General features: G+C 50.1%; 49 protein-coding genes and 2 tRNA genes (2 of these 51 cut by a window edge). 33 read left to right on the forward strand and 18 right to left on the reverse strand.

The window, feature by feature from the left end; translation table 11 throughout:
- From LHL18_RS14135 to LHL18_RS14145, 3 genes are all read left to right on the forward strand, one after another.
- A protein-coding gene (locus tag LHL18_RS14135) for an FAD-binding and (Fe-S)-binding domain-containing protein (RefSeq protein ID WP_226767545.1) crosses the window boundary here: on the forward strand, positions 1–2,735 show its 3' portion. The gene continues 1 nt to the left of window position 1, outside the view; only the last 2,735 of its 2,736 coding nucleotides appear in the window; the start codon is cut by the window's left edge — 2 of its three bases fall inside, at positions 1–2; it ends in the stop codon at positions 2,733–2,735.
- Positions 2,736–2,852: 117 nt separating this feature from the next.
- Positions 2,853–5,252 carry a PAS domain-containing protein gene (locus LHL18_RS14140; protein ID WP_226767546.1) on the forward strand — a complete coding sequence of 800 codons (2,400 nt, stop codon included), beginning with the start codon at positions 2,853–2,855 and terminating at the stop codon, positions 5,250–5,252.
- On the forward strand, positions 5,236–6,870 hold the full coding sequence (locus LHL18_RS14145; protein WP_226767547.1) for a diguanylate cyclase: 1,635 nt from the start codon (positions 5,236–5,238) through the stop codon (positions 6,868–6,870). Before LHL18_RS14140 ends, LHL18_RS14145 begins: the two co-directional genes overlap by 17 nt.
- 26 nt (positions 6,871–6,896) lie before the next feature.
- Here the strand turns inward: LHL18_RS14145 and luxS are convergent, their stop codons facing one another.
- Positions 6,897–7,406, reverse strand: coding sequence for an S-ribosylhomocysteine lyase (gene luxS, locus LHL18_RS14150; protein WP_226767548.1), 510 nt, complete (start codon positions 7,404–7,406; stop codon positions 6,897–6,899).
- A 226-nt stretch (positions 7,407–7,632) separates the two neighbouring features.
- Between luxS and dnaK the strand changes: the two genes are divergently transcribed.
- From dnaK to LHL18_RS14165, 3 genes are all read left to right on the forward strand, one after another.
- Positions 7,633–9,546: a molecular chaperone DnaK gene (dnaK, locus tag LHL18_RS14155; protein WP_134057364.1), complete on the forward strand. Its 1,914-nt coding sequence runs from the start codon at positions 7,633–7,635 to the stop codon at positions 9,544–9,546.
- A gap of 63 nt (positions 9,547–9,609) precedes the next feature.
- Entirely contained in the window at positions 9,610–10,752 is a 1,143-nt protein-coding gene (gene dnaJ / locus LHL18_RS14160; RefSeq protein ID WP_134057362.1) for a molecular chaperone DnaJ, read from the forward strand.
- A gap of 103 nt (positions 10,753–10,855) precedes the next feature.
- Complete coding sequence (locus LHL18_RS14165; RefSeq protein WP_226767549.1) at positions 10,856–11,656, forward strand: M48 family metallopeptidase; 801 nt, start codon at positions 10,856–10,858, stop codon at positions 11,654–11,656.
- Between the two features lie 59 nt (positions 11,657–11,715).
- Here the strand turns inward: LHL18_RS14165 and LHL18_RS14170 are convergent, their stop codons facing one another.
- On the reverse strand, positions 11,716–13,038 hold the full coding sequence (locus tag LHL18_RS14170; protein ID WP_226767550.1) for a Na+/H+ antiporter NhaC family protein: 1,323 nt from the start codon (positions 13,036–13,038) through the stop codon (positions 11,716–11,718).
- Positions 13,039–13,206: 168 nt separating this feature from the next.
- On the opposite strand from LHL18_RS14170, the gene LHL18_RS14175 reads away from it, so the two are divergent.
- Positions 13,207–15,078, forward strand: a complete 1,872-nt coding sequence (locus tag LHL18_RS14175) for an MFS transporter (protein WP_226767551.1) — start codon at positions 13,207–13,209, stop codon at positions 15,076–15,078.
- Positions 15,079–15,158: 80 nt separating this feature from the next.
- The gene (locus LHL18_RS14180; protein ID WP_226767552.1) at positions 15,159–16,871 is read left to right on the forward strand and encodes a tetratricopeptide repeat protein; all 1,713 of its coding nucleotides are present in this window, start codon (positions 15,159–15,161) and stop codon (positions 16,869–16,871) included.
- A gap of 4 nt (positions 16,872–16,875) precedes the next feature.
- Here LHL18_RS14180 and LHL18_RS14185 read toward each other — a convergent pair whose 3' ends face one another.
- Entirely contained in the window at positions 16,876–17,472 is a 597-nt protein-coding gene (locus tag LHL18_RS14185) for an SCO family protein (RefSeq protein WP_226767553.1), read from the reverse strand.
- Between the two features lie 188 nt (positions 17,473–17,660).
- On the opposite strand from LHL18_RS14185, the gene dapB reads away from it, so the two are divergent.
- The 5 genes from dapB (at position 17,661) to LHL18_RS14210 (ending at position 24,079) form a co-directional block, all read left to right on the forward strand.
- Positions 17,661–18,470: a 4-hydroxy-tetrahydrodipicolinate reductase gene (dapB, locus tag LHL18_RS14190; RefSeq protein WP_226767554.1), complete on the forward strand. Its 810-nt coding sequence runs from the start codon at positions 17,661–17,663 to the stop codon at positions 18,468–18,470.
- 196 nt (positions 18,471–18,666) lie between these two features.
- Positions 18,667–19,797: a glutamine-hydrolyzing carbamoyl-phosphate synthase small subunit gene (gene carA / locus LHL18_RS14195; protein ID WP_134057352.1), complete on the forward strand. Its 1,131-nt coding sequence runs from the start codon at positions 18,667–18,669 to the stop codon at positions 19,795–19,797.
- Between the two features lie 30 nt (positions 19,798–19,827).
- Positions 19,828–23,049, forward strand: a complete 3,222-nt coding sequence (gene carB / locus LHL18_RS14200) for a carbamoyl-phosphate synthase large subunit (RefSeq protein ID WP_226767555.1) — start codon at positions 19,828–19,830, stop codon at positions 23,047–23,049.
- Complete coding sequence (gene greA / locus LHL18_RS14205; RefSeq protein ID WP_134057348.1) at positions 23,046–23,522, forward strand: transcription elongation factor GreA; 477 nt, start codon at positions 23,046–23,048, stop codon at positions 23,520–23,522. Before carB ends, greA begins: the two co-directional genes overlap by 4 nt.
- A gap of 161 nt (positions 23,523–23,683) precedes the next feature.
- Complete coding sequence (locus tag LHL18_RS14210; protein WP_226767556.1) at positions 23,684–24,079, forward strand: hypothetical protein; 396 nt, start codon at positions 23,684–23,686, stop codon at positions 24,077–24,079.
- Here the strand turns inward: LHL18_RS14210 and yhbY are convergent.
- On the reverse strand, positions 24,076–24,372 hold the full coding sequence (gene yhbY / locus LHL18_RS14215) for a ribosome assembly RNA-binding protein YhbY (RefSeq protein ID WP_134057343.1): 297 nt from the start codon (positions 24,370–24,372) through the stop codon (positions 24,076–24,078). The genes LHL18_RS14210 and yhbY overlap by 4 nt on opposite strands.
- Positions 24,373–24,455: 83 nt before the next feature.
- Here yhbY and rlmE point away from each other — a divergent pair, with 83 nt between their 5' ends.
- The 17 genes from rlmE to LHL18_RS14300 all read left to right on the forward strand — a co-directional run bounded on the left by rlmE (position 24,456) and on the right by LHL18_RS14300 (position 41,873).
- Positions 24,456–25,085, forward strand: a complete 630-nt coding sequence (gene rlmE / locus LHL18_RS14220) for a 23S rRNA (uridine(2552)-2'-O)-methyltransferase RlmE (RefSeq protein WP_134057341.1) — start codon at positions 24,456–24,458, stop codon at positions 25,083–25,085.
- 58 nt (positions 25,086–25,143) lie between these two features.
- Positions 25,144–27,063: an ATP-dependent zinc metalloprotease FtsH gene (ftsH, locus tag LHL18_RS14225; protein ID WP_206109657.1), complete on the forward strand. Its 1,920-nt coding sequence runs from the start codon at positions 25,144–25,146 to the stop codon at positions 27,061–27,063.
- Between the two features lie 88 nt (positions 27,064–27,151).
- Positions 27,152–27,985 (forward strand): dihydropteroate synthase, encoded by an 834-nt coding sequence (gene folP / locus LHL18_RS14230; protein ID WP_226767557.1) that lies wholly within the window; start codon positions 27,152–27,154, stop codon positions 27,983–27,985.
- A gap of 3 nt (positions 27,986–27,988) precedes the next feature.
- Complete coding sequence (gene glmM, locus LHL18_RS14235; protein WP_134057335.1) at positions 27,989–29,323, forward strand: phosphoglucosamine mutase; 1,335 nt, start codon at positions 27,989–27,991, stop codon at positions 29,321–29,323.
- An 82-nt stretch (positions 29,324–29,405) separates the two neighbouring features.
- Positions 29,406–30,158, forward strand: coding sequence for a triose-phosphate isomerase (gene tpiA / locus LHL18_RS14240; RefSeq protein ID WP_134057333.1), 753 nt, complete (start codon positions 29,406–29,408; stop codon positions 30,156–30,158).
- 2 nt (positions 30,159–30,160) lie between these two features.
- Positions 30,161–30,490, forward strand: coding sequence for a preprotein translocase subunit SecG (gene secG / locus LHL18_RS14245; protein WP_134057331.1), 330 nt, complete (start codon positions 30,161–30,163; stop codon positions 30,488–30,490).
- 14 nt (positions 30,491–30,504) lie between these two features.
- Positions 30,505–30,589 (forward strand) — tRNA-Leu (locus tag LHL18_RS14250).
- Positions 30,590–30,663: 74 nt separating this feature from the next.
- A tRNA-Met gene (locus LHL18_RS14255) sits at positions 30,664–30,740 on the forward strand.
- A 276-nt stretch (positions 30,741–31,016) separates the two neighbouring features.
- On the forward strand, positions 31,017–31,472 hold the full coding sequence (gene rimP, locus LHL18_RS14260) for a ribosome maturation factor RimP (RefSeq protein ID WP_134057329.1): 456 nt from the start codon (positions 31,017–31,019) through the stop codon (positions 31,470–31,472).
- Positions 31,473–31,503: 31 nt separating this feature from the next.
- Entirely contained in the window at positions 31,504–33,000 is a 1,497-nt protein-coding gene (gene nusA / locus LHL18_RS14265) for a transcription termination factor NusA (RefSeq protein WP_226767558.1), read from the forward strand.
- 25 nt (positions 33,001–33,025) lie between these two features.
- Positions 33,026–35,710: a translation initiation factor IF-2 gene (gene infB, locus LHL18_RS14270; protein ID WP_134057325.1), complete on the forward strand. Its 2,685-nt coding sequence runs from the start codon at positions 33,026–33,028 to the stop codon at positions 35,708–35,710.
- Positions 35,711–35,778: 68 nt separating this feature from the next.
- Positions 35,779–36,210, forward strand: coding sequence for a 30S ribosome-binding factor RbfA (gene rbfA, locus LHL18_RS14275; RefSeq protein WP_134057323.1), 432 nt, complete (start codon positions 35,779–35,781; stop codon positions 36,208–36,210).
- Complete coding sequence (gene truB, locus LHL18_RS14280) at positions 36,210–37,142, forward strand: tRNA pseudouridine(55) synthase TruB (RefSeq protein WP_226767559.1); 933 nt, start codon at positions 36,210–36,212, stop codon at positions 37,140–37,142. Before rbfA ends, truB begins: the two co-directional genes overlap by 1 nt.
- A gap of 109 nt (positions 37,143–37,251) precedes the next feature.
- Positions 37,252–37,521, forward strand: coding sequence for a 30S ribosomal protein S15 (rpsO, locus tag LHL18_RS14285; protein ID WP_134057319.1), 270 nt, complete (start codon positions 37,252–37,254; stop codon positions 37,519–37,521).
- 177 nt (positions 37,522–37,698) lie between these two features.
- Complete coding sequence (gene pnp / locus LHL18_RS14290) at positions 37,699–39,828, forward strand: polyribonucleotide nucleotidyltransferase (RefSeq protein WP_226767560.1); 2,130 nt, start codon at positions 37,699–37,701, stop codon at positions 39,826–39,828.
- Positions 39,809–40,714, forward strand: coding sequence for a lipoprotein NlpI (gene nlpI, locus LHL18_RS14295; RefSeq protein WP_226767561.1), 906 nt, complete (start codon positions 39,809–39,811; stop codon positions 40,712–40,714). Before pnp ends, nlpI begins: the two co-directional genes overlap by 20 nt.
- On the forward strand, positions 40,695–41,873 hold the full coding sequence (locus LHL18_RS14300) for a hypothetical protein (RefSeq protein ID WP_226767562.1): 1,179 nt from the start codon (positions 40,695–40,697) through the stop codon (positions 41,871–41,873). Before nlpI ends, LHL18_RS14300 begins: the two co-directional genes overlap by 20 nt.
- A 17-nt stretch (positions 41,874–41,890) precedes the next feature.
- Here the strand turns inward: LHL18_RS14300 and LHL18_RS14305 are convergent, their stop codons facing one another.
- The 14 genes from LHL18_RS14305 to leuS form a co-directional block, all read right to left on the reverse strand.
- Positions 41,891–42,247: a PilZ domain-containing protein gene (locus LHL18_RS14305; protein WP_226767563.1), complete on the reverse strand. Its 357-nt coding sequence runs from the start codon at positions 42,245–42,247 to the stop codon at positions 41,891–41,893.
- Positions 42,248–42,329: 82 nt separating this feature from the next.
- The gene (gene lipA, locus LHL18_RS14310) at positions 42,330–43,295 is read right to left on the reverse strand and encodes a lipoyl synthase (protein ID WP_226767564.1); all 966 of its coding nucleotides are present in this window, start codon (positions 43,293–43,295) and stop codon (positions 42,330–42,332) included.
- Complete coding sequence (gene lipB, locus LHL18_RS14315; RefSeq protein ID WP_134057307.1) at positions 43,288–43,995, reverse strand: lipoyl(octanoyl) transferase LipB; 708 nt, start codon at positions 43,993–43,995, stop codon at positions 43,288–43,290. The genes lipA and lipB overlap by 8 nt, the downstream gene beginning before the upstream one ends.
- 49 nt (positions 43,996–44,044) lie before the next feature.
- Positions 44,045–44,326 (reverse strand): DUF493 family protein YbeD, encoded by a 282-nt coding sequence (ybeD, locus tag LHL18_RS14320; protein WP_134057305.1) that lies wholly within the window; start codon positions 44,324–44,326, stop codon positions 44,045–44,047.
- A 112-nt stretch (positions 44,327–44,438) separates the two neighbouring features.
- Complete coding sequence (locus LHL18_RS14325) at positions 44,439–45,596, reverse strand: serine hydrolase (protein ID WP_134057302.1); 1,158 nt, start codon at positions 45,594–45,596, stop codon at positions 44,439–44,441.
- Between the two features lie 44 nt (positions 45,597–45,640).
- Positions 45,641–46,459 (reverse strand): septal ring lytic transglycosylase RlpA family protein, encoded by an 819-nt coding sequence (locus LHL18_RS14330; RefSeq protein ID WP_134057300.1) that lies wholly within the window; start codon positions 46,457–46,459, stop codon positions 45,641–45,643.
- Positions 46,459–47,577: a rod shape-determining protein RodA gene (gene rodA, locus LHL18_RS14335; RefSeq protein ID WP_134057298.1), complete on the reverse strand. Its 1,119-nt coding sequence runs from the start codon at positions 47,575–47,577 to the stop codon at positions 46,459–46,461. Before rodA ends, LHL18_RS14330 begins: the two co-directional genes overlap by 1 nt.
- Positions 47,570–49,438, reverse strand: a complete 1,869-nt coding sequence (gene mrdA / locus LHL18_RS14340; protein ID WP_226767565.1) for a penicillin-binding protein 2 — start codon at positions 49,436–49,438, stop codon at positions 47,570–47,572. The genes rodA and mrdA overlap by 8 nt, the downstream gene beginning before the upstream one ends.
- A 2-nt stretch (positions 49,439–49,440) precedes the next feature.
- The gene (gene rlmH, locus LHL18_RS14345; RefSeq protein ID WP_226767566.1) at positions 49,441–49,911 is read right to left on the reverse strand and encodes a 23S rRNA (pseudouridine(1915)-N(3))-methyltransferase RlmH; all 471 of its coding nucleotides are present in this window, start codon (positions 49,909–49,911) and stop codon (positions 49,441–49,443) included.
- Positions 49,912–49,917: 6 nt separating this feature from the next.
- A complete protein-coding gene (gene rsfS / locus LHL18_RS14350) occupies positions 49,918–50,238 on the reverse strand; it encodes a ribosome silencing factor (protein WP_134057294.1) in 321 nt (106 codons plus the stop codon).
- 62 nt (positions 50,239–50,300) lie between these two features.
- Positions 50,301–50,936, reverse strand: coding sequence for a nicotinate-nucleotide adenylyltransferase (gene nadD / locus LHL18_RS14355; protein WP_226767567.1), 636 nt, complete (start codon positions 50,934–50,936; stop codon positions 50,301–50,303).
- Entirely contained in the window at positions 50,929–51,978 is a 1,050-nt protein-coding gene (gene holA, locus LHL18_RS14360) for a DNA polymerase III subunit delta (RefSeq protein ID WP_226767568.1), read from the reverse strand. The genes nadD and holA overlap by 8 nt, the downstream gene beginning before the upstream one ends.
- Before the next feature lie 16 nt (positions 51,979–51,994).
- On the reverse strand, positions 51,995–52,474 hold the full coding sequence (locus LHL18_RS14365; protein ID WP_134057288.1) for an LPS-assembly lipoprotein LptE: 480 nt from the start codon (positions 52,472–52,474) through the stop codon (positions 51,995–51,997).
- Position 52,475: 1 nt separating this feature from the next.
- On the reverse strand, positions 52,476–55,067 hold the full coding sequence (leuS, locus tag LHL18_RS14370; protein WP_226767569.1) for a leucine--tRNA ligase: 2,592 nt from the start codon (positions 55,065–55,067) through the stop codon (positions 52,476–52,478).
- 135 nt (positions 55,068–55,202) lie between these two features.
- Between leuS and LHL18_RS14375 the strand changes: the two genes are divergently transcribed.
- The 3 genes from LHL18_RS14375 to LHL18_RS14385 all read left to right on the forward strand — a co-directional run.
- Complete coding sequence (locus LHL18_RS14375; protein ID WP_134057283.1) at positions 55,203–55,685, forward strand: zinc ribbon-containing protein; 483 nt, start codon at positions 55,203–55,205, stop codon at positions 55,683–55,685.
- A 99-nt stretch (positions 55,686–55,784) separates the two neighbouring features.
- A complete protein-coding gene (locus tag LHL18_RS14380; protein ID WP_226767570.1) occupies positions 55,785–57,269 on the forward strand; it encodes a SulP family inorganic anion transporter in 1,485 nt (494 codons plus the stop codon).
- Positions 57,270–57,315: 46 nt separating this feature from the next.
- Positions 57,316–57,671: the start of a universal stress protein gene (locus tag LHL18_RS14385; protein WP_226767571.1), read on the forward strand. It continues 499 nt past the right edge of the window; only the first 356 of its 855 coding nucleotides appear in the window; the start codon lies at positions 57,316–57,318; the stop codon falls past the right edge of the window.

Genomic DNA, 57,671 nt, shown 5'->3' on the forward strand with positions numbered 1-57,671 from the left:
TGCAACCGCAGTTTATTCAGGCCGTTAAACAGCTTATTCCGGCTGAGCGCTATTTTGACGATCCGGTTGCTACTCTGGCGTATGGTACGGATGCCAGCTTTTATCGCTTGTTGCCAAAGTTAGTCCTGCGCGTTGAAAGTGAAGCCGAAGTCGTGGCGCTGCTAAAACTGGCAAACGAATATCAGGTGCCGCTGACATTTCGCGCTGCGGGTACCAGCTTATCCGGTCAGGCGGTAACGGACTCTGTACTTCTGGTACTGGGCGAGAATTGGCAGCAGCGTGAGGTGCGGGGCCTTGGCGAGCAAATCCGCTTGCAGCCCGGGGTTATCGGCGCTGCGGCGAATCAGGCATTAACCAGGTTTCAGCGTAAAATAGGCCCCGATCCGGCATCGATCAATAGCTGCAAAATTGGTGGCATAGTGGCCAACAATGCCAGCGGCATGTGCTGTGGCACCGCGCACAACAGCTTTAATACCCTGTCGGCAATGCGTCTGGTGCTGTTTGATGGCACTGTGCTCGATACTGAAGATGCGCAAAGCGTGGCGTCATTCCGCCAGAGCCATGCCGCTTTACTGGCTGAACTGGCGCAGCTTGGCCAGCAGACACGCGATAATACTGAGCTGTGCAATAAAATCCGGCACAAGTACCGGCTGAAAAATACCACCGGTTTTTCGCTTAATGCCCTAACCGAATATACTGATCCGATTGATATTCTTACCCATTTGATGGTTGGATCTGAAGGCTGTCTGGGGTTTATCAGCGCAGTGACGTACAACACAGTGCCAGATTATCCGCACCGGGCAAGCGGCTTACTGGTCTTCCCTGATGTTGAAAGCTGCTGCCGCGCGGTTACTGTGCTGAAATCGGCACCGGTGTCTGCGGTAGAGCTGTTAGACCGCCGTAGCTTGCGCTCGGTAGAAAATAAAGCCGGTTTGCCTGCCTGGGTAAAAAGCTTATCTGATACGGCCTGTGCACTGCTGATTGAAAGCACCGCTGCCAGTAACAGTCTGTTATCACAGCAACTAGAGCATATCCGTAAGGTGATGCGGGCGTTTACGCTTGAGCAACAGGTCGATTTCAGCACAGATGCTGGCGTGTATAACCAGCTGTGGGCTATTCGCAAAGGCACTTTTCCGGCTGTAGGCGCCGTGCGCAAAATTGGCACTACGGTGATTATTGAAGATGTGACGTTTCCGCTGGAACAACTAGCCGAAGGCGTGTCGAGGTTGCAACAGCTATTTGATAAGTACTACTACACTGAAGCCATTATCTTTGGCCATGCGCTGGAAGGTAACCTGCACTTTGTTTTTACCCAGGGCTTTGATGATGCCACTCAGGTTGCCCGCTACGAGGCTTTTATGCAGGAAGTTGCCAACATGGTGGCTGGCGAATTTGGCGGCTCGTTAAAAGCTGAGCATGGCACCGGCCGTAATATGGCACCCTTTGTCGAGCTGGAATGGGGCCAGCAGGCCTACCAGCTTATGTGGCAGCTGAAAAAGCTGCTCGACCCGGCCAATATTCTTAACCCTGATGTAGTGCTAAGCCATAACCCAAGATTGCATTTGCAGAACTTAAAGCCATTACCGGCCACCAATCCTTTAGTGGATAAATGCATAGAATGCGGTTTTTGCGAGCCTGTCTGCCCGTCGCGTAAGTTAACACTGACACCACGGCAGCGTATTGTGACCCAGCGGGAAATTTCGCGTTTAAGCCACAGTGGCGATAATCCACAGCGGCTGGCAGCACTTGAGCAGTCTTATGAGTATCAGGGGAATGACACCTGTGCTGCCTGTGGCATGTGTAGCACGGCTTGCCCGGTAGGGATTAACACCGGCGATTTAACCCGGCAACTGCGGGCCAGAAAGCATCAGCGCTGGCAGGCACTGGCGGCTTTTACCGCACGTCATTTTGCTGCTGTATCAATGATGGTGCGGCTGGGCTTAACAGCCGGCAGAATGGTGAGTGCGTTACTACCGTTTTGGCACAAAGCTATGCCAACGGCAAATTACGCTAAGGTAAAAACGGCGAAGCCGGGACTGCAGCCCATTATTTACCTTGCCGGTTGTAGCGGCCGGGTGATGGCACCGCAGGCCGAGAGTAACGATAAACGCAGTTTACTGCAGGTAAGTACGGATTTACTGGCAAAAGCCGGTTACCAGTTAATTGTGCCAGAGGGTATTGATAACCAGTGCTGCGGCATGCCGTTTCAGTCTAAAGGGCAGTTTACTGCCGCCAGCCAGAAGCAGCAGCAATTGCAACAGTGGCTGTTGCAGGCAACCCATAACGGTGAATTACCGGTATTCTCTGATACCAGTCCGTGCAGCCTGACACTGCAGGGAAAGCTGGACAGCCGGTTAAATATCATCGACAGTGTCGATTTTCTGCTGCAAAACGTGCTGCCAAAGCTGAGTTTCACCAAGCTCAGCGAGCCGGTAGCATTACACCTAACCTGTAGCGCCAATCAGCTGGGGCATGGTGACAAGCTGAAGCAGCTACTGGCTGCCTGCACTGACGAGGTTGTTGTACCTGAGGGCATCAGCTGCTGTGGTTTTGCCGGTGACAAAGGTTTTGTTTTGCCTGAGCTCAATGCATCTGCCCTTTCTGGCTTAAAACAGCAGGTAAGCGCTTGCTGCCAGGGTGTGTCAACCAGCCGTACCTGTGAGATTGGCTTATCCCGCCACGCCGGTTTGGAATATCAACATATTGTTTACCTGTTGGACCGCTGCAGTAACTAAGCGCTAATAAACTGAATTAGCGCACTAAATGCTGATATGCTTAACTCACTTGACGCAAACCGGCTGACGTTGTATCACGTTTACTAATGTGGCTGGCGGCTAATAGGGAATGGGGTTATGCAACAGGCAGCAATACCATACAACGAAACTGAGCGTTTGGCTGCGTTAGAGGCTGCTGAACTGCTGGATACAGCCAGTGAAGCGCGGTTTGATCGTTTAACCCGTCTGGTACAACAGTGTCTGGAAGCCGAAATCGTGCTGATCTCACTGGTGGATAAAGACCGGCAGTGGTTTAAATCGCGTCAGGGGCTGGATGCCTGCGAAACATGCCGCAATATTTCCTTTTGTGGCCATGCCATTCTCGATGATGATATTTTTGAAGTCACCGATGCCAGGACTGATAGCCGCTTTACGGATAACCCGTTGGTGACCGGTGCACCTTGTATCCGCTTTTACGCCGGTATCCCGCTGACATTTGCTAACCAGCGCATCGGTACTTTGTGTGTTATCAGTAGCGAACCGCGCAAACTAACGATGAAAGAGCGCACTATACTGCGTGAGTTTGGTGCTGCTGTTGAGCAAGAGATCCAAGATCGCCAGCAGGAACACGCTACACAGGAGCTGGCGGCCAGCCGCGACCAGTTTGAACGCCTGGTGGCAAATATTCCTGGTATCACTTACCGCTGCAAAGCTGACTCTGACTGGACCATGCTGTATATGAGCGGCGGAATAGACCCGTTATCCGGTTATCCGGCCACTGATTTTATCAACAACAAGGTACGTAGCTACGCCAGTGTTATCCATCCTGATGACCGGGAGCGACTGGAGCAGCTGGTGATGGAAGCCATAGCGCTGAAGCAAAGCTGGGTACTGCAGTACCGCATTATGCATAAGAATGGGCATCTGCTTTGGGTGGAAGAGCGTGGCAAAGCTGAGTTTGATGACAATGGTCAGTTAAGTTTTCTGGATGGTCTTATTCTGGATATCAGCGAAGAGAAACGGTTAAAACGGCAGTTGATCACACTAACCTCTCAGCTGCCCGGTGTCGTTTATCAGTATCAGCAGTGGCCCGATGGCCATGCAGCGTTTCCCTATGCCAGTGCTGCGATACAGGCGATATACGGCGTGACGCCAGAGCAGGTAAAAGATGATGCCAGTTTAGTGTTCGCTAAAATGTATGCTGCTGATTTACCCGCTTTGGCTGCCAGTATTGAATCGTCCAGCCGGGAGTTAAGCATCTGGCAGCATGAATACCGGGTTTACCGCGATGATGGTGCTCTGTCCTGGCTGGCGGGCCGAGCTGTACCTGAGCGGATGCCGGATGGCAGCACGCTCTGGCATGGGTATATTCAGGACATTACTGAAACAAAGCAGTATTACCTGCAGCTGGAAAAGGTAAATCAGGAGCTGGAACTGGCACGGGAGCGGCTTAATACTGCCAGCGAAAACGCGTTAATTGGCTTTTGGCAGGCAAATCTTGAGACCGGTGAGCTATGGTGGTCGCCGGTAATTTATCAGATTTTTGGCTTTGATGAGGGCGCTGTAAATCCCAGCGCCACCTTATTTAAAAGCACAGTGCATCCTGATGACTGGCGCTTAATTGAACAAAGCGAGAAAACTGCCCGGGAAACCGGTATTCATGATGTTGTGCACCGTATCATCCGCCCGGATGGCTCTATCCGTTGGGTGCATGAGCTGGCGCGGATGTTACCGTCTGACACTAAGCAGCATGTGCTGATCGGATCGGTGCAGGATGTGACCGAACGGATGCAGTTACAACAGTTAAAAGATGAATTTATCTCGACGGTAAGCCATGAACTAAGGACACCATTGACCTCAATAAAAGGTGCGCTGGGGCTGGTTAACGCCGGCACTTTGGGTCAGGTACCCGAAAGCATGAGCAAGCTGCTACAGGTTGCGCACAGCAATAGCGAGAGACTATCCCAGCTTATTAACGACCTGTTAGACATTGAAAAACTGATCGCAGGAAAAATGCCGTTTGATCTGCGCTCGGTTGAAGTGTCAACAGAGCTGGAACATGCAGTCAGTAATTTGCAGCCTTATGCCAACCAGTTTGCGGTTGACTTGCAGCTTGGCGATATCGCACCGCAGCTGAGAATTAAAGCTGATAAACTGCGTCTGCAGCAGGTTGTTACTAACTTATTGTCAAATGCGATTAAGTTTTCTGGTAAAAACAGCGCGGTAAAGATTACCGCTGACAGGCAGTCCGATCAGGTTCGTATAGCAGTGCATGATTCAGGTATTGGCATCGCCAGCGAGTTTCAGCCGAGGATATTTGAGCGTTTCGCTCAGGCCGATGGTTCCAGCAGCAGGCAAAGCGGAGGCACAGGGCTGGGCCTTGCTATCTGCAAAGAGCTGGTAGAGCAAATGGGCGGAGCTATAGGGTTTAGCTCTGTATTGCACCAGGGATCAGTATTTTATTTTACACTGCCACTGCATACCGACAGTAAACCAGGGAAGGCAGTAGACAGGGCATCAGATGAAAACACCCAATAATAAAACCGATTTGTCCGCTGCGTTTAATCAGTTAAGGCAGCGCTTTGCTGAAAGCCTGCCGCAACGTGCTGCGGCGATGTCAGAAGCGATGCAGGCAGGCCATGATGCTGCCCGGCTGCGCACTGTAATTGGTGAGTCACATAAACTGGCGGGAGCCTGTGGTACTTTTGGCTACAGTATGCTTGGCGCTATGTCCAGACAGATTGAGCAGTTAGCGCGGGTAGTACAACAGCGCTCTTTGGCAGAGCAAGAGCAGGCAGTGCCTGAGCTGGTGAACCTGATTAGGGAATTCGAGCGCGCTGTGATGCAGGCTATGCAGGCTGCGGAACAAAATGCTGGCTATGTTCAGCTGCAGGCTGTTGCCAGAAGCAGTGTCTGGTTGTTGCTCGACGACGAGCCACTGACAGAAGAAATCCGTATTCAGTTACAGGGTTTTGGTTTACAGGTTCAGATCTTTAACCAGTTTGCCCAATTGGCAGCAAAATTAAGGGAGCAAACGCCCGCTATTGTATTTAGTGCGACAACCCTCAGTAATGGCGAGTCGCTATTTAAACAGACCTGGCTTTTGAACGAGCTGGCAAAGCAGCAAGGCCGTTTAATTGTGCTGTCCGATACCGATAGCTTTGCCATGCGCATCCGCATTGCCCAGCTACGCGCAGAAGGGGTGTTTTTTACGCCGGTCAATGTGCCGGAACTTATTACTCACATCAGTGAACTGCTCGATTACAGTGCCAGCAGCGGCAAAGTGTATATTGTCGATGACGATAAACTGCTGGCCGAGCACTATGCACTGGTGCTGACACAAGTGGGTATTGAAACCAGGATCAGCAACAAAATTGATAACATCATTGAAGAAGTGATGCAGTTTCAACCGGATTTGATCCTGATGGACATCTATATGCCAGAATATTCCGGCGCTGAAATTGCCGGTGTATTGCGCCAGTACCGCAGCCTGAAGCGGATCCCTATTGTCTTTTTATCGTCTGAACAAAATAAATCTTTGCAAATCAGCGCAATGTCTCATGGCGCCGACGATTTCATTACCAAACCGATCGACGATGTGCAGCTGACTCAGGCGTTGAAAGTCCGCTTGGCACGCAGCTTACAGCTGAAAAATCTGATTGAGAAAGACAGCCTGACATCGCTGATAAAGCATGCTGCGATTAAAGATGCAGCCAATATGGAATTTATGCGCGCCGAGCGCAGCAATAGCCCGCTGAGTATTGTCATGCTGGATATTGACCACTTTAAGCGCGTTAATGATTCATACGGCCATGCAACCGGCGATATTGTTATCACAGCGCTGGCGACATTACTGCGTAAGCGTATCCGCAAAACTGACCGTGCCGGTCGCTATGGTGGGGAGGAGTTTTTACTGGTACTGCCTGATTGTCCTACCGAGCAGGCTTGTCAGCTAACAGAGCAAATTTTGCAATCTTTTGCTGCTTTGCATTTTAATGCTGACGGGCAGCAATTTAGCTGTACTTTCTCCGCAGGGGTAGTATCAAGCGGCGACAAAGTTTTCGACTGCGCTGCCAGTATGATTGCTGCGGCAGATAAAGCACTGTATCAGGCTAAAGCTGCCGGACGTAACCAGATCAAATGCTATACAGCGTAAGCTGGTACGGCCGGCTGTAGGTGCAATTACAGTTTTTTCAGGATCTCTTCGGGTAAGGCAAGTTCATCATTGCGGTTTACGCCGACGCCGCGGTTAAGAATATTTTGCGCAATTTGCTTGGCTTCATCCAGCGAGTGCATTTGCGCTGTACCACACTGATAGACATTCAGTTCAGGAATATCATTCTGGCTCGCTACTTTTAACACATCGTTCATCGCTGCCTGCCAGGCTTTTGCAACGCGCTGCTCATCCGGGGTGCCAATTAAACTCATATAGAAACCGGTGCGGCAGCCCATAGGTGAAATATCGATAATTTCCACATCATTGCCATTTAAATGATCACGCATAAAGCCGGCAAATAAATGCTCCAGCGTATGAATACCTTTCTCTGACAGAATTTCTTCATTCGGTACACAAAAACGTAAGTCAAACACCGTAATGGCATCGCCTTTTGGCGTATTCATTTTCTTTGCGACGCGTACAGCCGGCGCCTTCATAATGGTGTGGTCTACGGTAAAGCTATCGAGTAATGGCATAACAAAGCCCTTATATTGAATGCATCAGTTAATGGCTATTATAGTCAGGTCAGCTTGTATAAGTTAACCGCTTTCGGCGTGAAAACCGGCAAACAACGGCTAAAGCCCTGCTTTTGTGAGTTAAAGTAAAAATTTTCTCTTAATAACCTTGAATGGAACAGGGCTAATCCCCACTAATGCCTCAACACAATTTTTAATTGTTCAGAATATTAAGTGGAGAGCAGTTATGGGCAGAATTATTGGTATTGACTTAGGTACAACTAACTCATGTGTGGCAGTGTTAGACGGTGATAAACCGCGCGTTTTAGAAAACGCTGAGGGTGCCCGTACTACACCTTCAATTATTGCTTACGCCGAAGACGGTGAAGTATTAGTTGGCCAGCCGGCAAAACGCCAGGCGGTAACTAACCCGAAAAACACCTTGTTCGCAATTAAGCGCTTAATTGGTCGTCGTTTTGAAGACGAAGAAGTACAGCGTGATATTAAAATCATGCCTTACGCCATTGTTAAAGCGGATAATGGTGATGCCTGGGTTGAAGTTAAAGGCAAAAAGTTAGCTGCACCACAAATTTCAGCTGAAGTGCTGAAAAAGATGAAGAAAACCGCTGAAGACTATTTAGGTGAAGCGGTGACAGCTGCCGTTATCACGGTACCGGCCTACTTTAACGATGCGCAGCGTCAGGCGACCAAAGACGCCGGCCGTATCGCTGGCTTAGACGTAAAACGTATTATCAACGAGCCAACAGCTGCAGCACTGGCTTATGGTATGGATAAAAAGAAAGGCGACACCAAAGTTGCGGTTTACGACTTAGGTGGTGGTACTTTCGATATCTCTATCATTGAAATTGATGATGTAGACGGCGAACAAACGTTTGAAGTACTGGCAACCAACGGTGATACCCACTTAGGTGGTGAAGACTTCGATAACCGTTTAATCAACTACTTAGTTGAAGAGTTCAAAAAAGAGCAGGGCATTGACCTGCGTAATGACCCACTGGCAATGCAGCGTTTAAAAGAGTCTGCGGAGAAAGCGAAGATTGAACTGTCTTCAGCCTCTCAGACTGAAGTTAACCTGCCGTACATCACAGCGGATGCATCAGGCCCGAAACACCTGAACATCAAAGTAACGCGCGCCAAGCTGGAGTCACTGGTTGAAGATTTAATCCAGCGCACTATCGAGCCGCTGAAGCAGGCACTGAAAGATGCTGACTTAAGCGTTGGCGAGATTGACGACATCATCCTGGTGGGCGGTCAGACCCGTATGCCGAAAGTACAGGAAGCGGTATCTGCGTTCTTCGGTAAAGAAGCACGTAAAGATGTTAACCCGGACGAGGCTGTTGCTGTTGGTGCTGCCATTCAGGGTGCGGTACTGTCGGGTGATGTAAAAGACGTACTGCTGCTGGACGTAACCCCACTGTCGCTGGGTATCGAGACTATGGGCAGCGTGATGACAGCGCTGATTGAGAAAAACACCACGATCCCGACGAAGAAATCGCAGGTATTCTCAACGGCCGAGGACAACCAGTCTGCCGTGACTATTCACGTGCTGCAGGGCGAGCGTAAACGCGCGTCTGACAACAAGTCACTGGGTCAGTTTAACTTAGAAGGTATTCGCGCTGGTCGTCGTGGCGAGCCGCAAATCGAAGTCACTTTCGACCTGGATGCTGATGGTATTCTGCATGTGTCTGCCAAAGATAAAGATACTGGCAAAGAGCAGAAGATCACTATCAAGGCCAACTCAGGTCTGTCTGATGAAGAAATTCAGGCCATGGTACGTGATGCTGAAGCGCACGCAGAAGAAGATAAGAAGTTTGAAGAGCTGGTACAAACCCGTAACCAGGCTGATGCGATGGTGCATGCTACCCGCAAACAGCTTGAAGAAGTGGGCGACAGCTTAGCGTCTAACGACAAAGAAGAGATTGAAACAGCAATTAAAGAGCTGGAAACTGCATTAAAAGGCAGTGATAAAGCCGCAATTGATGAGAAATCTCAGGCGCTGATCCAGGCTTCTCAGAAGCTGATGGAAGCGTCTCAGGCGAAAGCGCAACAAGGTGGCGCTGATGCTGGCCAACAACAAGCCAGTGGCAATGACGATGTCGTTGATGCTGAGTTTGAAGAAGTCAAAGACGACAAAAAGTAAGTCGGTTTAACCAGGCTGCAGTATACTGCAGCCTTGTAACTTAAGAAGCACTGAGCGAGAAGTATGTCCAAGCGTGACTATTATGAAGTACTAGGTGTTGCTAAAGGCGCCGACGATAAAGACATCAAAAAGGCTTATAAACGCCTCGCCATGAAATTTCACCCTGACCGTACTCAGGGCGATAAAGCCATGGAAGAGAAGTTTAAAGAAGTTCAGGAAGCCTACGAAGTATTATCAGACGAGCAGAAGCGCGCAGCCTATGACCGTTATGGCCATGCCGGTGTAGATCCAAACCGTGGCGCCGGTGGTTTTGGCGGTGGCGCGGGTGGTGCTGATTTCGGCGATATCTTTGGCGATGTGTTTGGCGATATTTTCGGTGGTGGTGGCCGTCGTGGTCAGTCACGCGCTCAGCGTGGCTCAGATCTACGCTACAACCTTGAACTAAGCCTGGAAGAGGCCGTTCGCGGTAAGTCGGTTGATATTAAAGTGCCGACGATGGTGGGGTGTGACGTTTGTGATGGCTCAGGTGCAAAAAAAGGCACTTCAGCCAAAAGCTGCCCAACCTGTCACGGTGCCGGCCAGGTGACTATGCGTCAGGGCTTTTTTGCTGTGCAGCAAACCTGTCCTACCTGTAATGGTCGCGGTAAGATCATTCCGGAGCCATGTACGAAATGCCACGGTGAAGGCCGCGTAGAAAAAACCAAGACATTGTCGGTGAAAATTCCGGCAGGTGTTGACACTGGTGACCGCATCCGTTTAACCGGAGAAGGTGAAGCCGGTATGCACGGTGCACCAGCAGGCGATCTGTACGTACAGGTACATGTTAAAGAACACCCGATATTTGTGCGTGACGGTAATAACCTGTATTGCGATGTGCCGCTGAGTTTTACCATCGCTGCGCTGGGTGGTGAAATTGATGTGCCGACACTGGATGGCCGGGTGAAGCTGAAAATACCGGCTGAGACGCAAACTGACAAGATGTTCCGCTTGCGCGGCAAAGGCGTGCAGTCTGTACGCGGTGGCGGTGTAGGCGATCTGGTGTGTAAAGTAGTGATCGAAACACCGGTTAACCTGAGCGAGAAGCAAAAAGATCTGCTGCGTCAGCTCGATGACAGTATGGCGGGCGATGGTGAAGCCAAGCACCGGCCAAAATCGAAGGGCTTTTTTGATGGTGTGAAAAAGTTTTTTGATGATCTAACCAGTTAATCTGAAACGAAAAACCACCTACGGGTGGTTTTTTGCTATTTCAGGGATACAATAAAGCTAAGTGTTGTAAAACCACGTTTTGGCTACAGAAAAGGAAATATTCATGTTGAAAAAGCTGTTTATCACCGCTACCTGCGCCCTTGTTATTGCTGCCTGTGCACAGTCTCCAACCGGCCGGCGCCAGATTATGCTGTTTAGTGACACTGAGCTGAGCAAAATGGGGGCCCAGACCTTTGACAGCATGAAGGAAGAAACGCCAATCAGTAAAGATGCCAAGACCAACAGCTATGTTAACTGCGTGACGAATAATCTGCTGGCGGTCACACCAGATAATTTAAGGGCGCAAAACTGGGAAATTGTGGTGTTTGAGTCTGAACAGGTCAATGCCTTTGCTTTGCCCGGCGGCAAAATTGGTGTTTACACCGGTTTATTAAAAGTTGCTGAAAATCAGGACCAACTGGCTGCCGTGGTTGGGCATGAAATTGGTCACGTTATCGCCGGGCACAGTAACGAGCGTTTATCCACTAATCAGGCGTTGCAGACGGTATTGGCACTGGGTGATGCTGGCTTGAAAGCTTATGGTGTGAAGTACCAGCAGGAACTGATGACAGCCTTTGGTTTGGGGGCGCAGTATGGTGTAGCGCTGCCGTTTAGTCGTGCGCATGAATCCGAGTCGGATATTATTGGTCTGGATCTAATGGCCAAGGCTGGCTTTGAACCGCGTCAGGCAGTCAATCTGTGGCAGAACATGGCGGCGGCAGGCAGCGGTGGCACGCCGGAGTTTATGTCAACTCACCCGTTACCGGAAACGCGTATCAAGGATCTACGTGCCAAAATGCCGGAAGCGATGAAAACCTTTAATGAGCGTAAAGCCGTATCTGCTTTACCGAAATGCTCACGTTAACTTTTGCCGCATGGCAACCGCTTCAACGCCAGTGTTTGAAGCGGTGCATGCGGTGCCGGTTAGGGCACAGCCGCTGTTTTGCGTAGCAGTATTGTCAGTACGGCAATAAGTAACAACAGCAGACAATAGTAGCTTTGCGTTACCACCTGCCACGGGGAAATGCCGAAGCTGGCGCCTAACAGCAATGCCTGAGCACCGTAAGGCACTAAGCCCTGGCTGATACAGGCAAAAATATCCAGCAAGCTGGCGCTGCGCCGTGGTGATATCTGATGCTGCTCTGCCAGCGTCTTGGCAACATCGCCGGTAAGTACTATGGCAACAGTATTATTGGCAATACACAGGTTGCTGATAAAGGCCAATGCTGCAATAGCCAGTTGCTGCGCCTTGTTACCCGCCAGTTTTAAACCGCCGGCTAACTGCTGAATTTTATCTGCAATCCACTGCAAACCGCCTTGCTGCTTAATGAATTCACTTAAGGCGCTGACCAGCATGGCCAGAATAAAGATCTCCTGCACATTGGCAAACCCCGTTGCGATATCTTTGCCAAGCCCCGCCAGCTGATAATCGGCAAACCAGGCCCCTTGCAATGCCGCCAGCGCGATACCCAGCAATAACACCAAAAACACGTTCAGACCCGCAACAGCCAGCAGTAAAATCGCAGCGTAAGGTACTACACCTGTCCAGTTAACGGCGGCTGTTTGTATCGGCGCGCCTTCGCTTGCCAGCAGTGCATAAAGTACCAGCGTTAGTAACGCTGCAGGCAGTGCTATCTTAATGTTTTCACGGAATTTATCTGACATGCGCGCACCCTGGGTACGGGTTGAAGCGATAGTAGTATCGGAAATAATTGACAGGTTATCACCAAACATAGCACCACTTAGCAAAACGCCAGCTACCAGTGCCGGATCTAACCCGGCCTGGTGGGCTAAGCCAACAGCAATAGGTGCCAACGCACCTATGGTCCCCATAGAGGTGCCCATTGCTGTCGAAATAAGGGCAGCGATAGCAAACAAACCAGGTAACAGCCACGGCGCTGGTATCAGGCTAAGGCCGGCATTGACAGCCGCATCGACACCACCGGTAGCCGTTGCCACACTGGCAAACGCACCTGCCAGCAGGTAAATAATACACATGGTAATGATGTTGCTGTTACCCGCACCTTTAACCATCACATCAATTGATTGCTGCAGCGGCGCTCGATGTAACCAAACGGCCAGGATCAGTGCCGGAATAATAGCGACATGGCCGGGGAGCTGATAAAAAGCGTAAGCGACGTCCTGACTTTGCAGATACAAGCCGGTGCCGAGAAACAGTGCTACGAAAAACAACAATGGCAGCAATGAGCGTTTTGCCCCTTTGGCCGCCGGAGCAGATTGGTTCATAACGTGACCTTATAAAAATCTGGCTGTTACTCAGCCTTATGGGTTGCGCAATATATAGATGGCTAGACGTCCTGTCAATTTGCGCTTGTTATTTTGTCCTCTGGTATAAGCTACCTGAGTTGATTATGCTGGCAACTGTTTTATACGGAGTTTTGCAACGGAGTGGGTATGTCACAGCGCAATTTAATAGCTTCCAGCCGGTTTTTGCCGTTTTTCCTAACCCAGGCCAGTGGCGCTTTTAACGATAACGTCTTTAAAAACGCGCTGATGCTGATACTGGCTTTTACTGCCGCGAATGCATTGCCGTGGGATACCGACTTAACCATGAATCTGGCGGCGGGTTTGTTTATTCTGCCGTTCCTGTTGTTCTCTGCAACTGCAGGCTCTCTGGCTGATGCCGTATGTAAAACCAAACTTATCCGGGCCCTGAAACTGTTAGAAATCGCATTGATGCTATTGGCTGCGCTGGCCTTTTATTTTCAGCAGTATCTGTTGCTGTTAGGGGTGTTGTTTCTGATGGGGGCTCAGTCAGCTTTTTTCGGCCCGGTGAAGTACGCCATTTTACCGCAGCTGTTAACGGACAAGGAACTGTTGGCGGGCAATGCCTGGGTGGAAATGGGCACCTTTGTTGCTATTTTGCTGGGCACCGTTACGGGTGGCTTACTGGTTGGGCTGGCAAATGCACCGCTGTGGATTGGCGCTGTTGTTGTCGTGTTCTCAGTACTTGGTTATTTATGCAGCCGGAAAATACCGGCAGTGGGTGAGATTGGCGGCGCTGAACACTTTCGTTTTGCGCCCTGGCAGCAAACTAAAGCGACTGTCAGTATTTGTTATCAGAATCGGACACTGTATTTGTCGGTGATGGCAATAAGCTGGTTCTGGTTTTTGGGGGCCAGTTACTTAACGCAGTTCCCTAATTTTACCAAAACGGTGCTGGCAGGCGATAACACTGTGGTAACCGCGTTGCTGGTAGCGTTTTCTGTTGGTGTTGGTATCGGCTCTATGCTGTGCGAGCGCCTATCTGCCGATAGAGTAGAGCTTGGTCTGGTACCGATAGGTGCTATCGGTTTAACAGTGTTTGGTATTGGCCTGTATGTCAGCAGCCCTTCATTGAGCGGGACTGAACTGCTTAATCTGGCACAGTTTTTCAGCACTGCATCCGGCAGCTGGGTACTGCTGAACCTGACGCTGATAGGTGTGTTTGGTGGTCTCTTTATCGTACCCTTGTATGCGCTGCTACAGCAACGTGCTGAGCCAGCTCAGCGCGCCCGTGTTATTGCTGCAAATAACATCTTTAACGCGTTATTTATGGTGGGTAGTGCCATTGCCGGCATAGTGTTCTTGTCGATGCTGGATTTGGCTATCCCGGAATATTTCCTGGTGCTTGCGATTATGAATGCCGTCGTTGCCCTGTATGTATTCAGTCAGGTACCGGAATTTGCGCTACGTTTTGTGATTTATTTGCTCAGCCATACGATGTACCGCGTGCAAAGCCGTGGCCTGGAGCATATTCCGTCCGATGGGGCGGCGGTGCTGGTTGCGAACCATGTCAGTTATGTCGATGCGCTGTTGATAGGCGGAGCGGTACGCCGGCCGGTTCGCTTTGTAATGGAAAAAGCCATTTACGATTTGCCGGTGGCCAACTGGTTGTTCAAAGCCGCGAAAACGATCCCTATCTGCAGTAAGCAAAAGGATGAGGCAGTGTACGAGGCGGCATTTGCCAGCATTAAACGCGAGCTGGAACAGGGCAATCTGGTATGTATTTTCCCGGAAGGCCGGTTGACAAAAACCGGTGAGATAGATGGTTTCAGACCCGGCATTGAACGTATTCTGGCAGAAACGCCGGTGCCGGTTGTACCGATGGCACTGCAGGGGCTATGGGGCTCATTTTTCAGCCATCACGGCAGTGGCGCATTTAAGTTTAAAGGCCGGTTTTGGTCTAAAATAAAGCTGCACGCCAGCGATGCATTACCGGCCTCTGCGGCTAACGCCGCTGAGCTGGAGCGACAGGTGCGGTTATTGCGGGGTGATGCAGCGTAGTCTGGGCGTTTCGCAGTAATAATCACATCGGGTCATGACGTGTATCAACCACTTACTACTCAGGTATAAGGAGATACACAATGAAAAAGTTTATCACGCTACTGCTGGTTCTTGCAGCAGTAGTCTATGCAACCAGTCTCTGGCTGGGGCTTGCCTCTCATTCCTCCGCTGTTGCCGCGACACCGTCAGATAATAAAAGTTACCTGCCAGAAATTGCTCCGGTTGGGGCAACGCTGCTTGAAGGGTTGGGTAATTACAGCCTGCCCGTTACATCAGCCAATGCTGAGGTACAACGCTGGTTCGATCAGGCGATGGTATTGACCTATGGTTTTAACCATCAGGCGGCTGAGCGCTCTTTTTTAAAGGCGGTAGAGCTCGATCCGCAATGTGCCATGTGTTGGTGGGGAGCAGCGCTGGTATTGGGGCCGCATGTTAATGCCGGTATGGATCCTGCCAATAACGCTGCCGCCTGGCAGCGGTTGCAGGCAGCCAGGTCAATGGCTCACCTGGCAAAACCGTGGGAGCAGGCATTTATTACCGCACTGAGTGCCCGTTACGCAGAGCAGCCAGCTGCCGACCGTAAGCCTTTGGATCAAGCTTATGCTGATGCCATGGCGAAACTTATGCTGGCATTGCCAGCACAGTTAGATGCCGCGACATTATATGTCGAGGCCATGATGAACCTGCAGCCCTGGGACTACTGGGATGATAACGGTCAGCCGCTTGGGAATACTGCCAAGATAGTGCAGGTGCTGGAAGGCGTTATAGCCAGGGATACCGGGCATGCCGGAGCGCTGCATCTGTACATTCATGCAGTGGAGGCATCAAATGAACCTGAGCGTGGCGTAGAAGCCGCTGACCGCTTGAGATCGTTAATTCCCGGATCTGGCCATTTGGTTCACATGCCGGCACACATTTATGCCCGGGTAGGCCGCTGGCAGGATGCTGTGGTCGCGAATCAGCGCGCCATTGAAGCCGATAACAGTTACCTTGCTGCATGCCGGCCAGCGCCCGGCGTATATCCCTTAGGTTATGTGCCGCATAACCATCACTTCCTCTGGTTCGCTGCCACGATGGCCGGTAACAGCAAAGTCGCCATTGCTGCGGCAGATTCAACCTATGATCGTACCAGCGATCCGCAGCTAATGCGTCTGCCCGGGATGGAAGCAATGCAGAACTTCGCCATGACACCATTATTTGCCAGAGTAAGGTTTGGCCAGTGGCAAGCCATCCGCCAAATGGCTGAGCCTGAAGCGGAATTTCCTTACATGGTCGCACTTTGGCATTATGGTCAGGGCATGGCAGCACTAAGACTGGGGCAGCCTGAAACAGCACTATCGCATCACTCATCTCTGGCCGGGCTGCTTAACTCGCCACAGATCGCGGCGATGAAGGTATGGGATCGTTATGCATTAAGTCATAGTGTTCAGCTTGCAGAGCGGATGCTGACGGCTGAGTTGGCATGGCAGCAGGGCGATCAGAAAAAAGCCTTCAGCGTGCTGGCACAGGCGTTAGCGATAGAAGATGAATTACCTTACGATGAACCGCCAGCGTGGCATGCCCCCGTCAGGCATACCTTAGGGGCTATGTTGTTGGCAGCAAACCGTGCCGCGGAGGCCGAACAAATGTATCGTGACGAGTTGAAGCGGAATCCGGAAAATGGCTGGTCATTGTTTGGATTAATGCAGGCATTGCAGGCACAGAACAAAACCGGCGAAGCAAGCGCGACAGATGCCAGGTTTCGCCAGGCCTGGGCTCATGCGGATGTTACGCTGGCATCTTCCAGGTTATGACGCACTAATCGACAGCTGGCAGAGCAGAGAAATCTGCTGCCAGTTGCGCTGTATCAAAGGGGGCTTTCCAGTAAGCTGTCATGCGACCTTGTGGATCCAGCAACACAATAGCTGTTGAGTGTTCTATGCTGTATTGACTTGACGCTGTTTGCGGTATCCTAACCTGCGCCATGCCCAGGCTGTTAAGCAAAGTGCTCAGTTCAGATTGAGCACCGGTCAGCCCAATCCAGTGTGGTTGAAACAGCTGCAAATATTGTTTCAGGCTGGCTGCAGTATCGCGCTCTGGGTCCACAGTGACAAAAATAACCTGATGCCGTCTTGGCCCTGTCATTTGCTGTTCGGCTGCCTGTAACTGACCCAGTGTCAGCGGGCATATATCCGGGCAGAAAGTAAAACCGGAAAATATCAGGCTCCAATGGCCAAGCAGATTGTCGTTAGTAAACGCGCTATTATCCTGATCCCGCAGCTGAAACGCTGCGACGTGCCGCGCAGTGTCAAGTTGGGTGGCATAACGTAGATGCAAATCTTGCCGCGGCTCTGAACAGGCTGGCAGCATCAGACTGAGCACAATAACCTGGGAGAGTAAGCGTACAGAGGCCATGGTAGTGTCAGCGGCAAAAAGAATTGTGTTTTCAGTATTGGCGCAACACATAAAAGCTGCAAGCGGAATAAACTACATCAGGCCTCCACTCAGTGATAAAATTAGCCATTAAGATGGCTATTTTTCTTTCTTCAGCCTGTAGCTTTTGCTCTAATAGCCACCTTGGGATGTTTATACCGGGTCAGATTATGCCTGCAATTGGAATTTTTGGTGCCAACGGCCGTATGGGCCGCTCTCTGGTCAGTGTTGCCAACGAGCAACAGTTAAACCTTACCGCTGCCACTGTTCGTGACGGCTCTGAGCTGGTTGGGGTTGATGCCGGAGAGCTGGCCGGCTGTGGTAAAGTAAATGTGCCGCTGACTGCAACCTCAGTCGCAAGTGTCAGCAAGGCTGATATTTGGGTCGACTTTACTATGCCTGAGCCTATGCTGGCGCATCTTCAGCTGGCGGTAGCAGCGAGAAAAGCGATGGTAATTGGTGTCACCGGTTTAACGGATGCGCAATACAAGCAAGTGCAACAGGCGGCGGAACATATTCCCATCGTCTGGGCACCTAACATGAGTGTGGGTGTTAACCTGCTGCTACATCTGGTACAAACGGCCGCGAAAGTGATGGGACAAACTGCAGATATCGAGATTATTGAAGCTCACCACCGCTTTAAAAAAGATGCCCCCTCAGGCACCGCCATGGCGATTGGCGCCAGTATAGCTAAAGCCCTGGACCGCGATTTGGCTAAGGTAGCAGTATATGGACGCGAGGGGATGACCGGCGAGCGCGAACAGCAGACTATTGGCTTTGCTACTGTGCGCGGTGGCGATATTATTGGTGACCACACCGCCTTATTTGCAGATTTAGGTGAAAGGCTGGAAATAACCCACAAAGCATCAAGCCGATCGACCTTTGCACAAGGTGCTCTGCGTGCTGCTCTGTGGTTGCAAAATAAACAGCCCGGACTTTATTCCATGCAACAAGTGTTAGGTTTGGCACAGTTAAGCTAGATTTTTGCACTATTAAGGTTAAAAAGCCGCTAAAGTTGTCATTTATAATAAAATTCAAAAAAATCGTAGCTAATTATCCTCTGATCGCCTAGAATAAGCAGGTTTGCCCAAGGCAAATCGGGTATCACATTTTGGGTCAAAACGGGTTGTAAAACAGTGTTAGTTTTCGCCCGTTTTTTGCTGTTTGGAGGTTATCTTGACTAAGTCCGCCCTGCTCGTACTGGAAGACGGCACCGTATTTCGCGGTACAGCCATTGGCGCTGAAGGAGTTTCTGTAGGTGAAGTGGTGTTTAACACTTCAATGACCGGGTATCAGGAAATATTGACTGATCCCTCATACGCAGAACAGATCGTTACTCTCACTTATCCACATATTGGCAATACCGGTACCAATACTGAAGATGAAGAATCCGGGAGAATCTGGGCCAGAGGCCTGATAATCCGAGACCTTCCTCTTCTTGCCAGTAATTTCCGTAACCAACTTTCCCTTAGTCAGTATTTAACACAAAACAATATTCTCGGCATCGCCGACATCGATACCCGCAAGTTAACCCGAATTTTACGTGAAAAAGGTGCGCAAAATGGCTGTTTAATGGCTGGCGATAACCTGGACGAAGCTAAAGCACTGGAACTGGCAAAAGGTTTCCCTGGCCTTTCGGGTATGGACCTTGCCAAAGAAGTCACGGTTAAGGCTCCGTATCAGTGGACCGAGGGCAGTTGGACACTGGGTGAAGGCCATAGCACACCCGACAATGCGAAGTTTCATGTTGTAGCCTACGACTACGGTGTTAAGCGCAACATTCTGCGCATGTTAGCAGACCGTGGTTGCAAGCTGACAGTAGTGCCTGCGCAAACACCGGCGAAAGACGTGTTAGCGATGAACCCGGACGGTATATTCTTATCCAACGGCCCTGGCGATCCGGCACCTTGTACCTACGCTATTGAAGCAATCAAAACATTCTTAGAAACTGAGATTCCGGTTTTTGGTATTTGCCTGGGCCATCAGTTACTGGCACTGGCCAGCGGAGCACAAACGGTGAAAATGCCGGTTGGCCATCACGGTGGTAACCACCCGGTGCAGAATCTGGACACCAAACGTGTACTGATCACTGCACAGAATCACGGTTTCGCGGTAGATGAAGCCAGCTTACCGGCCAATTTACGCGCCACCCATAAATCGTTGTTTGACGGCACTTTACAGGGCATCCATCGTACGGATAAACCGGCTTTCAGTTTTCAGGGCCACCCTGAAGCGAGCCCCGGTCCGCATGAAGCCTCTGAGCTGTTCGACCATTTTATCGAGCTGATGCAAAAGCATAAAGCCTAAGCAAACACGAATTACGGAGACATCGCAGCAATGCCAAAACGTACCGACTTAAAAAGTATTCTGATCTTAGGCGCTGGCCCAATCGTGATTGGTCAGGCCTGTGAGTTCGACTACTCAGGCGCTCAGGCCTGTAAAGCGTTAAAAGAAGAAGGCTACCGCGTTATTCTGGTGAACTCTAACCCGGCCACCATTATGACCGACCCTGAAATGGCCGATGCCACCTACATCGAGCCTATTCACTGGCAGGTAGTAGAAAAAATTATTGAGAAAGAGCGCCCCTGTGCGGTTTTACCCACCATGGGTGGTCAGACGGCACTGAACTGTGCACTGGATTTAGAGCGTCATGGTGTATTGGCAAAATACAATGTCGAAATGATCGGAGCCACTGCTGACGCGATTGATAAAGCGGAAGACAGAAGCCGCTTTGATAAAGCCATGCGTTCTATCGGTTTAGCGTGCCCGCGTGCAGGCTTAGCGCACTCGATGGAAGAAGCCTATCAGGTACTGGAAGACATTGGCTTCCCGTGTATCATTCGCCCGTCTTTCACCATGGGCGGCTCAGGCGGTGGTATCGCGTACAACAAAGAAGAATTTGAAGAAATCTGTACCCGTGGTCTGGATTTATCACCCACTAAAGAGCTGCTGATCGATGAGTCGTTAATCGGTTGGAAAGAGTACGAGATGGAAGTAGTGCGGGATAAAAACGACAACTGCATTATCGTCTGCTCGATTGAAAACTTCGACCCTATGGGCGTACACACCGGCGACTCTATCACGGTAGCACCGGCGCAAACATTAACCGATAAAGAATATCAAATCATGCGTAACGCTTCTTTGGCGGTACTGCGTGAAATTGGTGTTGAAACCGGTGGTTCAAACGTACAGTTTGGTATCAACCCGGAAGATGGCCGCATGGTGATTATCGAGATGAACCCGCGCGTATCACGCTCGTCTGCGCTGGCATCTAAAGCGACCGGTTTCCCTATTGCCAAAGTAGCGGCTAAGCTGGCGATTGGTTACACGCTGGATGAGCTGGCTAACGATATTACCGGTGGCAAAACGCCGGCATCGTTCGAGCCTAGCATCGACTATGTGGTGACCAAGGTACCACGCTTTAACTTCGAAAAATTTGCCGGTGCCAATGACCGCTTAACTACCCAGATGAAATCTGTCGGTGAAGTGATGGCTATTGGCCGTAACCAGCAAGAGTCGTTGCAAAAAGCACTGCGCGGCCTAGAGATTGGCGTATGTGGGTTAGATCCGGTTATCGATATCACATTACCGGAAGCCAAAGATAAGATTATCCGCGAGCTGAAAGAGCCAGGTTCACACCGTATTTGGTACATTGCCGACGCCATGCGTTTTGGCATGAGCATGGATGAGATTTTCCAGCTGACCAAGATTGACCCCTGGTTCCTGGTGCAAATTGAAGATCTGATCAAAGAAGAGCAATCGCTGGCAAAAGACGGTTTCGCAGCACTGGATGAAGCACGGTTAAAACGGTTAAAGCGCAAAGGTTTTGCTGATAAGCGTATTGCCGATGTGTTGGGCGTCAGCGAAAACGAAGTGCGTAAAAAACGCCACGGTTATAAGCTGCACCCGGTTTATAAACGCGTAGATACCTGTGCTGCCGAGTTTGCCTCGAACACGGCGTATATGTATTCCAGCTACGATGAAGAGTGTGAAGCAGCACCGACTAACCGCGATAAAATTATGATTATCGGTGGTGGCCCGAACCGTATCGGCCAGGGTATCGAATTCGATTACTGCTGTGTACATGCCGCACTTGCACTGCGTGAAGACGGTTACGAAACCATTATGGTTAACTGTAACCCGGAAACCGTTTCTACTGACTACGACACCTCAGACCGGCTGTATTTCGAGCCGATTACGCTGGAAGACGTGCTGGAAATTGTCCGCAAAGAACAACCTAAAGGCGTTATCGTGCAATACGGCGGCCAGACGCCGCTGAAATTGGCCCGCGCCCTGGAAGCGAACGGCGTGCCAATTATTGGTACTTCACCTGACGCAATCGACCGTGCCGAAGACCGTGAGCGTTTCCAGCAGGCGGTAGAGCGTTTAGGCCTGAAACAGCCGAAAAATGCTACCGTTACCAGCTTAGAAGAAGCGATTACCAAAGCACCGGAAATTGGTTTCCCAATGGTGGTGCGCCCGTCATATGTACTGGGTGGCCGGGCTATGGAAATTGTATACGATGAGCAGGACTTACGCCGCTATATGACCGAAGCGGTTAGCGTATCAAACGATTCGCCGGTGCTGCTGGATAACTTCCTTGATGACGCCATAGAGGTGGATATCGATGCCATTTGTGACGGCAAAGAAGTCGTTATCGGCGGCATCATGGAACATATCGAGCAAGCGGGTGTGCACTCTGGTGACTCGGCCTGTTCTTTACCACCACACAGCCTGGGTAAAGAAATCCAGGATGTCATGCGTGAGCAGGTACGCAAGCTGGCGTTGGAACTTGGCGTTGTGGGTTTAATGAACACGCAGTTTGCCGTGAAAGATAACGAAGTGTACCTGATTGAAGTGAACCCACGTGCTGCGCGTACCGTGCCTTTCGTTTCCAAGGCAACCGGTGTAGCTGTTGCTAAAGTGGGCGCACGCTGTATGGCAGGGAAATCACTTGCTGAGCAGGGCGTGACAAAAGAAATCATTCCACCGTTTTTCTCTGTTAAAGAAGTGGTTATTCCATTCAACAAGTTCCCGGGCGTTGATCCTATTTTAGGCCCTGAGATGCGTTCTACCGGCGAAGTGATGGGCGTGGGTGATACCTTCGAACAAGCCTTTGCTAAAGGCCAGTTGGGAGCCAGTACTTTAATACCAACAGGTGGCAGAGCCTTGCTTTCAGTGCGCGACAGCGATAAAGTGCGCGTAATTGAGCTGGCAAAGCGCATGGTAGAAAAAGGTTTTGAACTGGACGCTACCGGCGGTACCGCCAAAGCCTTACAAGCTGCTGGTGTAGAGTGCCGTGTAGTGAACAAGGTGTTTGAAGGCCGGCCACACATTCTGGACCGTATTAAAAACGGTGAGTACAGCTATATTGTCAACACTACGGATGGCCGCCAGGCAATTGAAGACTCTAAAGTCATCCGTCGTGGCGCCCTGCAGCACAAAGCTAACTACACCACGACGTTGAATGCAGCCTTTGCTACTGTGAAGTCAAATGCCGCCAGTGCATTTGAAAGTGTAGCCTCGGTGCAGGAATTACATAAGAGAGTAAACGGATGAGTGCAATTCCGATGACAGTGCAGGGCGCAGAAAAACTGCGCACTGAACTGAATGAATTAAAATCAGTGAAACGGCCGGCGGTGATCCAGGCCATCGCTGAAGCGCGTGAACACGGCGACTTGAAAGAGAACGCTGAGTACCATGCTGCGCGTGAACAGCAAGGCTTTATCGAAGGCCGCATTCAGGACATCGAAGCTAAGCTGTCGAACGCACAAATTATTGATATCAGCAAAATGGCTAACACGGGTAAGGTGATATTTGGCTCTACCGTGACCATTTTAAATCTGGATACTGAAGAAGAAGTCACCTACCGTATAGTAGGTGACGATGAAGCAGATATTAAGAACAACCTGATTTCAGTAAATTCACCGATTGCGCGCGGCTTGATTGGCAAATCAGCAGATGACGTCGTCAACATCACTACGCCTAAAGGGGTAGTGGAGTACGAAATCACCGAGATTGAGTACATTTAACATCCATCACCTGAAAAAGCCGGTTTAAACACCGGCTTTTTTGTCAGTTCGAATCATGCTCTGTATCATGGCTGTAGCCTCGTAGCTTGAATTGCGTTACTGGTCAGATCAATTTTACCTGGATTCTTCGTTACATTAACGATGTCAGTGACGAGGTGTGTATGAAGCATAGCAAGCCATTTTCGCTTGAATTAACCGACCGGGTGTTACGGGTGACCGCTTTCGGTGTTTGGACCATGGTTGATGCCAGAGAGTACGTACATCAGATGCGGCTATTGGTGCAACCGGTAATAAACAGCGATTGGGGATGTATTCTCGATGCCAGGCTTTGGAAAATGAGCCCGGCAGAGGTATTTTCTTTATTAAGAGACAATACACTGTGGTGCTATCAGCGTAACTTAATGTACGCGGTAACATTGCTACCAGATGACAAGATGCTGCAGTGGCAGTTTATTAAGACAACAGAGATGGAAAAACCCGAAGGTTTTGTCAGCCGTTTAGCTGAAGATGACCTGGCAGCCTACGCTTTATTGCGGGCTGCCGGTTATATGAATTAGCCGCGGGGCAATTGAATCTTTTTATCTTCACTCTGGCGAAACAGTACTAAGGTTTTACCGATTACCTGCACTTTATCAGCTTTGGTTTCGCGTACTATTGCGTCCATGATCAGGTTTTTTTCTTCCCGGTCTTCGGTTGGCACTTTAATTTTGATAAGCTCATGAAAATTAAGCGCGACTTCGATCTCAGCAACCACGCCTTCAGTCAGGCCGTTACCGCCAAGCAGGATGACGGGCTTAAGTTCATGTGCTTTCGCTTTTAAAAATTGTTTCTGTTTATTGGTTAAACTCATAAAATGACTATTTCCGCAGATAACGCTTGAATTTGCGCTATTGTAGCGCCATCTATCGCATAACACTAATTAAGAGTGACAGCATGACCAAGAAAAAACGCTCTGCCAGTTCGACCCGCTGGTTGAAAGAGCATTTTGACGACCACTTTGTACAAAAGGCACAGAAGCTCGGTTTACGCTCCCGCGCAGCATTTAAGCTGGAAGAAATTAATCAGCAAGACAAGCTGATAAAGCCAGGCATGACAGTCGTCGATCTGGGGTCTGCGCCCGGCAGCTGGTCACAGTTCTGCGTTGGTGTTGTTGGTAACAATGGCACTATCATTGCCTGTGATATTTTGCCGATGGATCCGATTAACGGTGTCAGCTTTTTGCAGGGCGATTTTCGCGAAGAGGCAGTTTTAGAGGCATTACTGAGCCGGATTAACGGACAGAACGTAGATGTGGTATTGTCTGATATGGCGCCGAATATGAGTGGTAATGACACAACAGATCAGGCCCGGTCTATTTATCTGGTCGAGCTGGCTTTAGATATGTGTCAAAAAGTATTGAAGCAAAATGGCAGTTTTGTGGTCAAAGTATTTCAGGGCGATGGTTTCGAGCAGTTTTTAAAAGATGTACGCTCGGCATTCACCACAGTAAAAATACGTAAGCCCGATTCGTCACGTGCGCGGTCACGTGAGACATATATCGTGGCGACCGGCTTTAAAGTCTAGTAAAGTAGCCGGGTAATTATCTAATTTTGGTAAGAAAGAGGTTATAACCTTGAGTGACATGGCAAAGAATCTGATTGTCTGGTTAGTGATCGCCGTCGTACTGATGTCGGTGTTCAACAGCTTTGGTCCTGGTGACAGTGCTGAGCGTCAAACCAGTTATACTCAGTTTATCAAAGAGGTAAATCAGGGGCAGATCCGCGAAGTTAAGGTGGAACGCTCCGGAGTGATCACCGGCGTTAAACGCAGTGGTGAGCGCTTTGAAACCGTGATCCCAACAGGTTATGACGAGAAACTGCTGGATGATCTGATAAAAAATGAAGTGAGCTCTTATGGCACTAAGCCTGAAGAGAGCAGCTGGCTGGCAACCATTTTTATTTCCTGGTTCCCAATGCTGTTACTTATCGGCGTCTGGATCTTTTTCATGCGTCAGATGCAAGGCGGCGGTGGCAAAGGTGCGATGTCGTTTGGTAAAAGCAAAGCGCGTTTAATGGGCGAAGACCAGATTAAAACTACTTTTGCCGATGTGGCCGGTTGTGACGAAGCTAAAGAAGAAGTGTCAGAGCTGGTAGATTATCTGCGCGATCCTTCACGCTTCCAGAAGCTGGGCGGTAAGATCCCGAAAGGTATTTTGATGGTTGGCCCACCGGGCACAGGTAAAACTTTGCTGGCAAAAGCGATCGCCGGTGAAGCTAAAGTGCCGTTCTTCACTATTTCAGGCTCTGATTTCGTTGAAATGTTTGTTGGTGTCGGCGCATCACGTGTGCGTGACATGTTTGATCAAGCGAAAAAAGCGGCACCTTGCATTATTTTTATCGACGAAATTGATGCCGTAGGCCGTCAGCGCGGTGCGGGTTTAGGCGGTGGTCACGATGAGCGTGAACAAACACTAAACCAAATGCTGGTGGAGATGGATGGATTTGACGGCAACGAAGGCATTATTGTGATTGCCGCAACTAACCGCCCGGATGTACTGGACCCCGCGTTATTACGCCCGGGCCGTTTCGACCGTCAGGTGGTGGTTGGGTTACCGGATGTCAAAGGCCGTGAGCAAATTCTGAAAGTACATATGCGCAAAGTACCGCTGGCGGAAGGTGTAGAGCCATCAGTGATCGCGCGTGGTACACCGGGTTTCTCGGGTGCTGATTTGGCCAACCTGGTTAATGAAGCCGCTCTGTTTGCCGCGCGAGGTAACCGTCGTGTGGTATCAATGGATGAGTTTGAAAAAGCCAAAGATAAGATCATGATGGGTGCTGAACGCCGCTCTATGGTGATGACAGAGAAAGAAAAAGAAATGACAGCGTATCACGAAGCTGGACACGCTATTGTTGGCCGCATGGTGCCTGAACATGATCCGGTGTATAAAGTCAGTATTATTCCGCGCGGTCGTGCGCTGGGCGTGACCATGTATTTACCGGAGCGCGACCGGGTATCGCACAGCAAGCGCCACCTGGAAAGCATGATCAGCTCATTGTTTGGTGGCCGTATCGCCGAAGAGGTAATCTACGGTTTTGAACAGGTGACCACCGGTGCGTCTAATGACATTGAGCGTGCAACAGATTTAGCCCGCAAAATGGTGACGCAATGGGGTTTCTCAGAAAAACTTGGTCCGCTGTTATATGCAGATGAAGAGGGCGAGGTTTTCCTGGGCCGCTCGGTCAGCAAAAACAAGCATATGTCGGAAGATACCGTTAAAGCCATTGATGCAGAAATCCGTGATTTTATCGACCGTAACTATGACAGAGCCAAGACCATCATCGAGGAGAACATGGACATACTGCACGCGATGAAAGACGCGCTGATGAAGTATGAAACCATTGATGCGAAACAAATAGATGATTTGATGGCACGCCGTGATGTACGCCAGCCAGAAAACTGGGAACCCAGAGATAAACCCGGCTCAGATGATAAGCCTGACGCCAAAACACGTCAGGAAGAATCTGCAGGCCCGGCTAAACCGTCAGAAGGCAATCTACACTAATACCGGTTTAGTCACACATCGTAAATACAAGCCCCGGTTTTACCGGGGTTTATTTTTAGCTGTGAATCAATATTCGCGGGAGCCCGCTATGCAACTAAATTTACCCCGTCAGCGCAAACTGGATCTGCGTCGGCCAGTCGTCATGGGCATTCTAAACGTGACTCCAGACTCTTTCTCGGATGGTGGTAAGCATCAGCATCTTACCGATTCATTGCGCCAGGCCGAGCGCTTGCTGGCAGATGGCGCCGGCATCCTGGATATCGGCGGTGAGTCGACCCGGCCGGGGGCGGCAGATGTTTCTGAACAGCAAGAACTGGATAGAGTTGTGCCGGTTATTACCGCAATACGCCAACGTTTTGATTGTGCTATCTCTGTTGATACCAGCAAAGCGGCGGTGATGTCAGCGGCCATTCAGGCTGGTGCGGATATTATCAATGACGTGCGTTCTTTGCTTGAACCCGGCGCATTGCAGGTTGCCGTGACAGCTCAGGTGCCGGTTTGTCTGATGCACATGCAAGGCGCACCACGCAGTATGCAGCATGCACCTACATATTCTAACGTTAGCGCAGAGGTGCTGCAGTTTCTGTCGCAACGAGCCAGACAATGCGAGCTGGCAGGTGTCAGCAAAGACAACATTATTCTCGACCCTGGGTTTGGATTTGGTAAAAGTCTGCAGCATAACTTCACGTTATTAGACAAACTGGAGCAATTGCTTGAACTTGGCTATCCGGTGCTGGCGGGAATGTCGCGCAAGTCGATGATAGGTCAATTACTTAATGCGCCGGTGAATGAACGTTTGGCAGGCAGTATAGCCTGCGCTACTATTGCAGCATTAAAAGGTGCACAGATTATTCGTGTGCACGATGTTAAAGAAAGTGTGCAGGCGGTCAGGGTTGTGACTGCAATGCAGTATGGAGCATAAAGGATGAGCAGAAAATATTTTGGTACTGATGGTGTCCGGGGAAAGGTCGGCGAGTTTCCGATTACGCCTGAGTTTGCAATGAAACTGGGCTGGGCTGCCGGTAGGGTATTGTCACAGCGTGGCACCCGTAAAGTACTGATTGGTAAAGACACCCGCATTTCTGGCTACTTGCTGGAAACCGCACTGGAAGCAGGGCTGATTGCTGCAGGCATCAATGTGCGCCTGTTAGGGCCGATGCCGACGCCTGCTGTTGCCTATCTGACCCGCACATTTAGAGCTGAGGCGGGCATCGTGATCAGTGCGTCGCATAACCCTTATTACGACAACGGTATCAAGTTTTTCTCGGCTGATGGCACTAAGCTGCCAGATGAGGTAGAGCTGGCTATAGAGCATGAGCTGGAACAGCCGATGGTATGTGAGAGTTCGGAAAAGCTCGGTAAAGCACAACGTATCGATGATGCGGCGGGTCGTTATATCGAGTTTTGTAAAAGCCATCTACCAAACCATCTATCGCTAAGTGGCATGAAGATTGTTATCGATTGCGCTCACGGTGCGACTTATCATATTGCTCCTTCTGTATTCAAAGAGTTAGGTGCAGATGTTGTGGTAATAGGGGCAAGCCCGGACGGTATTAACATCAATGCCAACTGTGGTGCTACGCATACCGAGCTGTTACAAAAGACAGTGCTGGAACAGCAAGCAGATCTCGGTATTGCATACGACGGTGACGGTGACCGCGTGATGATGGTTGACCATAATGGCCGGGTCATCGATGGCGATGAGATTGTTTACATTATTGCCCGTGCAGCCAAAGCACAGAACAAGTTGCAAGGCGGCGTAGTTGGTACCCTGATGAGTAATCTTGGGCTTGAACTGGCTTTAAAACAGCTGGATATTCCCTTTGCCCGCAGTGCGGTCGGTGACCGTTACGTAATGGAGCTGCTGCGGGAAAAAAACTGGCGCATCGGTGGCGAAAACTCCGGCCATGTACTGAATCTGGATCATACTTGCACCGGCGATGGCATTATTGCGTCTTTGCAGGTACTGACGGCGATGATAGAGGCCAAAATGACTTTGGCTGAGTTCAGCCACGGCATGCATAAACTGCCGCAGGTCCTGGTGAATGTTAAATTTGAAAAAGGTACAGCTCCGCTTGAAAAGCAGCATGTGAAGCAGGTTATCGCAGAGGTCGAGGCTGAACTTAATGGCGGCGGCAGGGTGCTTATCCGCAAGAGCGGTACTGAACCGTTAATCCGCGTTATGGTTGAAGGAGAGCATGAAGCGACAGTGCGTCAGTATGCCGAACGGATCGCTGCTGCGGTAAAAATAGCCAGTTGATTGTCGAAATACGCCACTTTTACTTGTTTGCGCTGGCGCGGTTAGTTAATATCGCGCCGGTCTTATAACGGGATAGAACTGCATGCAACGTACTCCCCTGATAGCTGCGAACTGGAAAATGAATGGTTCTGCTGCACTGGTCGAGGAAATAACCCGGGAACTGACTGGTCTGGAACTGTCAGATACTGAAGTGCTGATATGCCCGCCAGCGACGCTGATTAACCGTTTTAGCGCTGAGCGTAATTTTGCGCTGGGCGCGCAAAACGTTAGCCATGAGAAAGCAGGTGCTTTCACGGGCGAGCTCAGTACAGATTTGCTGCTTGAAGCAGGGGCTCGCTTTGTTATCATCGGCCACTCAGAACGGCGTACGCTTAATTTTGAAAGTGACGCGTTGATTGCTGCCAAGCTTGCCGCGGCAGTAAATGCAGGTCTGACGCCGGTGCTGTGTATCGGTGAAACACTGGAGCAGCGGCAACAAGAAAAAACGCAGCAGGTTCTTGCGCGGCAACTTGATGCGGTGTATGCTTCGCAGCCCGAATTACTGGCGAAATCAGTGATTGCGTACGAGCCCATTTGGGCTATTGGTACAGGTGAGTCGGCGACACCGCAACAGGCACAGACGACGCATGCGTTTATCAGGCAACATCTGAAACAATACGATACGCAATCTGCAATACGGGTAAAATTATTGTATGGCGGCAGTGTTAATGCAGACAATTGTGCTGCATTATTCGACCAGGCTGACATTGATGGTGCTCTTGTAGGTGGCGCAAGCCTGAAACCTGCAGAATTTGCGCAAATTTGCCTTGCAGTTACAAAAGGTGCAAAGGAATAAGCATGTACGAAATTTTGATTGTAGTTTATCTGTTAGTCGCCATGGCACTGATTGGTCTGGTGTTAATTCAGCACGGTAAAGGCGCCGACATGGGCGCAGCTTTTGGCGCCGGTGCATCAGCGACGGTATTTGGTTCATCTGGTACAGGTAACTTCCTGACCAAGACAACCACTATTCTGGCTACCATTTTCTTTGTATTGAGCATAGTGTTGGGTAACTACAGTGCCGGTCAGAGTAAGAAAGTTGATGAGTGGCAGAATCTGGAAGTGCCTGCTACTGAACAGGTTGAACAGAAAAAAGATGACGCCAGCGATATCCCTGTAGGTAATTAATCCAGTTATATTCAGCCGAGATGGTGAAATTGGTAGACACGCTATCTTGAGGGGGTAGTGTCTTCGGACGTGCGGGTTCAAGTCCCGCTCTCGGCACCAAATTTATCAACAGTTTGCTTGGGCAATGCTTGCGATAAGCCAGTCAGCGCTATATAATAAGCGCCAATTACGGACGCGGGATGGAGCAGCCTGGTAGCTCGTCGGGCTCATAACCCGAAGGTCGTCGGTTCAAATCCGGCTCCCGCAACCAAATTCACAGTACAACAATTTTTGTTAGGCTACTGTCGGTTGCCAGGTTGCCCTGTAAATTCAGAGTGACTTAACAGCCAGCTTCTGCGGAAGTGATTTAGATTTTCAGCTTGCATTGGCGATATGCAGGTTGATTAGATGCCCATTCGCCCCGCTAGTTCGGGGCGTTTTCGTATCTGCAGACTCAGTTTTACGCAGTAATGGGCTAAAGGCCCTTTTTTTATTTGCTGTTGCTGCCGCCAAGTGCTGCAGCAGAGTAAGTTTTCCGGAGGTCGCATTGACTAAGCAAGAACAAACGCTGACAGAACTGCTGCTGCCAACGGTAGAGGCTACCGGCTTTGAGCTGTTGGGCCTGGAACTGGTTCAGGCTGGCCGTCATTCAACTTTACGGCTGTACATAGATCACGCTGACGGTGTCAATGTTGATGACTGTGCATTGGTTAGCCGTGAAGTTAGCGCCATTTTAGATGTAGAAGACCCAATAACAAATGAGTATTTGCTGGAAGTCTCCTCACCGGGGCTGGACAGGCCTCTGTTTACTGCAGCGCATTTTGCAGCCGTAGTAGGGCAAAAGATTGAAGTAAAACTGGCTATTCCACAGGATGGCCGGCGTAAGTTTAAAGGCGTACTAACAGCTATTGAAGACGATATGTTGATAGTGGAAGTAGATGGCAAACCCTATCGTTTGCTGATGGACAACGTAGATAAAGCAAACGTGGTGCCGGTTTTTTAATCGGTACCGGGGCAAAGCGAGGCAACAAACAATGGCAAAAGAAATATTATTAGTTGTTGATGCAGTTTCTAACGAAAAGTCTGTGCCAAGGGAAAAGATTTTCCAGGCGCTTGAGTTTGCATTGGCAGCAGCGACAAAAAAGAAAAACGAAGGCGATATTGAAGTGCGCGTCAGCATCGATCGTAAAACCGGTGCTTACGAAACCTTCCGTCGCTGGCAGGTTATCCCGGATGATCAGGTACAGGAACACCCGTTCCGTGAAATGACGCTGTCTGCAGCTCAGTACGATGACCCGTCAGTTCAGGTAGGCGACTATTACGAAGAGCAAATTGATTCAATCGAGTTTGATCGTATTACAACACAGATGGCGAAGCAGGTTATCGTGCAGAAAGTACGTGAAGCCGAGCGTTCACAGGTCGTTGAAGCTTATATTGATCAGGTTGGTGAGCTGGTTACCGGCGTAGTGAAGAAAGTTAACCGTGACAGTATCATTGTCGACTTAGGTAACAACGCTGAAGCGATGTTAGGTCGTGACGAGATGTTACCACGGGAAACTTACCGTCCGGGCGATCGTATTCGCGCTTTGTTGTTTGAAGTAAAACCAGAAGCCCGCGGCGCACAGCTGTTTTTAAGCCGGTCACGGCCGGAAATGTTGCTGGAATTGTTCCGCATTGAAGTACCTGAAATTGGCGAAGAGATGATTGAACTGCGCGGTGCCGCACGTGACCCTGGTGCCCGTGCCAAAATTGCCGTGAAAAGCAATGACCGTCGTATCGACCCTGTTGGTGCCTGCGTAGGTATGCGTGGTTCACGGGTACAGGCAGTATCAAATGAGTTGGCCGGTGAGCGTGTTGATATCGTGCTGTACGATGATAATGACGCCCAGTTCGTTATTAACGCTATGGCACCGGCAGAAGTGGCATCGATCATCGTTGATGAAGATGCACACTCAATGGATATTGCGGTAGAGGACGCGAACCTGGCAATGGCGATTGGTCGTAATGGCCAGAATGTTCGCTTAGCCAGCCAGCTTACTGGTTGGGAGCTGAACGTAATGTCAGTTTCGGCAATGAAACAGAAACATCAGGAAGAGTCAGCAAAAGTGCGTCAGGTCTTTATGGATGCACTGGAAATTGATGAAGATTTTGCCGATGTGCTGGTTGATGAAGGGTTCTCAACACTGGAAGAGATTGCTTATGTGCCGGTTAGCGAGCTGCTAAGCATCGATGGCCTGGACGAGGAGACAGTTGAAGAGCTGCGTGGCCGTGCGAAAGCGGTATTAACCACCCGCGCACTGGCAAGTGAAGAGTCACTTGAAGGCGCACAGCCAAGCGAAGCGCTGTTGGCGCTGGAAGGATTAGATACCCATATGGCCTATGTTCTGGCCAGTAAAGGGGTAACCACGTTAGACGACCTGGCTGAGCTGGGTGTCGATGATTTACTGGAAATTGCCACCATGTCGGAACAACAAGCCGCCGACCTGATTATGGCAGCCCGTAACATCGTTTGGTTTAGCGAAGAAAATTAAGTAGTCAACGGAGGTAACAACACAAATGGCAGAAGTCACTATAGAAAAGCTAGCCAGTGATGTCGGTACTACTGTTGAACGGTTAGTGCAGCAATTCGCTGATGCCGGTATCAGTAAAACGGCCGGACAAATGGTCAGCGAAGAAGAGAAAAAGTCTTTGCTGGATCACTTAAGTGCCCAGCATGGCGGTCATACCGCTGAACCTTCACGTTTGACATTAAAACGTAAAGAGAAAACAACACTGAGTGTGTCCGGTGGCGCGGGGCGTAACCGTGAGATCCAGGTAGAAGTGCGTAAGCAAAAAACCTACGTGAAAAAACCTATGGTCGATGAAGCGACACTGAAAGCGCAGGAAGAAGCCCGCCTGGCGGAAGAAAAAGCGAAAGCAGAAGCAGAGCAGGCGCGTCAGGAAGCTGAACGTAAGGCGAGAGAAGTTGCTGCAGCCAAGGCAAAAGAAGAAGCTGAACGCAAAGCCGCAGAAACCAAACGTCGTGATGAGGCTAAACAAGCGCAGTTGCTAAAAGACGACCCTGAAGAAGCGGCGCGTCGTGCTGCGAAAGAAGAAGCACGCAAAGAAGCAGAACGTATTCGTCAGCAGCAAGAAGCTGAAGCTCTGCGTAAGCTGGAGCAAGAAGCGGCTAAACAAGCTGAAGCTGCCCGTAAACTGGCAGAAGAAAACAGCGAGCGTTGGGCGCAGGAAGAAAAAGCGAAGCCAGCCGATACTGATGATTACCACCTGACCAGTAATGAGTTTGCTAAGCAAGCCGAAGACGAAGTCGACGCTAAAGAAGAGCGTGCCGGCCGTCGTGGTGCAGGTAAGAAAGCGCCTGTGGTCAAAGGCAAGAAAAAAGATGATGCCAATGACAAAGAGGCGTTTAACCGCGCTAACCGTCATGTGAAGAAGAAAAAAACACCAACCAGTATGCAACATGGCTTTAATAAACCTGCGCAGCCGGTTGAGCGTGAAGTGAAAATTGGTGAAACCATCACTGTTGCTGAGCTGGCCGCTAAAATGGCTGTTAAGGCATCAGAAGTCATTAAAGTGATGATGAAGATGGGCGCCATGGCGACTATCAACCAGGTCATCGATCAGGAAACGGCGGCGATTGTCTGTGAAGAGATGGGCCACAAGTTTACGCTGACCAAAGAAAATGAACTGGAAGAAGCCGTAATGTCTGATCGCGAAGGTCAGGGTGAGCTGGAGCCTCGCGCACCGGTTGTTACGGTGATGGGCCACGTTGACCACGGTAAAACGTCCTTACTGGACTATATCCGTAAAGCGAAAGTGGCTGCAGGCGAAGCGGGTGGTATTACTCAGCATATCGGTGCTTATCACGTTGAAACTGAACGTGGCATGGTGACGTTCCTTGATACACCAGGTCACGCGGCGTTTACGTCAATGCGGGCACGTGGTGCCAAGGCTACCGATATCGTTATTCTGGTTGTTGCAGCTGACGATGGTGTAATGCCGCAAACCAAAGAAGCTATTCAGCATGCGAAAGCTGCCGGCGTGCCGTTAGTCGTCGCGGTTAACAAGATGGATAAGCCTGAGGCCGACCCAGAGCGCGTACGTAACGAGCTGTCGCAGTATGACGTTATCTCTGAAGAGTGGGGTGGCGATGTACAATTCGTGCCGGTATCTGCGAAGTCGGGTATGGGTATTGATGACTTACTTGAAGCGATTTTGAACCAATCTGAGCTGCTGGAATTAAAAGCGGTTAAAGATGGTTTGGCACGCGGTGTGGTTATTGAGTCCCGTCTGGACAAAGGCCGTGGTCCGGTAGCATCTATCCTGGTACAGGAAGGTACGCTGAAACAAGGCGAAATCGTACTCTGTGGTTTTGAATATGGCCGTGTTCGTGCGATGCGTGATGAAAACGGTAAAGAAATCAAGACTGCCGGTCCGTCTATCCCGGTTGAGATCTTAGGTTTATCTGGTGTACCACAAGCCGGTGATGAAGTCACTGTTGTTAAAGACGAGCGTAAAGCACGTGAAGTTGCATTGTACCGTCAGGGCAAATTCCGCGATGTTAAGCTGGCACGTCAGCAGAAATCTAAACTGGAAAACATGTTTGCTAACATGACTGAAGGTGACGTGTCTGAGCTGAATATCGTGTTAAAAGCCGACGTACAAGGTTCTGTTGAGGCGATCACTGAGTCTCTGATGAAATTGTCTACCGACGAAGTGAAAGTGAAGATTGTCGGTAGCGGTGTCGGTGGTATTACTGAAACCGACGTCACGCTGGCAGCTGCATCCTCTGCGATTATTATCGGTTTCAACGTCCGGGCAGATGGCTCAGCACGTAAACTGGTTGAAGATGAAGGCCTTGATTTACGTTACTACGGCATCATTTACGAGCTGTTAGATGAAGTGCGTGCTGCCATGACCGGTATGCTGGCACCAGAATTTAAGCAGCAGATCATTGGTCTGGCACAGGTGCGGGATGTGTTCCGTTCGCCGAAGTTCGGTGCAGTTGCCGGCTGTATGGTTACTGAAGGTGTGATTAAACGCAACGCACCAATTCGCGTGTTACGTGACAACGTGGTTATTTTTGAAGGCGAGCTGGAATCATTACGTCGCTTTAAAGATGATGTTAGCGAAGTCCGTAATGGTTTCGAGTGTGGTATCGGCGTGAAGAACTACAATGATGTTCGCGAAGGCGACCAAATTGAAGTGTTCGAAGTGGTACAGGTAGAGCGCACCCTGTAATACACACGCAGTTAGAAAACAGGGGCCTTAGGCCCCTGTTTTGTCTGTAACAGGCATTGGAAAATATTATGAATAAAGAATTTTCGCGGGTCGACAGACTGTCGCAACAAATGAAGAAAGAAATGGCGGTGATCCTGCAGCGCGAAATTAAAGATCCGCGCTTGCACACTATGATCACAGTGTCAGATGTGGAAGTATCGCGGGACCTGTCACATGCTAAGGTTTTCGTCACTTTCTTAGGTCTGGCTGATGATAAGGTTGAGGATAATTTAAAAATTCTGAATGATGCTTCAGGCTTCGTTCGCAGCCTGATTGGTAAACGTATTCAGACCCGCATTGTGCCGCATATCCGTTTTGCCTTTGACGAGTCGTTGAATGAAGGCATCCGGATGGCAAATCTGGTTAGCAATGCCAGGGCAGAAGATGACAGACGTCGGGCAGAATCAGGTCAGCCACCGGCAGATGCTGACAACCAAGACAGTGACGAGCAAGCGAACTGATGGCGCGGAAAAATGCCCGGGCGCTAAACGGTATTCTGTTATTAGACAAGCCGCTGGAAGTTAGCAGCAACGGAATTTTACAGCGGGTACGCTGGTTATATCAGGCGCAAAAAGCCGGGCACACCGGTGCCCTTGATCCGATGGCGTCTGGGCTATTACCAATCTGTTTTGGTGAAGCAACTAAGTTTAGTCAATTTTTGCTTGATACCGATAAGACCTATCAGGTGACTGCGAAATTTGGCATACGTACGACAACCAGTGATGCGGAAGGCGAGGTCATCAGTGAAAAACCGGTGAATTTCAGCGCGGCAGAGTTGGAGCGGGCGATGCAGGCATTTCGCGGCGATATTCAGCAGGTGCCGACGATGTTCTCTGCCCTGAAATATCAGGGCCAGCCGCTGTATCGCTATGCCCGCCAGGGCATAGAAGTGCCGCGGGAAGCCCGGCCAATCAGCATCTTCCGCTTTGAACTGTTAGTGCTTAACGGTGACAGTGCCGATTTTATCGTGCATTGCTCCAAAGGAACTTACATTCGCACACTGATCGACGATTTAGGTGAACTGCTTGGCTGTGGTGCGCATGTGTCAAAGTTGCACCGTATCCAGGTGGGGCCATTCCATGCAGAACAAATGGTAACCCCAGCACAGCTTAATGCATTAGCAGAGCAGAGCCATCAGAGTAGCGACTTTAGTGCTATGGATGATTTACTGTTGCCAATGGATGCAGGTATTCGGGATATGGTAAAACTGGAGCTGACTCAGGCCGAGCAGCACAGACTGCAACATGGTCAGAGTTGCCAGATTAGTATGGCAGATATTGCAGCGGTAAAATTACATGGACCGGATGACAGCTTTTTTGGTATTGGCCAGGTAGAAGATGGCATCCTCAGTTCGCGGCGGTTACTGAATACTGCTGCGTTGTCGGGCAGTTAAAGCAGTTGTAAAAAAAGCCCGAAGTGCTATAATCGCGCGGTTTTTTGGGCTTGCTGGATGAGTGATCGGCAATTCCCTGACTTTAGTTCACTCACATTTGGAGTTAAATATGTCATTAAGCGCTGCTGATAAAGCAAAAATCGTTGCTGACTTCGCTGTTAAGCAAGGCGACACAGGTTCACCAGAAGTACAGGTTGCTCTGTTAACTGCTTCTATCAACCACCTGCAAGGTCACTTTGCTCAGCACAAGCATGACTTCCACTCACGCCGCGGTCTGCTGCGTATGGTTAGTCAGCGTCGTAAGCTGCTGGACTACTTAAAAGGTAAAGACCAGAGCCGTTACGCAACTCTGATTGAGCGTTTAGGCTTACGCCGTTAATTCGCATTCAGTTAAAAAGGGGCTTTAAGCCCCTTTTTTTATACATAAGACTATTTTTTATCCAAAGTTAACGATTGACTGAACTATCTTTGTGCTTTGGTTACAGAGTATACTAGCACCGTATTAAACGACAAAAATGACATCGCAATTAGGCGATTAAGTAAAGGAAACAAACACGTGACTCCCATCGTAAAATCATTCCCGTTCGGCCAGCATACTTTTACTATTGAAACCGGCGTAATCGCCCGTCAGGCAGATGCCGCAGTTCTGGCCAGCCTGGGTGATACGTCAGTATTAGTAACGGTAGTGGGCAAGAAAGAAGCCAAGCCAGGCCAGGATTTCTTCCCGTTAACGGTAAATTATCAGGAAAAAATGTACGCCGCCGGCCGTATTCCAGGTGGTTTCTTCAAGCGTGAAGGTCGTCCTTCAGAAGGCGAAACACTGATTGCCCGTCTGATTGACCGTCCAATCCGTCCATTATTCCCGGAAGGCTTTACTAACGAAGTACAGGTTGTAGCGACTGTTGTATCGGTACAGCCAGAAATTCAGCCGGATATCGTGGCACTGATCGGTACTTCTGCAGCTTTAGCCATTTCAGGTATTCCATTCAGTGGCCCTATCGGTGCTGCACGCGTTGGTTATATCAATAACCAGTACGTGTTGAACCCATCAGAGGAAGAGCTGAAAACCTCTAAGCTGGACTTAGTCGTAGCCGGTACTGCAGGCGCGGTGCTGATGGTTGAATCAGAAGCCGGTATTCTGTCAGAAGACGTGATGTTAGGTGCAGTGGTGTATGGCCATGAGCAAATGCAGACAGCCATTAACGCTATCAAAGAGTTTGCCGCTGACGCTGCTAAGCCAGCCTGGAACTGGCAGGCACCTGCTAAAAACGTCACGCTGATCGAAAAAATCGAAGCCATTGCTACAGCCGATTTAGGCGATGCGTACCGTATCACTGAGAAAGCTAAACGTTACGAGCGTATCGGTGAAATTAAAGCGGCATTAGTAGAAAAGTTAACTGCAGAGCTGGCCGAAGACGAAAAACTTGATCTGTTAGAAGTGGGCGAAATTTTCCACAACCTGGAATCAAAAGTGGTACGTGGCCGTATCACCAAAGGTGAGCCGCGTATCGATGGCCGTGACCCGGAAATGATCCGTGGTTTAAGCGTAATGACAGGTGTGTTACCACGTACTCACGGTTCTGCCCTGTTTACCCGTGGTGAAACGCAGGCGCTGGTAACTGCGACCCTGGGTACAGCACGTGATGCGCAAACGGTAGATGATTTATTAAGTGCTAAAACAGACACCTTCATGTTGCACTATAACTTCCCGCCGTACTCAGTAGGTGAAACCGGTATGATCGGCTCGCCTAAGCGTCGTGAAATTGGTCATGGCCGTTTAGCCAAACGCGGTGTGCAGGCAGTTATGCCAGATTTCAACGAGTTCCCGTACACGGTACGTATCGTATCTGAAATCACTGAATCTAACGGTTCAAGCTCAATGGCTTCTGTGTGTGGTTCATCTTTAGCACTGATGGACGCGGGTGTACCAATTAAAGCATCTGTTGCCGGTATCGCTATGGGCCTGGTTAAAGAAGGCGACGATTTCGTTGTACTGTCAGACATCTTAGGTGATGAAGACCACTTAGGTGACATGGACTTTAAAGTTGCTGGTACGTCTGAAGGTATCACTGCACTGCAGATGGATATCAAAATCGACGGTATTACCAAAGAAATCATGCAGATTGCGCTTAAGCAAGCCAAAGCGGCCCGTCTGCATATTCTGAACGTGATGGATCAGGCAATCAGCGGTCACCGCGAAGAGATGTCTGAATACGCACCGCGTATCTACACCATGAAGATTAACCCGGAGAAAATCCGCGAAGTTATCGGTAAAGGTGGTGCAGTGATCCGTCAAATCACTGAAGAATCAGGCACAACAATTGAGCTGGAAGATGACGGTAGCATTAAAATTGCCGCCACCACAGCGAAAGCAGCGCAAATTGCTATTGATAAAATCAATGCGATTACCGCTGAAATTGAAGTTGGCGCTATCTATCAGGGTGAAGTTGTACGTATCGTAGACTTCGGAGCTTTTGTTAATGTATTGCCTGGTAAAGATGGTCTGGTACACATTTCTCAAATCTCTGACGAACGTGTAAACAATGTATCTGAGCACTTAACTGTTGGCCAGAAGGTTGCTGTTAAGGTACTGGAAGTTGACAAGCAAGGCCGTGTTCGTTTGAGCATCAAAGAAGCGAATGCCAAGCCAGCTACTGAGTCTGCCAATGCTGAAGAAAACGCCTGATAGGCTGTTACGCCGGATAGCGCCTTTAGCGCTACTGGCTACTCTGGTTGGAGGTTGTGCAGCACAACCTCCAGCTGTTAACTGGCTGACGCCAGAGCCGCTGGCGGTGTCGTATCGCACTGAGCTGGCTATAGCGCGGTTAAGTGAAATACTGTATCGCGCCGAATTATCAGAAGAGCAGTCTGCTCAGTTGTACTATGACCGTGGCGTGATGTACGACAGTGTGGGCTTGCGCACGCTGGCCCGGCTCGATTTTATGCGCGCACTGCGGTTGAAGCCTGATATGGCCGATGCCTACAACTTCGTCGGTATTCATCATACGGTCAGCGGTGATTTTAATTCAGCTTTTGAAGCCTTTGATTCTGCATTAGAACTGGCACCAGAGCATGAGTTTGCTTATTTAAATCGCGGTATTGCTTTGTATTATGCAGATAAGACTGAGCTGGCTGTTGCCGATTTTGAGCGTTTCCTGGCGTTAAAGCCAGCGGATGCTTACCGTATGATTTGGTTGTATCTGGCGCAAAGCGAACTGTCAGCTGACGCTGCTGTTAACCAGCTGAAACAGAATATGCAGGCGTTGGATCAGGCTGAATGGTCGACCAACATAGTGCGTTTTCTGGCCGGTGAGATGACTGAAAAAGCATTGCTCGATAGCGTGCTTAAAGACCTGTCTAGTCAGCAACTGCTTGCAGAGCGGTTATGCGAAGTGTATTTCTACCTGGCAAAATGGCATGAAAGCCATGGCGAGCCAGAAAAGGCGCTTGAATACTATAAGCAGGTATTGGCAACGAATGTATTTGAATTTGTTGAGCACCGCTACGCCAGACTGGAAATGGCCAGATTGCGTGGCGAGGCAGAAACTGTTGATGAGTATGAAGAGCCTTGAGCTTATCACGCCCTATTATTTAAAAAGCCGGTTTACCGGCTTTTTTGCTTTTTTGCTGCTTAGCGCTTGCCAGCCCCAAGCCCCTGACCAATCGGAGTTGATGAAACAGGCCAGGCATGAACCGGCGATTGCCATGCAACTTGCTGCTGAGCGACTTGCCCGTGGTGAGTATGATGCTGCCTTAGAGTGGTTCCGGCAGGCGGCAAGCCTTGGCAATGTCGCTGCACTGGAGCATGCCTTACAGTTGCAACAGCGTCAACAGGGCAAGCTGGCTACCGCTGTCTGGCTACAACAGCAGATAAACGCCGGTACGGTTGATGCAGGGGCAGTAAAGCCTGAACAGCGCTCAGAACTGGGGCTGTGGCCAGACAATACCCCCGTTGTTAGCGGATTAACATCAGCAGCAGGCTGTGCGTTATCATTGCAACCAGTGGTAACGCAGCAAGCAGGTGTGAACACCTGGCAGCAATTGCTACAGCTCTGGCAGCAAGACCGGCAACTGGCGCAGTTGCCGGTGTGCTTTTTGCCATTGCACAGAGTGGATAGCCCTACGCTGGCATGCTCTGAAGACAGTAGCACTTTGTTGCAGTGTAACTATCCGGTATTGGATGCGCTGGTCGCTGAGGGCAGTTTCAGTCAGTTGGTTGTGATCGCCGGCCGCGGTAAGGCCAGTTATAACAACGGTATCCTGCAGCTGCCAGATAACGCAGACATCGCATTACTGCGGCATGAATTTATGCATATTTTAGGCTTTATTGATGAGTATGCGTTGGCGCACCCTACGGCAGCTGAAGTATGCCGCCCTGGTAAGATACATCCTAATCTGGTGTTGGTGACAGATGTTGAGGCTTACGTTCAGCGCTGGAACCTGACCAAGACGCCTGCTCTTACCGCCGTTGATACCTGCCAGGCCGTCAATATGCAGGCGTACAGAGTCATTGCAGAAGATAATGTTATGCGGTTCTATGAATTGCCGTTACCTGATCACTATTTTCAGCTGATGCAGCATATGCTGCACCAACCGGAAGAATTGATGCCGGTGCAGTATTATTTTGCTTATCTGGCGCGGCAGCGGCAGGACTGGCAGAAATGGCAACAGTTTATGCAGCAGGCGTCAATGCTCGGCTACGCTGAGGCAGCACAGGCTCTGGCTCCCTGACTACTGTTAAAAGGCGCCTAATGCTCACTGAGTTCGGAAAGTTCTCTGCTGAGTAATTCGGCATCGCCCAGGTTCAGCTCCAGCAAGCGGCGCAGGTGGGATACACTTTCGATATCAATTTTTTCGCAGTGCAAGCCAACGACATTGCCGGATTCATGCGCAACGCTCACTTTCATTGTAAGCTCAACCGGTAAATCATTCAGCTGAATACGCAGTTGCATCAGCTTTGGTAAAGAAGGTGGCCATTGCTCCGGCTTTTTAATCAAGGCGCCTTGCAGTGATAAATCCAGCACTTCGGTACTTAAGCTGTGGCTACCAATATCAAGATGAGCAAAGCCTTTAAAACTGACCCGGCTAAAACGTCTGTTGTCCATCGTGTCCCCCAATGATGCTGTTAGAAGCATAGCGGCTTTCGTTTAAAAGAACAGCCGCTGGTAACTATTCAAAAGCCCGATATCAGCCGATGTCTTCACCCGCAGCCTGACGGTCAGCATGGTAGCTGGAGCGCACGAAAGGCCCGCTGGCGACGTGTTTAAAGCCCAGCTCATAAGCAATACGTTTGATCTCGTCAAACTCGGCCGGTGGCATGTAACGCTTTACCGGCAGGTGGTGTTTGCTTGGTTGCAGATATTGGCCAACAGTCAGCATATCGACATCGTGTTCGCGTAAATCCTTTAATACCTCAATAAGCTCTTCGGTGGTTTCGCCTAAACCTACCATCAGGCCCGATTTTGTCGCCACATTAGGATGGGCAGCTTTATAACGTTTTAACAGCTGCAATGACCACTTGTAGTCTGCTCCTGGCCGAGCCAGCTTATACAAACGCGGTGCCGTTTCCAGGTTATGGTTAAACACATCTGGTGGCGTTTGCGTCAGGATATCCAGCGCAGTGTCCATGCGGCCACGGAAGTCTGGTACCAGTACTTCAATCTTAATTGCCGGATTGTGCTTACGGATTTCGGTAATACAGTCGGCAAAATGCTGGGCACCACCATCGCGCAGGTCGTCGCGGTCTACTGAGGTGATCACCACGTATTTCAATTTCATATCACGGATGGTCAGCGCCAGCTTTTCCGGCTCTTCAGCGCTGGGTGGTAATGGCCGGCCATGGGCAACATCACAAAACGGGCAGCGGCGGGTACAAATAGCGCCCAGGATCATAAAGGTAGCCGTACCGTGGTTAAAGCACTCTGTCAGGTTGGGGCAGGCGGCTTCTTCACATACTGAATGCAGGCCATGTTTACGTAACGCACCTTTTATCTGGTCAATACGCTCAGAGCTTTTCGGTAGCTTAATTTTAAGCCACTCAGGCTTGCGCAGCATTTGATCCGGCTCAGTGGGTAATACTTTTACCGGTATCAGTGCCATTTTATCTGCGTCACGCAGCTTTACGCCTGGTTCCATACGTGCAGTTTTAGTCATTTTGCCAGTCTAACCCTGTGGTGTGCTGCAGTGTTGCTACATTCAGTTGCCGCTGAAAACACTGCACTATTCGTTGTTTGGCCTCTGCAACGCTTTGCGGGCCGCCTAAATCTTTACATTGGATCATTTGCATGCCGGCATAACCACAGGGGTTAATGCGTAAAAACGGGCTTAAATCCATATCTACATTCAGTGCCAGGCCGTGAAAGGTACAGCCTTTACGCACTCTGAGCCCAAGCGATGCAATCTTTGCATCATTGACATAGACACCCGGCGCATCTGCTTTGGCATACGCTGTAATACCGTATGCTGCCAGAAGCTCAATCAGTACTTGCTCAAGCAATGTAACCAGGGCGCGAACACCCAGATTGCGACGTTTCAGGTTCAGCAGTACGTAAACCACTAACTGGCCCGGGCCGTGATATGTTACCTGGCCGCCGCGGTCTACTCTGACGACGGGAATATCGCCGGGTAACAACAGATGTTCTTCTTTTCCGGCCTGGCCCTGGGTAAATACTGGCTGATGTTCAAGCAGCCATAGCTGATCTAACGTTTGCTCATTACGCTGATCAGTAAATTGTTGCATGGCTTGCCATACGGTGGTGTAGTCCTCTGTGCCCAGCTCTCTTATTAACAACTGCCGGGTCACGTCGGCTGCTGCGGTCACCGTATCTTCGGCTTGTACTGATTCGGTTTGCATTATACTGCCTTATGCGCTGAATACGAATGGTCTGGAGACAGGTCGTATCTCACAGTACGTAGCGTACCAGCTCTATTTTGCCAAGCTCAGTGTACAGCAGCTCGATATGCTGCTTGCTGGTGACGGTAACACTGACTGATACAGAGTGATAGTTGCCTTTGCTGCTGGGTTTTACGGCCGGGCTATAATCACCGGCATCAGTGTGCTGGCGCACTACTGCCATGACCTGATCAACCAACGCATCATCGGCCAGCCCAAGTACTTTAAAACTGAACTGGCAAGGAAACTCCAGATATTCATCAAACTTGGTGTTCTTTACTTCGTGTGCCATTTTACTCTCACTATCGCACTGCAGGCGTTAGCCTGATTAAACAGGGTTAATTGTAACAAAAAGTCCCGGACAATGCCGGGACTTAGTAGCGAAAAGCTAATGTGGTGCCGGATTAATTAAACTGCATCTTGATATAGTCAATCATACGGCTGAAAAAACCACCTTCGGCGATATCTTCCAGCGCCACTAACGGGTAAGTTCCAATGTCTTCATCGTTAAGTTTTAAGTACACAGTACCAAGTTGCTGGCCCTTGGTTATGGGGGCGATAAGCTCCTGATTCAAGGTGAAGTCAGCCTGCAGGTTTTTACGCTGACCACGCGGTATAGTGACCTGTACCGCCTGCAATATTCCTAAGCGGATCGTTTCTTTATCGCCTTGCCAGATACGCTGTTCAGCAAACTGTTCGCCTGCCTGATAGGGCGTAATAGTTTCAAAAAAGCGAAAACCGTAAGTTAACAGCTTTTTGTTCTCAGCCGCACGTGCCTGTTCGCTGGCTGTACCCATGACAACAGAGATAAGCCGCATACCGTCGCGCGTTGCAGAGGTAATCAGACTAAAGCCAGCTTCATCAGTATGGCCGGTTTTAATGCCATCAACATCAAGGCTACGATCCCACAGCAGGGAGTTACGGTTGTATTGCTTGATGTTGTTATAGCTAAATTCTTTATGCGAGTAGATTTCATACTCGTCGGGTACATCACGGATCATGGCGGCAGATAAAATGGCCATATCCCGTGGTGTAGTAAAGTTTTCCGCACTTGGTAAGCCGTGAGCATTACCAAACCGGCTGCTGTGCATACCAAGACGCTGGGCATGGGCATTCATTAAATCGACAAAAGCACTTTCGCTGCCGGCAATATGCTCTGCCATCGCGACACAAGCATCATTACCTGATTGAATAATAATACCTTTATTTAAATCAGCTACAGATACCTGCGTACCGACTTCAATAAACATTAGTGACGAGCCCGGAAAGTTTTTTGCCCAGGCATTCTTGCTTATGGTAACCATGTCCGTGTTGGCAATATTGCCGTTTTTAAGTTCGGTACCGATGACGTAGCTGGTCATCATCTTGGTCAGGCTGGCTGGAGCCAGTGACATATCGGCGTTGTTCTCTGCCAGCACTTTGCCGGTGTCGAAATCAATCAGGATATGTCCTTTTGCTGCAACTTCCGGCGGCTGTGGCGTGACACTCTGAGCTTGTGCGGTCAGGCTGATGCTGGCGAATGTAAGGGCGGCGACGGAGAAAACATGGCAATAACTATTCATGAGACCTGTTCTTTTATTTTATAGAAAGTGAAGGTTAATAACGTTTAACTACACAACCGGCTGTCGGAAAAATAAGCCGACGGGAAGCTTCCTGCTTTTAGCTGGCTAAGCCAGCGCTGTGCTTGTTGTTTATCGGTTGTAGGACCAACCAGCAGACGAAAAATTCCGCTAGCTGGACGAATTTCTGTTGGCAATGCCTGTTGCTGCTTCAACTGCTGTTGCAATTGCTGCAACTTATTGTTGTCACTGCTGGCAAATACCTGAATAAAGCACTGCTCAGGCTCTGTCACTTGCAGTTGTGCCAACATTGCCGGCGACTGTAACAGCTCGAGCTGAACTCTGGCTGTACCTTGTTGCAACATGCCAAGTTTACTGGCTGCCGAGTATGACAAGTCAATAATGCGATCGCGGTGAAACGGGCCGCGATCATTTACCCGGACAATAGCTGTTTGTTTATTATCCAGGTTAGTTACCCTGACATACGAAGGCAGGGGCAAGGTTTTATGCGCCGCCGTCATGCCGAACATATTATAGGTTTCGCCGTTAGATGTCAGGTGGCCATGAAATTTATTGCCATACCATGAAGCTATGCCTACCTCTGCATGTTGTGTCGCACCGATCATGGGGGTGTAATTTTGCCCAAACAGATTGTAAGGTTTGTTACCGCCACGGCTGAGTGGTTCAGCCTGCGGTGTTGGGTCTGTCATTTCCAGCAATGTAGGCAGCCGCTGAGGAATACTGTCCTTTTGCTGATGATAGCGGCCGGCATTCGGTTCGTCTGAGCTACTGGCCGAGTACTGTCGTTTACTGCTGCAAGAGGCCAGCAGACAAACACTGCATAAGGTTAAAAGAATATACTTCATCAAGGCGCTGCCAAAATTCGTTTGTGTGTACCCACTGACATTATTACACCAAAAGCTGCCAGCAGTGTCACCATCGATGTACCACCGTAACTTATCAGAGGTAGCGGCACACCGACAACGGGCAGCAATCCTGAAACCATACCAATATTGACAAAAACATACACAAAAAACGTCAGCGTGAAACTGCCCGCCACCAATTTGCTGTAATTATCCTGAGCCTGACTGGCGATAAACATACAACGGCCAATAATAAACAGGTACAAGCTTAACAGTACCAGCACCCCTAACAAGCCGATTTCTTCACTGATAACGGCAAAGATAAAGTCAGTATGGCGTTCAGGTAAAAACTCGAGTTGCGATTGGGTGCCCTGCAGATAACCTTTACCTTCAAGCCCACCTGAGCCGATAGCTATTTTTGACTGAATGATATGGTAGCCTGAACCGAGCGGATCACTTTCCGGGTTAAGGAAAGTCAGCACGCGCTGGCGCTGATAATCATGCATCAGAAATAACCAAAGCACTGGTAAAAACGCTGAGATAACGGCCGCAACAAAGGCAATAATGCGCCAGCTCATGCCGGACATAAACAAGACAAACACCCCGGCGGCGGCAATCAGAATAGATGTGCCCAGATCAGGTTGTTTGGCAATCAGTAACGTTGGGATCGCGCACATCATAAAGCCAACCAGCAGGTGCCATAATCTGGGAGGCAGGCTGTGCGATGAGATAAACCAGGCAACTGCCATGGGCACTGCCAGTTTCATCACTTCAGACGGTTGAAACTTCATAAAGCCTAAATCGAGCCAGCGCTGCGCGCCTTTGCCGACATGGCCTACCAGTAATACTGCGACCAGCAGTGCCAGCCCTGCCAGAAACAGTGGTAACGACCAGCGTTTTAATGTTTGGGGTTTGACTTGGGCAATGGCCGTCATCACCGCCAGTGCCACACCAAGGCGCACCAGCTGCGCTTCCATCATAGCAATATTCTGCCCGGAAGCGCTGTACAGGATGGTCAGGCCAAAGCCCATCAGGGCCAGTAACCCAAGCAACAGCGGGCCATCTATATGAAACATCGCCAGCCGGCTGCGTCTGGCATTTTCATTAAACTGCTCATTCATCGCTGTTCACCCCGGCTGCGAAGTAATAGTCCAGCATCTGACGTGCTATCGGCGCGGCATTGCTGCCACCACCACCGGCGTTTTCCAGCGCTACTGCTATAACAATGCTTGGGTTATCATAAGGTGCGTAACCAATATACATTGCATTGTCGCGCAGCCGCTCGTCAATCGCCTCAGCATCATATTTTGCATCCTGAGCGATAGCCGCTAATTGCGCAGTACCCGTTTTGCCTGCAGCGTCATAACTGGCACCGATAAAAGCTCTGTGTGCCGTGCCACCAAGCTCCTTAACGGTGCGGTGCATCGTGTCCATCACAATTTGCCAGTTGCTTTCTTTCACCACTTCAATCACGGGTTGCAGAGCCGGGGCGTGCTCAGTTTTGTTTTTATCATCGCTAAAGGCGGTGACCAGATGCGGAGTAGGTAATTTACCCTGATTTAGAATGACAGAGGTCGCCACAATTAACTGTAATGGTGTCGTCGTCCAGTAACTTTGGCCAATGCTCAGTGGCACTGTATCGCCCGGATACCAGGGCTGGTTATGACGCGCCCTTTTCCAGCCCCGGGATGGCATAATGCCGCTGCTTTCTTCCAGAATATCGATACCGGTTTTTTCACCGAAGCCCATTTTGCTCATGTAATCTGAGATACGATCGACCCCCAACTTAATGCCAAGCTCATAAAAGAAGGTATCGCAGCTTTTCATAATAGCGGTGTACACATCAACCCAGCCGTGGCCCCAGCGCAGATGGTCGCGAAAACGGTGATCACTGTTCGGCAACATAAAGTAGCCCGGATCCCATATTTTCGTTGCCGGCGTGATAGTGTTGGTTTCAAGCCCCAGCAGGGCAAGATGCGGTTTAATTGTCGAGGCCGGTGGGTAGGTGCCCTGTGTTACGCGGTTAATTAACGGCCGGTCACGCGAATTCAGCAGCGCGCTGTAGTTGGCAGAGCTGATACCGTGCACAAATAAGTTAGGGTCATAGCTTGGGTTACTGTAAAACGCCAGTATCGCCCCATCACGCGGGTCCATTGCCACTATCGCGCCACGCTGCGCTTTTAGCACTTGCTGCGCTGTCAGCTGCAAACCGACATCCAGGCCCAGATGTATATTTTGTCCGGATACCGCAGGCACAGAGCGCAGTACCCGGATAAGCCGGCCACGGTTATTCACCTCTACTTCCTGATAACCCATGGTGCCGTGCAGCTCGCGTTGATAAAAGCGCTCCAGTCCGATTTTGCCAATATCGCGGCTGGCAGCATAGTTTGCCGCTTCACCATCCGCATCCAGCTGTTGTAGCTCACGGGTATTTATTTTGCCGATATAACCCAAAGCATGGGTAAATAAGTCGCCGAAAGGGTAATGCCGGCTAAGACGGGCCTCCACGGTAACACCGGGAAAACGGTGCTGATTCGCTGCCAGAATAGCAACTTCGGTGTCATTTAACTGTTCTTTCAGTGCAATGCTGTTAAAACGACGCTGGGCCTTCACCTGTTTTAAAAAACTTTCTGTCTGTTCAGGGCTAAGTTCAATCAGTTCTGACAGGCTGGTCAGCGTCGCGGTCATATCCTTGATTTGTTCCGGTACCAATTCTAATGAAAAGACCGGTTTATTCTCAGCCAGTAAAATGCCGCTGCGGTCATAAATCAGGCCGCGGTTAGGCGCCATCGGAACGACTTTGATGCGGTTACCTTCGGAACGGGTCTGGTAATCCTGATACGATACGACCTGCAGCTGGTATTGATTAAAGATGATGAGACAAAACAACACTACCACTATCAGCATTGCTACCACGGCCCTGCGGTTAAACAATCGGGCTTCGGCAGCAAAATCCTGAATGGCAACGCGCTTTTTTAACATCTTTACTCGCGATGGTACGGGTGATTAGTACAGATACTCCAGGCGCGGTACAGGCTTTCAGCCAGTACAATGCGAACCAGAGGGTGGGGTAACGTCAGGGCAGATAAAGACCATTTCTCTTCACTGGCGGCGATACATGCCGGTGCCAGCCCTTCCGGACCACCAACCAGTAAGCAGACATCACGGCTATCAAGTTGCCATTGTGTCAGACGCGTGGCCAGTTGCGGGCTGCTCCAATTGTCGCCCGTAACTTCCAATGTGACAATTCTGCTGCCACGGGGAACGGCGGCCAGCATTTTTTCGCCTTCTTGTTCCAGAATGCGTTTTATATCAGCATTTTTGCCGCGTTTACCTGCCGGGATCTCAATCAGGTCCAGCGCTAAATCTCTGGGAAAGCGGCGGGCGTATTCTTCATAGCCGCTTTGTACCCAGGCAGGCATTTTACTGCCAACAGCAATCAGAATTAACTTCATACCGGCTTAGGCGCTCCAGAGCTTTTCCAACTGATAAAAACTGCGGCTTTCTTCCAGCATTACGTGCACTACTACATCGTCCAGATCTAATAATACCCACTCGCCTGAGCTCTGGCCCTCTATACCCAATGTTGCGATGCCTGCTTTTTTCACTTCGGCGGCAACATAATCGGCGATAGATTTGGTGTGGCGGTTAGATGTGCCTGAGCACACTATCATAAATTCAGTGACGCTGGATTTTCCACGTACGTCTATAGCCACGATATCACGGCCTTTCATATCGTCGATTTTGTCCTGAATAAAACTTACCAGCTCGGTTGTCTGCACCCTGATTCCTCTGCGCATTAAAAAGGCGCTATTTTAGCATAGTTTGGGCGTGGTGATAGCTCTTACGCCTGATAGAGTTGTTGTAACTGAATATAGTTCAATACGGCAGGATCTAAAGCGCTACTAGCTGCTCTGTTGTGCTGTAGTTGGCAGCGAATATCTGTCGCGCTGATAGCAGATAGCGGGTTATTTAGCAGCAATATACCTCCCACTGCTGATTGTTGCAGCGCGCCGATATCGGTTACGCCATATTGCTGCAGTAAAAACGGTGCATCACCATCTGTTGCCTGATACCCCGGCCGTTCGCAGACCAGCAGATGAGCCAGTTTTAAGATAAGCGGCCAGTTTTTCCACTGCCGGAAATAACACAGCGAGTCCATACCGATAACAAAGTAAAAGCGGCTGTCTGGCTCGCGCTGGTGCAGCAACTGCAGGCTGTCAAAGGTGTATGAGGGGCTCTGCTTATCCAGTTCAAGCCGTTCAAGTGCCAGTTTGGGGTAACCGGCAATTGCCAGCTGTACCATGGCAGCGCGCTGCTCTGCACTGACACCCGGCGTAGCGCGGTGTGGCGGCAGATGACATGGCATTAGTCTTACGGTATCGAGGCCACATTCACGCTGAACATAATCGGCACAGGCAATATGGCCGTTGTGTACCGGGTCAAAGGTGCCACCCAGAATACCGATATGCTTAGTCATAAACGGCCTGTTGTTGCAGCGAAAATGCTTTCGGCACGGGTTTGACAAACAGTGTCACCAGATGTGCCAGAGCAACATCAGCGTGATTAAGTTGGCCTGCTTTGTACAGGCGGTCAAATGCCGCCAGTTCCTGCAGTAAGTAATCCAGCCAGGCAAGGGATAAACGTTTTAGTGCATTTTGGTACAGTGGCTGGCGCTTGGGCCAGATGGCGAGGCTTTTATAAAGCTCATTGATATTCTGTTGCCATTGACCGGCCTGCTGCAGTTGACGCAGTTGCAGCACTTCTTTTTGCAGTTGCCAGGCAATAATCACCGGCTCCGTATCCTGCTGACACAGCCGCTGCAGCCGGTGCAGCGCCTCATCAGCCTGACCCTGTAAAATGGCATCGACCAGCTGAAACACAGTAAAGCTGGAATGATCTGCCAGAAACTGTGCCAATACAGTGGCATCCAGTGGTTGCGGCAGATCTGCCATTGTCAGTTTCTCCAGCTCCTGTCTGGCGGCCAGCAAATTACCGGCACAGTGCTGCTGCAACAATGCTAAGGCATCACTGCTAAGTTGCAGCTTTAACTGGCGGGCGCGATCACGTAGCCACTGTTGGCTCTGCCTCTCGTCCAGGGCATAAACAGGGATCTGAACAGCCTGATTTTGTAACTGTTTAAACCAGGCCAGTTTGCTGACATCACTGTGGCTGCGCTCACCGTGGATCAGCAAAATAATGTCGCTGTGCAACTGCTGAGGCAGCGCTTTGAGGGCATCGTTTGCCGCGGCTGATAATTTTTGCTGAGACAGTTCCAGTTCAATCAGACGCCGCTCTGAGAACAGCGACATGGCCTGTAATTCGTTACTGAGCAAATTCCAGTCAAATTGCGCATCAGCCGTCAGGCTGATACGTTCAGCATAGCCTTGAGCCTTTGCCGCTGCCCGGATTGCATCTATTGCTTCCAGCTTTTGTAATGGTTCATCGCCAAACAGCAGATAACAAGGCGCCAGCGGACCGCTTAAGTGTTGTGGTAATTGGTTGGCATACAGCTTCTGCATCAGCGTGCCAGTTGCATCAGTGCAGCCTGGCCAATTGACGCATAATGCGGTTGGCCGCTTGTTGACGCAGCTCTGCGAGCATCAGCTCCAGCTCTTTGGTTTTTGCTAAAGCCTGATTCGGGTCGTCCTGGTAATCACGGAACAGTTCGAACTGGTACTGCTGTGGCTCGCCATTGGGCATCGTCAGCGCGTAACGAACTTTATAAATCAGTTCGTATTCGGCTACCTGACCGTTGGGGAATAATGATAAGGTGCGCCGCTCCAGCGTATCGTCAATCAGTTGCAACATAGGCGCCGTTTGCTGATAACTTTGCAGCAATTCTACCTTGTTGCGCTCTAACCGCTCTGCCACCAGTGCAGCCAGTTCAGAATGACGCTCGCTTTGGATATACATGGCCGGAAAGTGGCTCAGCGGTAAGTCGCCACGCAAGTGGAAGCCGCAGCTGCTCAGCAGCAGGCTGCTAAGCAGGGCCAGAACCACGCTGAAGCGGGCCATCTTAGCCCACCACCAGATTAAGCAGCTTACCAGGTACGTAAATGACTTTACGTATGCTAACACCTTCGAGGTGACGGCTTACGTTCTCGTCGGCCTGAGCAGTACTCAGTACCGTATCCTGATCAGCATCAGCGGCAACGGTTATTTTGCCACGGACTTTGCCATTCACCTGTACTACTACAAGTTTTTCATCTTCTACCATGGCTGCGTCGTCTGCCACTGGCCAGGGGGTTTGCTCGATACCGGTTTGCTGACCCAGCTGTGTCCATAAATACTGCGCCACATGCGGCGTAATAGGGTTCAGCATTTGTAGCAGAGCCAATACAGCTTCGTGCATCACAGCACGGTCAAGCTCAGTCGCCAGGCTGGCTTTTTGCAGCTTGTTGCTCAGCTCCATAATGGCCGCGATGGCGGTGTTAAAGGTGTAGCGACGGCCAATGTCATCCGATACCTTGGCGATGGTTTTATGCAGCTCACGGCGTAATGTTTTTTGCTCGTTATTCAGCGCTGCAATATCCAGTTTGCCAACGTTACCTGCGCCAGCAAAATCGCTGACCAGTGCATAAATACGCTTGATAAATCGATGTGCACCTTCTACTGCTGAGTCTGACCACTCCAGCGTTTGCTCTGGTGGTGCGGTAAACATCATAAACAGACGCACAGTATCGGCACCGTACAGGTCGATAACTTTTTGCGGGTCGATACCATTGTTCTTCGATTTCGACATCTTGCTCATGCCGGATGCCACAACTGGCTGACCATCAGTGTTTAATATGGCTTTAACAACCCGGCCTTTGTCATCACGCTCTACGCTGACATCCTGCGGCGAGAACCACTGTTTGCCGCCGTTTTCTGTGTCACGGTAGAAGGTTTCAGCCAGCACCATCCCCTGACACAGCAGGCGTTTAAACGGCTCATCCGATTGCACCAGGCCGACGTCCCGTAGCAGTTTGTGGAAGAAACGACTGTACAGCAGGTGTAAAATAGCGTGCTCGATACCGCCGATATACTGGTCGACCGGCAGCCAGTAGTTGGCTTTTGCCGGGTCCAGCATGGCTTTATCATGGTCAGGGCTGCAATAACGGGCATAGTACCAGCTCGACTCCATAAAGGTGTCGAAGGTATCGGTTTCATGAAAAGCTTCACTGCCGTTGTACGTCGTTTTGGCCCACTCCGGGTCTGCTTTGATGGGCGACGTGACGCCATCCATTACCACATCTTCGGGCAGACGCACCGGTAATTGATCTTCTGGCACCGGTACCTGGCTACCATCCGCCAGGTTTAACATCGGGATAGGCGCACCCCAGTAACGCTGGCGCGATACGCCCCAGTCGCGCAGACGGTAGTTTACCTTAACTTCGCCACGGCCCATCGCGGCAAGCTTGGCAGCGATCGCGTTAAAAGCTGTCTCAAAGTCTGCACCATCAAACTCACCAGAGTTAATCAGTACGCCTTTTTCGGTAAAAGCAGCTTTGGTTAAGTCGCATTCTTGCGCCGAGCCTTCAGCCGGGCGTACTACCTGCTTTATCGCTAACTGGTATTTGCTGGCAAATTCGTAATCACGTTGGTCGTGGCCGGGTACGGCCATCACCGCACCTGAACCGTAGTCCATCAGTACAAAGTTAGCGACCCACACCGGTACCTGCTCACCGGTCAGCGGATGCACGGCATAAATACCGGTCGCGCAACCTTTTTTCTCCATAGTGGCCAGCTCTGCTTCGGCCATTTTTCCGCCTTTGCAGTCTTCAATAAAGGCTGCCAGCACCGGGTTAGATTGCGCGGCTTGCTGTGCCAGCGGGTGCTGCGCAGCTACGGCGACATAAGTAACACCGTACAAAGTATCCGGACGGGTAGTGTAAACGGTCAGGCTATTGCTGCTGCCGGCGATATCAAAGCGGATTTCTACGCCTTCTGAGCGGCCAATCCAGTTTTTCTGCATGGTTTTAACCTGCTCAGGCCAGCCGTCCAGCTGATCCAGATCCTGCAGTAACTCTTCGGCATAAGCGGTAATGCGGATAAACCACTGCGCTAATTCGCGCTGTTCTACTAAGGCACCTGAGCGCCAGCCCCGGCCGTCAATCACCTGTTCATTGGCCAGTACGCACTGATCAACCGGGTCCCAGTTAACCGTAGCCATCTTTTTGTAAACCAGGCCTTTTTCATACAGTTTAGTGAAGAACCATTGCTCCCACTTGTAATACTCAGGTTTACAGGTCGCCAGTTCACGGCTCCAGTCGTAACCAAAACCCAGCCGTTTTAACTGGTTACGCATGTAATCAATATTTTCGTAGGTCCACTTGGCGGGTGCTGTTTTGTTGTTTATTGCAGCGTTTTCGGCCGGTAAACCAAACGCATCCCAGCCCATAGGTTGCATAACATTTTTGCCCTGCATACGCTGAAAGCGGCTGACAACGTCACCGATGGTGTAATTGCGCACATGGCCCATATGCAAGCGCCCGCTTGGGTAAGGAAACATAGACAAGCAGTAAAACTTCTCTTTATTCGCATCTTCAGCCACTTTAAAAGCGCTGGTCTGTTCCCATTGCTGCTGCAGAGCAGTTTCAATCTGCTGCGGGTTATATTGTTCTTGCATTCAGGTCTTCCGGAAAAGGGGGTTAATACGGCTGCGTTGATCGCAGCAAAAAAGTGGCTATAGCATACCGCAGAGCCGTTTTGACAACAACAAGCAGCGCATTGTCTATACTGGTTTTAAACCAATGGAGGAGCTATGGCCGATTTTGTAAAGAAGTATCAGCGCTGGTTAAGTGAGTTTAATCACACCCTGCATGAGGCTCAGCAGCAGCAATTAAATAACATGGTTGATTTTGTCTCAGAACTTAAAGCTTATGTTAAAGCCGGCAAAGAGTTGAGCGCCTATGAAACGCAGCTGTTTATTGAGACCTTTAAAAGGCAGTGGCATGAATATGTTGAAACGCAGGATCAGCAACCTGATGATGACATACCATCACTGTGGCCTGAAGCGTTGTGGCAGGAACTGAGTAATATTACTGATAAAAGCCAACTGGAATGGCAAGAGCTGGCACAGGATTTCAGGCACAAAGGGGTGTATTTTCAGGGGGAAATGGTCGGCATGGGGCGCTACCGCTGTGAAAAGTGTCTGACACATATCGACTACACACATCCGGCACCGTTATTGGCTTGCAGTCATTGTGGCGGTGTGCAGTTTTTCCGGGAAGGCCTGCCGGTATAAGCGCAGGTTGTAGCGTGGCATTATTGTTTAAACGGTGGGCAGAGCGTTGGTTTTTTTGCTAGAATGCGCGGCCATTATCGTTACTGAATCTCACCTTTGATGCTGACTTATTTAAAACAACACTGGTTGTCGAACCTGCGTGGCGATGTGCTTTCTGCATTAGTTGTGGCGCTGGCGCTGATCCCGGAAGCCATTGCCTTTTCTATTATTGCCGGTGTTGACCCTAAAGTAGGGTTGTATGCCTCATTTTGTATTGCCGTTATCACGGCTTTTGCCGGTGGCCGGCCAGCCATGATTTCTGCCGCAACAGGGGCTATGGCATTGGTTATGGTGACCCTGGTGCGTGAGCACGGTCTGCAGTATCTGCTGGCTGCAACCTTATTAACCGGTGTGCTGCAGATTATTTTTGGCGTACTTAAACTGGGCGATTTAATGCGCTTTGTGTCGCGTTCGGTGGTTACCGGCTTTGTTAATGCACTGGCAATTCTGATTTTTATGGCACAGTTGCCAGAGCTAAGCGGTCAGCATGGCTCACTGCTGGTGTACGGCATGACGGCACTGGGGCTGGCCATTATTTATCTGTTTCCGTATGTTACCCGCACTGTACCATCGCCACTGATCTGTATCTTGGTGCTGACTGCACTGGCACTGTATTTTGGTATGGATATCCGCACTGTGGCCGATATGGGAGAGCTACCTGATAGCTTGCCGGTGTTTTTGTGGCCGGACGTACCACTAACGTTGAATACCCTGACAATTATTTTCCCGTATGCTTTAGCGTTGGCCGTGGTGGGCATTCTGGAATCTTTGATGACAGCCACTATAGTGGATGATTTAACCGATACCAGCAGTGATAAAAACCGTGAGTGTGTCGGCCAGGGTATTGCCAATATAGGGTCTGGTTTAATTGGCGGTATGGCCGGTTGTGCGATGATTGGTCAGTCGGTAATTAACGTGAAATCTGGCGGGCGTACCCGGCTATCGACATTACTGGCCGGTATTTTCCTGCTGATTTTAATTGTGTTTCTGGACAGCTGGGTTGGCCTGATCCCGATGGCGGCGCTGGTAGCCATTATGATTATGGTGTCCATCGGTACCTTTAACTGGGGCTCTGTCAGTGACTTACGCACCAACCCGGCCAGTTCCAGCGTGGTAATGGTTGCCACTGTGCTGGTGACAGTATTTACGCACAACCTGGCCTACGGTGTATTGGTTGGGGTGCTGTTTAGTGCGCTGTTTTTTGCCAGCAAAGTCGGCAAAGTGTTGTATGTAGGGTCAACGTTGTCGGATGATGGCCATCAGCGTAGCTATCAGGTGGTCGGGCAGGTGTTTTTCACCTCTGCAGAGCAATTTGTCGCCGCCTTCGATTTTAAAGAAGCCGTTGAACGGGTACAGATTGACTTAAGCCGGGCCCATTTTTGGGATATCACCGCAATCAGCTCGCTGGACAAGGTGGTGTTAAAGTTCCGCCGTGAAGGCACGGCAGTGGAGCTGCTGGGCCTAAATGAAGCCAGCGCGACACTGGTAGATAAGTTCGCTGTGCACAATAAAAGTGACGTCGTCGACAAACTGATGGGCCACTGATCCAGACGCTGCAACAGCAAAACAATACCGACTAAGGAGCAGAATAATGACAACAAAAGTTTTAGCCTGTATTGACGCCTCCCCTTATGCTGAAGCGGTATGTGACTATGCAGTATGGGCGGCAAAAGCGTTGGACAGTGCGATGTCTGTAGTGCATGTGCTGGATAAAGCCCAACATACCCATACACCCGATCTAAGCGGCAGCATTGGGCTTGGCTCGCAAGAGCTGCTGTTACAGCAGTTGGCCGAGCTGGATGAAAAACACAGTAAGCTGGCACTGCAGCGTGGGCGCAGTATTTTAGATGCCGCTAAAGCGCGGGCAGAGCAGTCTGGTGTTAAAGCGGTAGATGAGCGCTTACGCCATGGTCAGCTTATTGAAACTCTGGCAGAGCTGGAAGATGA

Origin of the sequence: Rheinheimera aquimaris, assembly GCF_020531985.1 — a bacterium.
GTDB classification, from domain to species: Bacteria; Pseudomonadota; Gammaproteobacteria; order Enterobacterales; family Alteromonadaceae; genus Alishewanella; species Alishewanella aquimaris.

Excerpts from the sequence above, each read along its gene's own strand:
- LHL18_RS14140 (WP_226767546.1), top strand. The coding sequence starts at position 2,853 with ATGCAACAGGCAGCAATACCATACAACGAAACTGAGCGTTTGGCTGCG.
- LHL18_RS14145 (WP_226767547.1), top strand. The coding sequence starts at position 5,236 with ATGAAAACACCCAATAATAAAACCGATTTGTCCGCTGCGTTTAATCAG.
- luxS (WP_226767548.1), bottom strand. The coding sequence starts at position 7,406 with ATGCCATTACTCGATAGCTTTACCGTAGACCACACCATTATGAAGGCG.
- dnaK (WP_134057364.1), top strand. The coding sequence starts at position 7,633 with ATGGGCAGAATTATTGGTATTGACTTAGGTACAACTAACTCATGTGTG.
- dnaJ (WP_134057362.1), top strand. The coding sequence starts at position 9,610 with ATGTCCAAGCGTGACTATTATGAAGTACTAGGTGTTGCTAAAGGCGCC.
- LHL18_RS14165 (WP_226767549.1), top strand. The coding sequence starts at position 10,856 with ATGTTGAAAAAGCTGTTTATCACCGCTACCTGCGCCCTTGTTATTGCT.
- LHL18_RS14170 (WP_226767550.1), bottom strand. The coding sequence starts at position 13,038 with ATGAACCAATCTGCTCCGGCGGCCAAAGGGGCAAAACGCTCATTGCTG.
- LHL18_RS14175 (WP_226767551.1), top strand. The coding sequence starts at position 13,207 with ATGTCACAGCGCAATTTAATAGCTTCCAGCCGGTTTTTGCCGTTTTTC.
- LHL18_RS14180 (WP_226767552.1), top strand. The coding sequence starts at position 15,159 with ATGAAAAAGTTTATCACGCTACTGCTGGTTCTTGCAGCAGTAGTCTAT.
- LHL18_RS14185 (WP_226767553.1), bottom strand. The coding sequence starts at position 17,472 with ATGGCCTCTGTACGCTTACTCTCCCAGGTTATTGTGCTCAGTCTGATG.
- dapB (WP_226767554.1), top strand. The coding sequence starts at position 17,661 with ATGCCTGCAATTGGAATTTTTGGTGCCAACGGCCGTATGGGCCGCTCT.
- carB (WP_226767555.1), top strand. The coding sequence starts at position 19,828 with ATGCCAAAACGTACCGACTTAAAAAGTATTCTGATCTTAGGCGCTGGC.
- greA (WP_134057348.1), top strand. The coding sequence starts at position 23,046 with ATGAGTGCAATTCCGATGACAGTGCAGGGCGCAGAAAAACTGCGCACT.
- LHL18_RS14210 (WP_226767556.1), top strand. The coding sequence starts at position 23,684 with ATGAAGCATAGCAAGCCATTTTCGCTTGAATTAACCGACCGGGTGTTA.
- yhbY (WP_134057343.1), bottom strand. The coding sequence starts at position 24,372 with ATGAGTTTAACCAATAAACAGAAACAATTTTTAAAAGCGAAAGCACAT.
- rlmE (WP_134057341.1), top strand. The coding sequence starts at position 24,456 with ATGACCAAGAAAAAACGCTCTGCCAGTTCGACCCGCTGGTTGAAAGAG.
- ftsH (WP_206109657.1), top strand. The coding sequence starts at position 25,144 with ATGGCAAAGAATCTGATTGTCTGGTTAGTGATCGCCGTCGTACTGATG.
- folP (WP_226767557.1), top strand. The coding sequence starts at position 27,152 with ATGCAACTAAATTTACCCCGTCAGCGCAAACTGGATCTGCGTCGGCCA.
- glmM (WP_134057335.1), top strand. The coding sequence starts at position 27,989 with ATGAGCAGAAAATATTTTGGTACTGATGGTGTCCGGGGAAAGGTCGGC.
- tpiA (WP_134057333.1), top strand. The coding sequence starts at position 29,406 with ATGCAACGTACTCCCCTGATAGCTGCGAACTGGAAAATGAATGGTTCT.
- secG (WP_134057331.1), top strand. The coding sequence starts at position 30,161 with ATGTACGAAATTTTGATTGTAGTTTATCTGTTAGTCGCCATGGCACTG.
- nusA (WP_226767558.1), top strand. The coding sequence starts at position 31,504 with ATGGCAAAAGAAATATTATTAGTTGTTGATGCAGTTTCTAACGAAAAG.
- infB (WP_134057325.1), top strand. The coding sequence starts at position 33,026 with ATGGCAGAAGTCACTATAGAAAAGCTAGCCAGTGATGTCGGTACTACT.
- rbfA (WP_134057323.1), top strand. The coding sequence starts at position 35,779 with ATGAATAAAGAATTTTCGCGGGTCGACAGACTGTCGCAACAAATGAAG.
- truB (WP_226767559.1), top strand. The coding sequence starts at position 36,210 with ATGGCGCGGAAAAATGCCCGGGCGCTAAACGGTATTCTGTTATTAGAC.
- rpsO (WP_134057319.1), top strand. The coding sequence starts at position 37,252 with ATGTCATTAAGCGCTGCTGATAAAGCAAAAATCGTTGCTGACTTCGCT.
- nlpI (WP_226767561.1), top strand. The coding sequence starts at position 39,809 with ATGCTGAAGAAAACGCCTGATAGGCTGTTACGCCGGATAGCGCCTTTA.
- LHL18_RS14300 (WP_226767562.1), top strand. The coding sequence starts at position 40,695 with ATGAGTATGAAGAGCCTTGAGCTTATCACGCCCTATTATTTAAAAAGC.
- LHL18_RS14305 (WP_226767563.1), bottom strand. The coding sequence starts at position 42,247 with ATGGACAACAGACGTTTTAGCCGGGTCAGTTTTAAAGGCTTTGCTCAT.
- lipA (WP_226767564.1), bottom strand. The coding sequence starts at position 43,295 with ATGACTAAAACTGCACGTATGGAACCAGGCGTAAAGCTGCGTGACGCA.
- lipB (WP_134057307.1), bottom strand. The coding sequence starts at position 43,995 with ATGCAAACCGAATCAGTACAAGCCGAAGATACGGTGACCGCAGCAGCC.
- ybeD (WP_134057305.1), bottom strand. The coding sequence starts at position 44,326 with ATGGCACACGAAGTAAAGAACACCAAGTTTGATGAATATCTGGAGTTT.
- LHL18_RS14325 (WP_134057302.1), bottom strand. The coding sequence starts at position 45,596 with ATGAATAGTTATTGCCATGTTTTCTCCGTCGCCGCCCTTACATTCGCC.
- LHL18_RS14330 (WP_134057300.1), bottom strand. The coding sequence starts at position 46,459 with ATGAAGTATATTCTTTTAACCTTATGCAGTGTTTGTCTGCTGGCCTCT.
- rodA (WP_134057298.1), bottom strand. The coding sequence starts at position 47,577 with ATGAATGAGCAGTTTAATGAAAATGCCAGACGCAGCCGGCTGGCGATG.
- mrdA (WP_226767565.1), bottom strand. The coding sequence starts at position 49,438 with ATGTTAAAAAAGCGCGTTGCCATTCAGGATTTTGCTGCCGAAGCCCGA.
- rlmH (WP_226767566.1), bottom strand. The coding sequence starts at position 49,911 with ATGAAGTTAATTCTGATTGCTGTTGGCAGTAAAATGCCTGCCTGGGTA.
- nadD (WP_226767567.1), bottom strand. The coding sequence starts at position 50,936 with ATGACTAAGCATATCGGTATTCTGGGTGGCACCTTTGACCCGGTACAC.
- holA (WP_226767568.1), bottom strand. The coding sequence starts at position 51,978 with ATGCAGAAGCTGTATGCCAACCAATTACCACAACACTTAAGCGGTCCG.
- LHL18_RS14365 (WP_134057288.1), bottom strand. The coding sequence starts at position 52,474 with ATGGCCCGCTTCAGCGTGGTTCTGGCCCTGCTTAGCAGCCTGCTGCTG.
- leuS (WP_226767569.1), bottom strand. The coding sequence starts at position 55,067 with ATGCAAGAACAATATAACCCGCAGCAGATTGAAACTGCTCTGCAGCAG.
- LHL18_RS14375 (WP_134057283.1), top strand. The coding sequence starts at position 55,203 with ATGGCCGATTTTGTAAAGAAGTATCAGCGCTGGTTAAGTGAGTTTAAT.
- LHL18_RS14380 (WP_226767570.1), top strand. The coding sequence starts at position 55,785 with ATGCTGACTTATTTAAAACAACACTGGTTGTCGAACCTGCGTGGCGAT.